Here is a 57,671-nt window from a genome sequence, read left to right as displayed (position 1 = left end):
AACGCAATGCGTTCATATCCAGCTCTTCAAACAGGCTGTGCATAAACGTTCCCGGTTGAGCCCCTTTAGGAAAGTTGAACAGGCTTAAAGGGTTGGCTTCAGACTGCGGGTTATCCAGGGCCGTATGTTGTTCATTGATGGCATCAGTATCAAACCCTGGCGATTCATTACTGGCAACGGCCGGTGTCTCAGCGCGATGTGATGCATGCCGTGAAAGCGCCGAGTAGCTGGTGGTCCACCAGTTTCTTTCAATATTTCCTGTGAAATTCCGTGGGCTTAACGACGCTTCTTGTGTATTCACTGGAGCATAGGGTGGGAGAGTGTCGGCTGGTGGCGCAGAAATCACGATCTGTTGATGATCACATTGCCCGGCCACTTGCTCCAGCAACAGGTTCAGATCCTGGCTGACGATCTCTGAGCCCTGGTTGAGCAAGTAACCAATCGCACTTTGATGCAGATCAGTTTTACCCTCTTTACCGGCTTTTCCCGATTTGTAGGGTGCCATGCCCAGGTAGCAGCAGTAGACCGAACGGGTCAGGGCAACGTAGAGCAGGCGCAGGTCTTCTGCAAGACGCTCTTTCTCGGAAAGGGCTGAGGCTTGTTCCGAGGGGGTTAATGCCAGCCAGGTTTCACTGGTTTGCGGGTCATGGTACAGGGGGGAGTCCGCTTTGCGCAGATGGCATGGAAAGGGGATAAAGACCACCTTGTATTCCAGCCCCTTGGATTTATGAATGGTAATGATCTTGACCAGGTTCCGCTCGCTCTCCAGATGCAGCTGCTGATCATCGGCGTTTTGATTAGGTCTGATGACCTGTTCGGAAAACCAGCGAGCCAGGGCGGATGCTCCCTGCTGTTCCAGGCTGGCCGCCGCCAGCAACTCGCCAAGGTGCAGCAGGTCGGTCAGACGCCGTTCCCCATCCTGGAATGAGAGCAGTCGTTCGGCGATTTTCCGTTGGAAGACAAGCTGGCGTAAAATGGGCAGGATGCCTTTTTTCTGCCAGAGTTCGCCATAGTGAGTGAACTCTTCTACCGCGCTTTCCCAGGCTTGTTCATCCACATTGAGTGCATCCAGGGCCCGGGCATCAAGATGGAAAAGCGTGGTGGCCAGCGCCGCTTTCAACACCCGTTCGCTGGTGGGTTGCAGACAGGCCTGAAGGACTTTTTCCAGGTCAGACGCTTCCCGTGCAGCAAATACCGAGTCCTGATTGCTCAGGTAGATACTGGCGATATTCTGTGCGGCCAGGGCCTCGCGAATCTTCTGGCCATGGCGGCCACTGCGAACCAGTACGGCAATATCACCGGGTTGTAGAGGTGTTTGCCGGTCGCCGTTGTGAATCTGGCAGTTGCCCCGGTCTGCGGCGGTGAGCAGGCGGTTGATCTCGGTGGCGGTTGCCTGGCTCATGGTATCCAGATAGCGCTCGGCATTGATGGTGGGTCCATCAACGGGCTGCTGCAGCCACAGGGTCATTGCCGGTAGTGCTTCCCCCTTATGATAAAGGCGCTTCTGCGCGGCACCCGGTGATGGGTGAACGGGTTCAAAAGGGATGCTGTCGTTATAGATAAAGGGGGACGGTGAATGCTGGAATACCGTATTCACCGCAGACACCATGGCATCGCTTGAACGCCAGTTGGTAGCCAGCGTGTAATGGCTGTGTACCTGTTGCCTGGCCTGCATATAGGTGAAGATATCGGCACCACGGAAGGCATAGATGGCCTGTTTGGGATCACCGATCATAAACAGGCCGACGCCGGGGTCACCGCCTTCCATGTAGATCTTGTTGAAAATGCGATACTGGAGAGGGTCGGTATCCTGAAACTCATCAATCATGGCAATGCGATACTGGCTGCGAATCGCCTGGGCCAGCAGTTCGCCGTCACCGGCCTTTTCTTCGCAATTACCTTCAAGATTGCCTTCAAGATTGCCTTCAGGAAACAGCGCATTGGCCAGGTTGGTCAGCAGGTCATCAAAGGAGAGTTGATAGCGGCTGGCTTTCAATTGTGTCAGTTGGTGTTTGATATGTTGCAGTGCATCCCGGGTAATCAGGCCCTGAAGCGCCTCCTTGAGAGAGAGTGGCAAATCCAGGAATTCATCAATTTTCCGGAAAATCGGGTGCTCGGGCAGCTTGCCGGTTTTTAACAGGCTCTTTTGTAACACTTTGGTGCCGTAGATCTCCCAACTGTCTTTTTCCAGATTGGGAATCAGATCGTCAGAGACAAGAAAACTGTTCATTTGGCCAAGACGTTTCAGCGGTTTGCGGTCTTTACGCAGGCCACAGTTACGCAACAGGTCGGCGATGGTGTCCTGATCGTTTTGCCAGAGTGTCTTTAACTCACTGGCGGGTGACAGATAGACCCTGTTGAATTCCTCCATGGATTCCGGTACCTGGTCTCCGGCCAGTTTCAGATCTGACAGGGGCAGCCAGCTGCGCACATGACTCAGCAGGTCGTTGGGTGTTTTCCAGAGGTTGCGGATCAGTTTCACCAGCGGTTTTTCCAGGGGATAGAAATGCCGGCGCCAGTAGTCCGCAGCACTCAGCTGTAACATGGGCTCGGTATCTGTAATCAGCTCACTGGAGAACAGTGTGCCACTTTCAAACGCATGCTGTTTCAACATGCGCTGACAGAAGCCGTGGATGGTGAAAATCGCCGCCTCATCCATCTGCTGTTCTGCAGCCAGCAGCAGTGCCTGACACTGTTCTGGCTGATCCATATCCTCAATCAGCTGCTGAATAAACGGGTCGCTGGATGTTCCCGCAATAAAGTCATCCCGGGTCTGGTGAATTCTGGCCCGGATACGATCCCGCAATTCGCCGGTGGCCGCTTCGGTAAAGGTAACCACCAGTATCTGATCAACGGTTAACGGGGTTTCATGTTGTGTTTTATCGCTGCCATGGCCCAGCAGTATGCGCAGATAGAGATTGGCAATGGTATAGGTTTTGCCCGTGCCGGCACTGGCTTCGATCAGGCGGACGCCGTGCAGTGGCAGGGCGTGTGGGTCCAGTGTTTCCGGAACCAGGTGTTTGTGGTCAGTGGCTGTTGACTGGCTCATGGCTGTTGACTGGCTCATGGCTGTTCCTCCTGCAAACAGTCAAACGCAGGAGCCATAATCTCTCTGGTAAGGCTGGTCATTTCAGTAAATACCGGCGTCAGCTCAGGGTAGACCCGCTGTATATAGTCATCACTGCACTCTCCCCGCACATGGAAGTCATCTCCGGCAAAGGCTTTTTCGGCGGCTTTTTCTGCCTTGTCCGGGTTGTCATCCGGATCGGCTTTCAACCAGCTATAGGCCGTTTCCGGGAACCAGGGCAGCGGCAGGTTCTGACCCATCTGGAAGTAATGGATCAGTGTGGACAGGTGTTGTTCCGCTTCCTGTTTTGGGATGACCGGCAACAGGCGCTCTTTCTCCGGGTCATGAATCCGGGTCACGGTTGGATTTTCGGTCGTGCACTGACACAGGTGCTCAATCCAGCTTCTGATCAGATCTTTACCTTTAAAACTGGCAGGGCGGTAGCGAATCATGCCAGACGCAGAAAAGCCTTTCAGCCAGCCGGTCAGATGAACCGGAGGGGGCTGATGCTCGAGGTGGGGGAGCTGCAGGTTCACTTCCCGGTCTTCAGCGCTATTTTCCAGCTGTAGGCTTAACCTGTCAGCCATTGGGGTAAGGTCTTTTATCTGCTCATCCAGCAGAATCTGGCCAAAAGCGGAGTGTGGCAGCTTGCCGGAAGAGTGCAGTCGGCTGAGAAGACGTTCGGGGGCTTCTTCGTTAATCAGACTGTCAAGAATCCCGGCTTTCAGCTGGTAATTCTCCAGCGGCTCCATGGCGAATGTTTCGGTCTCCTCCAGGGCCTGGTCCTGAACGGAGAAATAGACTTTCAGGCGGCGGTTAAAAAAGTAGCGACTGGGGTTGCTGTAAAATCTCAACAGCTCGGCAAGCTCCACGTCGTTGAGGTTAACTCCCTCTTCATCCGGCAGGCGCGTCTGAATAAACTGGCCTGGCTTTTCTTCAGTGCGACTGGCTGCCGGTAACCACTCCTTAATGTAGCTGTGAAAAGTGTGCCCTCGCTGGTCGGGCTCAGGCTGATTCAAGAAGTTTCTGTGGCTGAACGGCTGCAGAGGGTGTTCAATAACCAACTGTTCTGATTTCAGGTCAAAACCCTGCTCGCAGTAGTTGAGCAGTTCGGTGACCAGCACGGAAGGAATGCGCTCACTGTTATCCTGTATCCGTCGGCCAACATAGCTGATGTAAAGGGTATCCTGGGCAGAAAGCAGAGCCTCCAGGAACAGGTAGCGGTCGTCTACCCGGCGTGAGCGGTCACCACGCCTGCCATGGCGGGCGATCAGGTCAAATCCGGCCGGGGCAATACTGCGGGGATAGGCACCGTCATTCATACCCAGCAGGCAGACAACCCTGAACGGGATGGAGCGCATGGGCATTAATGTGCAGAAATTGACCTGGCCAGCGAGGAAGCGCTGACTGCTGCGCTCCTGAGTGAGGCGATCGGTCAGATAACTGATAAAGACACTGCGTGATAATGGTTGTTGGTACCCGGCTTCCTGCAGCTGTTCATAGAGGTGAGACAGGGTATCCCTGACCAGTGTGAGCGCTGCGTCATCCTCTTCCGAGCTGGTAAGGAAAAAGCGATCCAGCAGCTGATGAGTGAACTGGATCCATTGTTCAATGGTTCGTGTGTTATCCAGTTCATCGAGTAATTGCTCACTGCTATCAATAAAACTGGCCAGATAGCCTGCCAGTGTTGCATTCATGCCCTGAACCGCGTCCATCGGCAAAATATCATCATAGACGCCGGTATTTTCCGGCATGGCATAGCCCAGCAGCATCCTTCTGAGCCCGAATGACCAGGAGTTGGCCTGCAGTTCTGGCAGGTCAAACCGGGTTTGGTGGGCAGGGGTTAAACCCCAGCGTATACCCGACTCATGGGTCCATTGTCTCAGAATGTCCAGATCACCGGTGGTCAGGTTGAAACGGTATTGAATGGCGGGCACTTCCAACAGCTCCATAAGCTCCGGGGCGGAGCAGCGGCTTTTGTCCAGCTCCAGCAGTTTAAGGAGTGCTGACAGGACAGGGTGCTCGTTTTTTGCACTGATATCTGAAATGGCCCAGGGGATACGACGCTGGTCATCCATGCTGCCAAATACGGCTTGAATCCACGGGGTATAGCTGTCGATATCCGGCAGCATGATGACAATGTCTTTGGGTGTCAGTTCCGGGTTTTGTTCAAACATATCAAGCAGATGGTCATACAGTATTTCCACCTCTCTGAGTGGGCTATGGCAGCTATGGAATTGCAGAGACTGATCGTTTGGCATCTCCGTTTTCTGGCCCTGGGCTGTGCGGTCGTGCAGTTCGAAGATGTCCTTTTGCAGATTGCCCAGCAGGGTATCTTTGTGGTCGCTGACAAAGACATCGATATCAAAAGCATCCAGGCCGTGGAGCTGGTGGAAGTAGTCTCTGCCAAGCTTGCCCATTGAGCCCAGCAGCGGATTGCCAATGGAGTCCAGGTTGTCCAGAGATAATCCCTCTTTACTGAACCAGCCTTTATCCTGCTGCTTCTTTTGATCCAGCAGTTTACGGGCTGCCAGCTGGCGCAGATATTTTGGGTCCCGTTCATCTCCCCAATAGTGCTGGCAGGGGTTAGCGACCATTAAATGCACATCGCACTGGCTGGACATTGCCTCGATGGATTCGACAAAATGCGGTGGCAGGGCAGAAATACCGAAGACAAACAACCGCCGTGGCAGCTGTGAGCTGCAATCATTATTGGCTATAGCCTCAAGAAAGCGGTGGTGCATATTGGCCCTGTGCCAGGGGGATTGTTCCAGTTCAGACGTTCTTGAGACCAGGGCACGCCATAATTTGGGCTGCCAGGGCTGGTCAGAGGTGGCTGTGCTGGTATCATTCCCCTGTTCCCAGTCCAGAATCCAGTCAGGGCGATAGACAAGATATTGGTCAAAAATATCAGCAATTTTTCCGGACAACTGAAACTTCCGAATGTCGTCATCATCGCTTGCCAGGTATTGGGTTAATGAATAGAAGTCCGGGTCGTGTTTCAGGGAGTCAAGGAGGTCCATCAGCTTCCAGGTCATTGACTCCTTATTGAAGGCGGATCGGCGTGGCACGTCCGGCAGGATGCGGATATACATTTGCCAGAGGAAACTGGCCGGCAGGGGGAAATTGACACCGGCGGCTATACCCAGCCCTTTCGCCAGTTCCAGTCTGAGCCACTGGGCCATTCCGGGGCTTTGTACCAGAATCTGTTCATCTTCCAGGGGGTTGCTCGGAGGGTTTTGGCGAAAAAGCTCGACCAGAAGGTCTTTAAGCACATCCAGATGATTGGAATGGTATATGGTCAGCACAGGGAAACGTCGTCATTAACCGATAGATAAGGCTACTGTCGGCGCTATCCACCATGCTGTCAACCGAATTGGTGGAAACTCAGGCCTGTCCCCGGCGGAGAATATTGTTTAACAACCCCGTTTTATTTTTTGCGCTGGTCGGCTGACTATTGCCCGGTTTGCCGCTGTAGGATTGATTAATTTCCTGTTCGGCTTTTTGTAACAGCGCGAGGTCAGGATTGGTCTTTTGCAGGAAGCGTTGCCCGCAGCCTTCACTGAGATGCAGTTTTTTCTTCAGCATTTTCATGGAATCCATCAATGATTTAGCCCGGGCAATGGCTTTTTTACTGGCATTAATTTGTTCGGTGGAAAATTGTTCGGTTGCCATGGTGTTCACCTGATAGTTATTGTCACGATTATTTTAGCAAAAAACCGAATTTATATTTTCTTTGATAGGTGATTGTCTGGATACAGGGTAAGATATGCCCGCTTTCCGGTTCCCTGACTTATCCCGAATTACTATGCCCTTCGCACTGAGCCGTTATTCCCGAACGATTTTATGGACTTTGATATCACTCCTGCTGTTTTTCCTGATATTGCCTATCAGTACGGGGCTTTATGCAGAGGGTAATAAAAAGCCGATCAAAATTGCTTATTTTGCCGATGATTCGCCCTGGATGTTTACCAATGATGAGGGAGAGGCCGACGGTGTGTTTCATGACTTCTGGGAACTGTGGTCGGAAAAAAGCAACATTGATATACAGTTTGTGGTGTCTTCTCCGGAAAAAATTGAAGCACAGCTTAAGGGGGCAGAAGTTGATATTCTGGCTTACCTGCCACCGGGCATGCAGGATCATTTGCGCAAGAATGGTCTGGAGAGTGTACCGATTCACTCGTTTGTTCCTGTTCTCTTTGTAAGAAAAAGCAGTCAGATAAGTAGCTTTGAGGAGGTACTTGCGAAACTCCGGGTTGGCTATATCAAAGGTTATAGCTGTCAGCCCTGCCTCAAAAGCTTTAATGCAGAAGCTGTTGTCATGCCCTTCACTTCAGGCTCATCTATGGCCACAGCAGTATCCAAACGTGAGATCGACGCGATACTTGGCGGCCGTACAAGCTTGAGCTACTACTTGCATAATCTGGGTGTTAAAGATGAATTTCAGGTGGTGCCAACGCCTTTGCCACCCGTTGAAGTCAAGGCCATTGTTGCCCCGGGTCGAACAGATCTTGTGCGTTATATTGAGCATGGGGTGGCGAAAATTTCTGATCAGGACAGAGCAGATCTTATTGAAGAGCTGTTCAGGTTTACGCATTGTCACCCTGAAAGTCTGGTCGTTGCCCTGGAGGCCGACCTTTCTCCGCTCTCTTTTATCAATGCACTGGGTAAACCCTCAGGCCTGTTTGTTGATATCTGGAATTTATGGTCAGAAAAAACAGGAACACCGATTAAATTCAGAATGGGCCCTATCGGTGAAAACATAAATGCTTTGCAAAAAGGTAAGGTCGACGTTATTGCTGCCGCGTCTCCGACGATGGAACGAAGCCAGTGGATGGCGCTGTCAAATCCTTACTATGGATTGAATACTCGAATTTACTTTCGCCCTGACAGCAACCTGGGTGATCCCGGGGCGGATTTAAATGGTAAAAAGCTGGGTGTGATCGGTTCTTCAAGCCCTGAGGAATTCGTTCGCCGCTGGTTGCCGGATGCGTATCCCATTGAACATGGCACTATCTCCGAGATGATTGGGAGCCTGTTCTCTGGAGAAATAGACGCATTTCTTGCCGAACCTGTGATTGTCCAGTCTGCCCTGAATCGCCATGGGCTGGTGGGTGAGGTGAACTCCAGCGAGTACTTTAATCTGAATGAGGCGGTTGGGGCTGGTCTTTTGCTGAACAGGTCGGCAGACTTATTGCCGGAGTTGAATAATGGCTTTCGGGCCATCACTCCGGATGAGTACCGTGCCATTGAAAACCGTTGGATTATCAGTAGTCGAGATCGCTATTTTCGCCACAGCGGCTCAGTGGTTGAACTGAGTGATTCAGAGCGCCGCTGGTTAGGTGAAAATCCGGTCATCAGTGTTCTGGTTGATAATAATAAACCGCCATTTTCTTATGTTGATAGAAGGGGCCAATGGCAGGGAATGACCATAGCTTACCTCAAGTTGTTGGAAGACAGGTTGGGCATCACCTTTCAGCTTTATCAGGATCCCGTATGGACCAATGCCTTGATTCAGGCGTATCGCCATGATGTTGACGCCGTTGCGATGTTGCAGAAAACGGAAGAGCGCAGCCGTTATCTGAATTTTACCAAACCATTTGTCAGTGTGTCGGCCGTGATCCTTGCCCGTGTTTCTGACAAAAGCATCCGTTCTCCGGGCCATTTAAATGGGAAAAGGGTTGGCTTTACGCCAGGTTATGTCACTTATGAAATCTTCCGGCAGAAATACCCAGGCATCAATTTTGTCAAGATGCCGGATATTGCCACAGGCTTGAATCAGGTTGCCAGCGGAGTTCTTGATGCCATGGTGGTCAACCTGGCTTCTGCAAGTTATGAAATCGAGCGCATGAAAATAACCAACTTGCAGGTGGTTGCTGAAGCGGGTTTTAATTATGACTTCAGTATGGCATCGAGAAACAACTCTCCTGAACTGGCCTCTATTCTGGAAAAAGCGGTGGATACCATTACTCCGGAAGACCGGGAGGCTCTTGAAAGCAGCTGGCTGTCGATTCAGGGAGGCATGTGGCGCCCTCATAAAGAGTTGTTTATTGGTCTGGTATTGATTCTGGTGACATTGATTCTTATTGTTTACTGGAATCGTCGTTTAACCATCGAGATTGCTGACCGTGAAAAAGCAGAAGAAGGGCTGCGGATTCGTTCCGAACTGGACCGGCTGCTGAGTGATATTTCCAGGCATTTCATGGACCAGCCGGTGCATCGGGCCAATGACTATTTTCTGAGTCGGCTTGGGCTCCATCTCAACGCTGAAGCTGTCTGTATCTTCTCCTGGGAGCCCCGGGCTCGTATCGAACATTATTGGTCAGCCAGGCCTGATCCTGATCCTGCGGCCTTTGAGTCATTGTTTGACCATGACTTTACCGGTGTTTATGGCGAGGTGAAAAAGGATCAGGGCAACATTCTTATTCGTGATGAAATATTGCAGAAGGGGGACCTTGAAGGTGCTGCCATTCTGGATGATTTGGGGATTTCCATCGCGGTCTATGCCCCTATGTTGCTGTTTGGTCGTGTGGTTGGTGGTATTGGATTGATCAATACGCCGGAAAAATATCAGGTCTATATCCATGAAATGGATTTGCTGCATCGAATGGGTGAGCTGGTGGCGGTTGCCCGTGATCGTCAACATGCGGAAGATGCCTTAAGAGTCAGTGAGGAACGTTACCAGCTGGCAATGGATGCGGCTTCCGATGGTCTCTGGGACTGGGATGTCCTCAGAGATGACATGTATTTAAGCCCCCGATATCAAACCATGCTGGGTTACCAGCCCGGGGAACTGTTGGGCAATATCAGGACCTGGCGACAGCAGCTTCATCCAGAGGATAAAATTTCCACCATTCATTTTTTTGAACAACAGCTGGAGACTTCCGATAACTCGTTCCAGTTTGTTTACCGTATCCGCAGGAAAGACGGCAGTTATTGTAATGTTCGCAGCAAAGGGAAGGTGGTGTTCAGGGATGAGCTGGGGAAACCCGTGCGGGTCATTGGTACAACCGTGGATATTACTCACCAGATTGAACGGGAACGTGAGCTGTCGATGGCCCGTTTCTCCCTCGATAGTGCCGGTGATCATATTCACTGGTTCAGAAGGGATGGTTACCACAAGTATGTCAATGAGTCTGCCTGTAAAGCCCTGGGATTTTCCCAGGAAGAGTTGATGAAACTGTCCATCATGGACATTAACCCGGCGGTTACCCGGAGTTCCTGGAAAAAGCTCTGGGAGCAGCTGGTGCTGAGAAAAGGTATGACCTATGAAACGCTGCGAAAAACATCCGATGGCACTGTTTTTCCAGTGGAGATTACTGCGAACTATATGGAGTATGAGGGAGAAGGGTACCTCTTTGCTTCCGGGCGCAATATCACCGATCGAAAACAGACTGAAGAAGCGTTACGCAAGGCGAAAGAAGTTGCTGACCAGGCCAATCAGGCAAAAAGTAATTTTCTGGCCAGCATGAGCCATGAGATCCGTACGCCGATGAATGCCATTATTGGCTTGAGTCATCTGGTTCAGGAAACCAGGCTTTCTTATCAGCAGCGGGATTACATCAGTAAAATTCAGTCATCTGCCCATGATCTTCTGGGTATCATCAACGATATTCTTGACTTCTCAAGAATTGAGGCAGGCAAACTCAATATGGAAAATATTGAATTTGACCTTGGGGGCGTTTTTGACAATGTCTATAACCTCAGCAACATCAAGGCCAGAGAAAAGGGCCTGACACTGACTTACGATATTCAGTCGGATGTGCCCAGACATCTGCGGGGTGATCCGCTCCGGCTTGGGCAGATACTGATCAACCTGACTCATAATGCCCTCAAGTTCACCAGTGAAGGCGAAGTCAATGTGTCTGTCACGCTGGTCAGTAGCAGACAGGATGTGGTCAGACTGCAGTTCTCGGTGACCGATACGGGTATTGGTATCAGTAAACAGCAGCAGAGTAAGTTATTTCAGTCATTTTCTCAGGTTGATGGGTCAACAACCCGGAAGTTTGGTGGTACCGGGCTGGGGCTGGCTATCTGTAAGAACCTTGTGTACATGATGAACGGGGAAATCTCTGTTGATTCAGAACCCGGCAAGGGCAGTACTTTTTGCTTTACCGTTGAACTGGGTGTTGCCCATCAGGTTCAGGTACTGGAACAGTCCCTTGCCGGGACTCGTGTGCTTGTGGTGGATGATAACCCGGCAGCAAGAGCACTTCTGATCAGTCATTTGCAAACATCCGGATGCGAAACCCTGGAAAGTAAACATGGTGATGAAGCGCTGGCGTTGCTGAAAGAGAAGAATTCCGGTGCTGATAAGGCCATTTCCCTGGTGCTGCTTGACTGGAGAATGCCGGATATGGATGGCATTGAACTGGCAGAACGTATTCATAAACTCAATCTTGCCCCGGAACCCAAACTGATGATGGTTTCGGCCTATGGTCGGGAAGAGCTGATGGCAAAAGCCTCAGGTACAGTGGATGCTTTTCTGATTAAACCGGTCAATCACAGTGTTTTGATAGAGACTATTCTGCGCCTGTTGCAGTGTCAGAATAATCCGAAAACTGAAATCATCGAAGAAGCTCGATTTTGCGAGATTATGCCTAAAGGCCGCATACTGCTGGCTGAGGATAATGAAATCAACCGCCAGGTTGCCCGTGAGCTGTTACAGGGCATGGGGCTTGAGGTCGTCATGGTCACGAACGGTGCCGAAGCGGTAGAGCGGGTGAAGCACGAAGACTTTGACCTGGTCTTTATGGACATTCAGATGCCTGAAATGGATGGGTATCAGGCAACACGGAAGATCAGGCGAAAGCTTGGCAAAGATAAACTGGTAATTATTGCCATGACTGCACATGCCATGACCGGAGATCGGGAGCGCTGTTTGCAGGCTGGAATGAATGATCATATTTCCAAGCCATTAAGTCCTGCTGCTCTCAAGCAGATGGTGCGTCACTGGTTGCAGGCAGGAGAAACCGATGTGCATCAGACTGTTGCGTTGCCACAGGCATCAGAGAATATGTCCTGCCTGAAACTGCCGGGAATAGATGTAGACGATGGTTTGCAGAGGCTTCAGGGCAACCGGGCGCTTTATGAAAAGCTGTTGACAGACTTCTATCATGGCCAGCGGGAAGATCTGATCCAATTAGAAGGGCTTCTGGAAACCGGCAAATGGCATGAGGCTTGCCAGTTGGTGCATGCATTGAAAGGGGTTGCCGGTAATTTAGGGGCAAGCAGCCTGCATGATCAGGCTGCTCAACTTGAGCATAGTTTACGCAGACAATTTGAAATGCCTGACAATAGCTTGATGGACTCGTTTGTGCTGGCCTTTGAGCAGGTGATGGAAGGCCTTGAACATTTGCCGCCGGTAAAAGAAGGTTTGGAACCCGCCGGGGAGGGATCTATTGCCGTTGGTGAGCTGAATGAGCTGCTTGATGAGATGGAGCAAAAGCTCAGTGAAGGTGATGTGGATGTGGTTTCTCTGCTGCCAACGATCATTCAGGGGCTGCAAGATCAGATTGACCACAAAGAGCTGACGTTATTTCAGGATGCTGTTATCAGTTACGACTTTGACGAAGCCTATGGGGTGCTGGTGGAAATCAAAAAGAATATCAGCGGATAGCTTGCCACTCACCCAGTCATGACTCTGGGTGAGTGGTATTGGCTGGGGCGACTATTTTTGCAGTTCGGCCTTTGGATCTATTGCATAGGGTATTTCATGAACCTGCAGCTGATGGTTTTTTTCTGTATCCAGAAAGACATCGTTGGCTTCAGCCGCTTCAATCCGAATAACCGCCAGTAATTCAATGTTGCCGTTTTCGACATTACGGGCACGCTGAATGATTTCACCAACCGGTTTACCATCACTGTTGTAAAGTCGGGTGTTAATGTCAGGTTGTTCGGTACTTTCCAGGCTCAACCAGTAACACCGGCTTTTCTGCTGCCCAAGGTTTTGCATTCGGGTCACAATTTCCTGCCCGGTATAGCACCCTTTTCTGAAGCTGACTCCGCCAAGGGAGGGTTGATTGAGATGTTGGGGAATGTATTTATCGATGGTTTCCTGACAAAGCTCTGGAATAACTGACTCAATATTCAGTAACGCCCAGAAATCTTCCGTTGCAGGTGTAAGCTCTTTGGTCAGTTCTGGCCATAACAAAGGAAGGTCATCCTGATGAAGCCAAAGCTCATAGCGAGTTCTGATACCAGGGACTTTTATAAGGTAGCCATTGCCGGAGACTTTGATGACTTCGTTTTGCTCTGGAAGTGATGAGTCGGGGAACATTTTGGTCAGCAGGGTGTCGATATTGGCTCCGGACAGGCCGAGAACCATGTGCTCTGGTTGGCTGGTGAGATTAACCTTAAAGAAAACCGCGTACTTTTTCAGAGTGTCGAGAGAGGTTTCAGTCAGACCTGAATTCATGGTCAACAGGTAGTCTTCACCATTGTCCATGATTTTGAAACTGGTATACATCCGTCCTTTAGGGGAGCATGCCACCCCGGTGCTGTATTGATGAGTGGCCAGCTGAAGCATATGTGTTGAAATCTGTCCCTGCAAAAACTTCTGGCGATCGGTACCGTCAATTTTGATAAAGCTGTGGCCAGAGAGTACTGAGACAGAATTTTCATCCAGTGTCTGAGGTGTTTTGGCAAAGCCTGTCAACCGCTCTTCTTTATAAACAGCGCCCTGAGTTGTTAAGTAGGTCTTCCAGTCGGTGGTCATCTGATTACCTTGTTATCTGGTTGCCGCAATTGCATTTAATAGATGCTGGCATAATAGAAGATTATTGCTGCGAATTTAAAGGTATAATAACCGGCAAAATCCATAATAGGAGTTATTCTAAGATGCTGGGTGAAAATGAGCTGAAATGCCTGCAGTGGCGAAGTCGTCGTGGGATGCTTGAGCTTGACGTGCTTTTGGAACCTTTTACCAGAGAGGCTCTGTCTGAGCTCAGTGAAGCTGATCAGCTAACCTATGTTCGCCTGTTGGAGTGTGAAGATCCGGACCTCTTCAGTTGGTTTATGAGTGGTACAAGGCCTGAAGATCAGGCTCTTAGCCGCATGGTTGACAGAGTATTGGAGCGTGGGCGTTACAAAGGCGAGTCTTTGTGAAGTTAATGTAAGAAGTTCCCGTTACCACCTTGTTTTGATGCTTATCAGCCACGGTGCTGCTTGTGTTGCACTGTGGCTCTGTTCAGTCTGGCCTGTTGTCAAATTTGCCCTGGCCATGGTTCTCGCCTTGCATTTCTATCGACACTACCTTCAATTTATTGCTCAGAGTCTTCCGACCAGTATTTCTGTAATTCGTTTGCTGGAAGATCAGTGGCGGGTGAATCTTGCCGGTGCCTGGTATCGCGCCTGGCCTGAGGGGGAGATTGTTGTCACCTCAATATTGATTTGCTTTAAGTTGAAAGTTGAAGGTAAGCGGTATCCTTCCTGCCTGATTCTGTTTCCAGACAGTGCTGACCCGGTTGAGCTGCATGGTCTCAGGCTGAGGCTGATGCTTGAGTCTCACTCTCTGTTTGGTGGCAAGGGCGATGGGCACATATAGTTTATGCCCATCGTGTTAGGCCTGAATGTCTTCATTTTGATATTGCTGTCTTTATCAACTGTGGCCTTTGTAATACCTGAAGTTATTCTTCAGGATCGGATACGGTGAACATCCACAAAACGTCAACAGCCCCTGAAGTTCTCTGGAACCAGAATCGTGTCTTCAGGAACAGGATTCGTATGAAGGTAATCCAGCGTGTAGTGCAAACCGCGGGACTCTTTTCTGGCCATGGCGCATCGAATAATCAGCTCAGATACCTGGGCAAGGTTGCGCAGCTCTATCAGGTCATTGCTGACTTTGAAATTGCTGTAGAACTCATGAATTTCAGATTGGAGCAACTCAACGCGATTCATTGCTCTTTGCAGACGTTTTGTGGTGCGGACAATACCCACGTAATCCCACATAAACCGGCGAAGTTCATCCCAATTGTGAGAGATAACCACATTTTCATCGGAATCTGTTACCTGGCTTTCATCCCAGTTCGGCAGAGAGGGTGGTTGTGGGTATTGATGAATGGTATCGCGTATTATCCGGGCGCAGCTTTTGGCAGTGACAAAGCACTCCAGCAGTGAATTACTGGCCAGCCGATTAGCACCATGCAGGCCGGTAAAACTGCACTCACCAACGGCAAAAAGGCCTTGTACGTCGGTTTGACCGTTTTTATCAACCAGTATTCCACCACAGGTATAATGGGCAGCAGGAACAATAGGGATTGGGTCTCTGGTGATGTCGATATCGTAGCTGAGGCAACGCTCGTAAATGGTTGGAAAATGAGAGCGAATGAACTCCGTCGGCTTATGGCTGATATCCAGGTAAAGGCAGTCTGACCCCAAGCGCTTCATTTCATGGTCAATGGCCCGTGCCACAATATCTCTGGGAGCCAGCTCTTCCCTGGGGTCGTAGTCTGGCATGAACCGGCTGCCATCGGCCCGTTTGAGCAGGCCGCCTTCGCCCCGAACGGCTTCTGAAATCAGAAACGACTTGGCATTTGGGTGGTAGAGGCAGGTCGGGTGAAATTGATTAAACTCCATATTGGCAACCCGGCAGCCTGCCCGCCAGGCCATGGCAATGCCGTCTCCGGACGCACCATCGGTGTTACTGGTATAAAGGTAGGTTTTACTGGCACCTCCGGAGGCAAGCACGGTACAGCGGCTCTTGAAGGCATGCACCTGATCTGATAGAAGATCGAGTATATAGACACCAACGCAGCGCGGTTCATGCTGGTGAATCTGAGGTTCCAGTTTGCTGGTGGTGATCAGGTCTACAGCCAGGTGATGGTCGTAAAGGTCTATGTTCGGCTTGAACCTTGCTTGTTCCACTAAGGTATCTGAAATAGCCCGGCCAGTGGCATCTGCGGAGTGAATGATTCTGCGGGAGCTGTGTCCACCTTCCCGTGTCAGGTGATAGTCGAAGGGCCGGTCAGCGGTATTATCCGGTGTGAATGGTACGCCCTGGCTGATCAGCCACTCAATACTCTCTCTGCCATTCTCCACGATATGTCGAACAGCCGACTCGTTACACAGGCCTGCTCCCGCGGTGAGGGTATCTTTCACATGCTGGTCAATATTGTCACCGGTCTGGTCCAATACCGCCGCCACGCCTCCCTGCGCCCAATAGGTTGAGCCAGCGCTTAATGAGTCTTTGCTGAAAATGGCTATTCTGGCATCATCAGGCAGCTGCAGTGCCGTGGTCAGTCCGGCTGCGCCAGAGCCAATGATGATTACATCGTAATTGTAGGGCTGTTGCATAAGGCTCCCCGGTCATCAAGTCACTCTGACATCTTTTATCCTTCCTATAATCCATAGGAAAATGAATGCAGTGTGGTTTAATGTGCTAGCCTGTGGAACTGTACATGTCTGGATAAGTAACATGATGAGTTCTTTATTGAGTGGCTTAGCTATTTATCGGTATGATTAATGACAGTTACTGGTTATGTGCATCGGGCTAAAGAGGCTATTTTACGGGTCGATGTTAAAATTGCTGCTGACCTGAATCAAGAGGCCCGAGTAAACTTGTCTGACCTGTGTATTTTCTCAACCGGGCCAGCCGGGTACCTGGAATATTCATTGTCAGGGCATAATATAGAATGTCTGGAAGTTACTGTAGTGTCGTTGAGGTGCTAAAAATAACCTGTCGGTTTTCCAATATAAATATAACTACAACACCCGGATAAACCGGGTTGTGGTGGACAGATACCTTTTGAAGTAAAAAATTGAAAATATCAGGAACTTTTCTTCATTTTGATGGTCTATATACTTGCTGCTGAGCTAAACCCTTTATTGCACGATGGTGCCTTTTATGGTGTTCCTGCCATGCATGGGTGGAGATGCCTGAATGGTTGATAGTCCGGATACTGATCAGCAGTTGGTTGATCGTGTAAAGCAGGGTGACAAGAGAGCTTATGATGTGTTGGTCATTAAATATCAACACCGTATTCTTGGGCTGGTTGGCGGTTATCTCAGTGACTTTCAGGAAGTTCAGGATGTTACGCAAGAGGCTTTTATAAAAGCGTACCGTGCACTGGATAAGTTTCGTGGTGACAGTTCTTTTTATACCTGGTTGTACCGTATTGCTGTCAATACAGCCAAAAATCACCTGGTATCCAAAGGGCGAAGATTGCCAGAGTCTGATATCGATGTTCATGATGCAGACTTTCTGGAAACAGCGACAACCCTGAGGGTCGTTGATACCCCTGAGCGCAACCTGTACTGTAATGAAATCGAGCAGGTTATCCATGATGTCATTCAGCGTTTACCCGATGAACTGAGAACAGCGGTAATGTTGAGGGAGTTTGATGGCCTCAGCTATGAAGAAATTGCCGATGTTATGGACTGCCCGGTAGGTACTGTACGGTCCAGAATTTTCAGGGCTCGTGAAGCCATTGATCGTGAGATCAGACCGTTATTAGGGCAAAGTGGTTAAACAGGGTTTAACTCATGTGCGACAGAGTGAAGGTCGGCATGAATACCAGAGGTTTGTCTATGAGTGAAAAGAGTTCTCAAAACAGTGCCAGAGAACATTTGAAAGAATCTTTATCGGTTTCTCTGGATGGACAGGCCAGTGAGCTGGAATTGCGCCGAGTGATTGATAGTATCGGCAAGGACGATGACCTTCGGGCGCTTGCGGGTCGTTATCAGCTGATTGGTGAGACACTGCGTGGAAACAGCAGCAAATTTGCCAATGTCGATATTTCCAGGGGCGTGATGAATGCCATAGAGCAGGAAGAGGCCGATAATACCGGTGCGCAGAATGTCTCTGGAGCAAAAGGTTCTTCTGCGATCAGCCCCGTATCCGGGCGCTTTTTTGAGGATGTATGGGCTTCTTTGGGTAAGGTTGCGGTTGCAGCCTCGGTGGCTTTTGCCATTGTTGTCGGGGTCAGAAACAGTAATCCGTCTCCTGATTTGCAGGTTCTGGCTGAAAATGAACCGGTTACCCTGACTCAGCCAGTACAGCTGGCACAATCAGGTCATAACGATTATGGTGCATTGGGTATTCGTGCCGGGTACAACTCAAGGCAGCATGACGGTATTACCCCTGAGCAACTTGCTTATGCCCAGAGTCTTGCTGACAGGGCAACCAGGGAGCGTTTTCATGCCTATGCACTTCAGCATGCAGAGCTTTCTGCAATGGGAAGTGGCCAGAGTATTTTGTCATTTGCCAGATTGACCAGTTTTGACAACCAATAAATTTATGAAACAGATGCAATGGATTACCGGAAAGTTACTGGTTCTATGTTTTTTTGTCAGTGGCTTTGTGTCTGCGGAAACATCACCCGATGCAGTTTACCTGCTTGAAAGAATGGCTGCTTCTGCCAAAAGTCTGAGCTTTCGGGGAGAGTTTGTTTATCAGCAGGGAGCGCAGCTGCAGACATTAAGTGTTATTCATCAGGCTGAAGCTGAGAATATTTCGGAAAAAGAACGCATTCTCTATCTGGATGGCGCTCCCAGGGAAGTCATACGCTCCGGAAATGAACTTTTCTTTTCCAGTTATAACGAAGGGGTGACCAGGTTTCAGCATGGTTCATTGATGCCGGTAGTAAACAAGTTCCAGTCTGGTGTATCTGAGCGTTTCTATGACTTGAAAATTGTAGGTATTGACCGCGTTGCTGGTCGAGAAGCCGTGCTGTTGCTTGTGCTGCCGAAAGATCGTTTCCGTTATGGCTATCAGTTATGGCTTGATCGGGTATCCTCACTGTTGCTGAAATCAGTGCTGGTTGATGATCAGGGTAAAATCATTGAGCGACTGCAGTTTACATCCCTGAATGTTGGTCAGCTGTCAGATGATGTTCTGGCGCTTCTGGACCGCAAGCCCTCCGGTGTCGATGAAACTATTCAGATAAGAAGCAACCCAGAACACTCAGAGAAACCTGATGTGCCCCCGGAATGGGAAACGGGCTGGCTGCCTGATGGCTTTGTGCTGGAAAACAGCACCGTCCGTCCTTCTCCGGTTAGCAAGCACGATGTAGATGCTTTGATTTTTTCTGATGGAATTGCCAGTTTCTCTGTCTTTGTTGAGCAGGATGATACTCGGGTACTAAGTCAGGCTTCTGAACAAATCGGTGCTCTTTCGGCGGTTTCAAAGATTTACAGAGAGGGAAATCAGTACTTCCATGTGACGGTTGTTGGTGATATTCCTCTGGGTACGGCAGAGAGGGTGGCTGTATCTGTTCGTCCGGTAAAAATGAAGCCTTGATGTAATGATCAAGTAAGTTTGCTGGACTTGAAGACTGGTTTTTTTTGTATTATTTCGTTACCGATCTATATCAGGTTTTCAGGAATATGATAGAAGAGCAGGGACGAGTTGTGGCTGTAGAGCATGATTTTGTCTGGGTTGAAACAATCAGACAGTCCGGTTGTTCAAGCTGTAGTGCCCGAAACGGTTGTGGGCAGCATCTCTTTGAAAAGTACAGGGTCGGCTCATCCTTTTCATATATCAAAGCGCTTTGTCCCTGGGTAGTGAAAGAGGGTGACATGGTTGTGGTCGGTATTCCGGAAGGCTCCTTGCTAAAGGCTTCTTTTCTGATTTATCTCTTCCCGCTTCTGCTTATGATGGCTGGCATCTGGTTGTCCTCTGTAATGGGGGCAGCAGATTGGCTGCTGCTTGTCTCAGCTGGTTTGCTCCTGGCATGTGGCTTTGGTGCAGTAAAGTTATTTGGGAAGAGGTCAGCTGATATGTGCCGTGTTGATGTGGTAAGGGTATTACCCTCTGACAATTTGTCGTTATCAGGCAGCTCCTCCGGGCGAACGCTTTCTTCCAGGCAGGAATGAGTTTTCTTGTTTTATTTCTGATGCTGCCGGGTCGCCTTGTTATCACGTAATTATAAATAATATCGCAGGAGCGTATGGCTGCGGTGAGTTTTTTCAATAGTCGAATACTGGAGAAAACATAATATGAGTAGGGTGTTTTTTCTCTGCAAAAAGTCACTTTATAACGTTGGGTTTTCCCTGCTTTTGTTTTACGCAACACTGGCAAATGCTTCAGTCAGGGGTTCCGGCCTGCCAGATTTTGCGGCATTGTTTGAACAGGCATCACCAGCGGTAGTGAATATCAGTACTCTGGCCACGCCAAAAGCGAGACCGTCAATATATGGGCCGGGCGGGGAGGAGATTCCTGAAATTTTTCGCCGTTACTTTGGTATCCCGCTGCCTGATGAAAACCCTTCCGGACGTTCTCAACCGATGTCACTCGGTTCTGGCTTTATTATCTCGTCAGACGGTTACATTCTGACCAATAACCATGTTATCGAAGGTGCTGATCAGATTATTGTCAGACTCAGTGACAGGAGTGAGCGTTCTGCAGAACTTATCGGTGCCGATAAGCGTTCGGATCTGGCGCTGTTAAAAATTAACAATGACCGCAGTCTGCCCGTCGTTAAGCTTGGTGATTCCGAGAGTGTTAAGTCTGGTCAATGGGTAGCAGCGATTGGGTCTCCGTTTAATTTTGAATATTCGATTACCAAAGGCATTATCAGCGCTCTGAATAGAAGCCTGCCCAGCGACTCCTATGTCCCGTTTATTCAAACCGATGTCCCTATCAATCCGGGTAACTCGGGTGGTCCGCTGTTTAATATGAATGGCGAGGTCATCGGAATTAACTCCCAGATTTTTACCCGCTCTGGCGGTTTTATGGGGCTGTCATTCGCCATACCGGTTGATCATGTTATGTGGGCGGTTGATCAACTGAAAGAGAAGGGTTATGTCACCCGGGGATGGCTGGGGGTCGCCATTCAGGATGTGGATCGGGATCTTGCCGAATCGTTTGGTCTGGAAAAACCCATGGGGGCATTGATCAGTCAGGTGGTTCCCGGTGGTCCGGCTGATAAGGCAAGGCTTCATCCCGGCGACATTATTGTCAGATTTAATGAAAGAGTTATCAGCAGCTCAGGCGTATTGCCAATGTCGGTGGGGGTGATAAAACCCGGCGAAAAAGCCAGGCTTGAATATATCCGCAATGGCAAGCGCAAGACCGTAGATGTTGTAGTGGGTGAGCTGCCGGATGAAAATAGTGGTGCCCCTGAACATAGGGGAGATAAGACGCCTTCTGATAAGAATCCTTTAGGTGTTCAGGTAGCAGAGCTTGATGAGAATTATCGCAGTAAGCTGCGCCTGGATGAGGATGTTCAGGGGCTGGTGGTGATCGGCGTTAACCGGGGTGCTGGTCGTTCCATTGGGTTGCGCCAGGGCGATGTTATCACGGATCTGAACAATAGCAGTGTGACAACGGTGGCAGAATTCAAAAAAGTGGTCGCCAAACTGCCCAGGAACCGCTCAATTTCAATGCGGGTTATTCGCGGTGGGAATCCCGGTTACATCACCTTCCGGTTACAGGAGTGATCAAATATGGTTAACTACTTATGACCATGGAGTAGTGTGCTGACATGTTATAGAATATTATGGAATCATTTATGCAGGTCAGACACGTGTTAATTGCTGCCGGAGCTTTAGCCACAGGCATGAATAAAATCAATTCATGCTGTTTAACAGCCGGTAAGTCAGTTTGATCAGCAGGCCAATTCCCTAATTCAAGACGGTCCCCGCGATTGCGGGGATCGCTTTTTGTGACGTTTTTATAGTAGATACTATCGTGAGCGACCTAAGCTTAATCAGGAACTTTTCCATCATTGCCCATATTGATCATGGGAAATCAACCCTGGCTGACCGTTTTATCCAAACCTGTGGAGGGCTCAGTGATCGTGAAATGCAGGCCCAGGTGCTTGATTCCATGGAGCTTGAGCGCGAGCGTGGCATCACCATCAAGGCCCAGAGTGTGACGCTGGATTATCATGCCAAAGATGGTAATACCTATCAGCTGAATTTTATCGATACACCAGGGCACGTTGACTTTTCCTATGAAGTTTCACGCTCCCTGGCGGCCTGTGAAGGTGCGCTTCTGGTGGTGGATGCGGCCCAGGGTGTTGAGGCGCAATCCGTTGCTAACTGCTACACCGCCATAGAGCAGGGGCTGGAAGTCATGCCTGTGCTGAATAAAATGGATCTGCCCCAGGCAGAGCCAGACCGGGTCTCCCAGGAAATTGAAGAGATTATCGGTATTGACGCGACCGATGCTGTCCGCTGTTCTGCCAAGAGTGGTTTGGGCATTGAGGATGTCCTTGAGCGACTGGTGTCCACTATTCCTGCCCCTGAAGGTGACATCAATGGGCCATTGCAGGCACTGATCATCGATTCCTGGTTCGATAACTATCTGGGTGTCGTGTCTCTTGTGCGGGTGAAAAACGGTACGTTGCGCAAGGGAGAAAAGATCATCGTTAAATCCACCAAACAATCTCATGTTGTGGATAATGTCGGTATTTTCACGCCCAAGCGGACGCCCACCGGAGTTCTTAAAGCCGGTGAGGTTGGCTATGTGGTTGCCGGTATCAAAGATATTCACGGTGCTCCCGTCGGTGACACCCTGACTCATCTGAAAACCCAGGATGTTGCAGCGCTGCCAGGCTTTCAACATGTTAAGCCGCAGGTCTATGCCGGCTTGTTCCCGGTCAGCGCGGATGACTTTGAAGATTTTCGTGATGCGCTGGAAAAATTGAGTCTGAATGATGCTTCCCTGTTTTATGAGCCGGAGAGCAGTGATGCGCTGGGCTTTGGTTTCCGCTGTGGCTTCCTGGGCATGCTGCATATGGAAATCATTCAGGAGCGACTTGAGCGGGAATATGACCTGGATCTGATTACCACGGCTCCCACGGTAATCTATCAGTGTCATATGAAAAATGGCAGTGTGGTGGAAGTTGATAACCCTTCCAGACTGCCTGACCCTGCAGGTATTGATGAAATTCGTGAACCTATCTCCCGGGCCAATATTCTGGTACCTCAGGAATATCTCGGTAATGTGATTTCTCTCTGCGTTGAAAAGCGCGGCGTACAGAAAGATATGCAGTTCACGGGTGGTCAGGTCTCACTGACCTACGATATTCCGATGAACGAGGTGGTGCTGGATTTCTTTGACCGACTGAAATCGGTGAGCAGAGGGTTTGCTTCTCTGGACTACTCTTTTGATCGTTTTGAAACCGCTAAAATGGTTCGGGTGGATATTCTGATCAATGGTGAAAAAGTCGATGCACTGGCGGTTATTGTGCATAAGGATCACGCCGTTTCCCGCGGACGGGTTCTGACGGAAAAAATGAAAGAGATCATTCACCGCCAGATGTTTGATGTTGCCATTCAGGCCGCCATCGGTGGGCAGATTATTGCCCGGACCACGGTAAAAGCGCTCAGAAAGAACGTCACTGCGAAATGCTATGGTGGTGACGTGAGTCGTAAGCGTAAACTGCTGGAAAAACAGAAGGCCGGTAAGAAACGGATGAAGCAGGTTGGGCGTGTGGAAATTCCTCAGGAGGCTTTCCTGGCAGTTCTAAAGGTCGACAAATAATTCACCATTGATTATATAAGAGAAAAACAGCCATGGATTTTAACTTTCCACTGCTATTGGTACTGTCGGTTGTTGTTACAGGTATCATCGCACTGATTGACCGACTTTTTTTGTTACCAAGGCGAAAGGCTGCTGTTGCCAGGCTCGGTGCCGAGGGCGGAGACGATGACGCCCTTGAGAAGCTGGCCAGGGAGCCAGCCGTGGTTGAGACCTCCAAGTCTATCTTCCCAGTTTTGCTGTTTGTTCTGGTGATTCGATCCTTTTTGTTCGAACCTTTTCAAATTCCGTCTGGCTCCATGATTCCGACCCTGGAAGTGGGTGATTTTATTCTGGTTAATAAATACAGTTACGGTTTGCGTTTGCCCGTGTCAGGCACCAAGGTGCTTGCCATCGGTGAGCCTGATCGTGGTGATGTGATGGTGTTTAAACAGCCAGGGAAAGAAAATATCAACTTTATCAAGCGTGTGATCGGTTTACCTGGCGACGTTGTTCGATATACGGACAAGCGGCTGACGGTGAACGGCCAGGTGGTTCCTGAAGAGTTTGTGGCACAACTCAGTGATGCCCGATCCATTTATCGTCTCTATAACGAAGGTGATGAAGGCAAGCGCTACCAGGTTCGAAAAGAGCTGACCAGTCATGATTTCCGGGCTGAAGGTGAGTGGGTTGTGCCTGACGGCATGTACTTCGTCATGGGGGATAACCGTGACCGAAGCAATGACAGCCGGTATTGGGGCTATGTTCCTGAACAGAATATTGTGGGTAAGGCGGTTTACATCTGGATGCACTGGCCGAGCTGGACTCAACTTCCCGGCTTTAAGAACAACGGGGTGATTGAGTAAGCTGTCTAAGGAGAGAATCTTATGTATGGTATGAAGAGCCGACAACGAGGCAGTAGTGCAGTCAGTTGGCTGTTTTACCTGTTAATTGGTGGACTATTGTTGTCTTTTGCGGTTAAGGTTGTGCCCTTTTATATGGATGACCACTCTGTGCAGCAGGTGGTATCTTCATTAACTGACCGGCCAGGCTCTGCCACTGCATCCGTTACCCAGGTGAGAACCTGGATAAATAAAGGGTTGCAGCTAAACCTGATAAAGCTTGATCGCAATGAGGTTAAGGTCACCCGCGAAAACGGTGTTGTCGCTGTCGATATTGACTACGAGCGACGGATTCATTTTTTCCATAACGTTGATCTGGTATTAACGTTTGAACATAACTGGAAAGCTGGAACTCAGTGAAAACGCTTGAACTTGCCCGACTGCAGAAAAAGTTAGGGCATGAATTTTCCAATCAGAGCCTGTTGGCGCTGGCGCTCACCCATCGCAGCTTTGGCAGTCGTAACAATGAGCGACTGGAGTTCCTTGGCGACTCGATTGTCAACTTTGTTATTGCTGAAGCCCTCTATGAGCGCTTTCCCGATGCCAAAGAAGGGCAGTTGAGCCGCCTGCGGGCTCGAATGGTGCGCGGTGTAACCCTGGCCGAGCTTGGCCGGGAGTTTGAACTGGGCGACTTTCTTCGTCTTGGCTCCGGTGAGTTGAAAAGTGGTGGCTTCCGGCGTGAGTCCATTCTTGCGGATGCGGTTGAGGCCATTATTGGTGCGATTTACCTGGATGCCGGTATGGCCGTTTGTCACCAGCGAATTCGCGCCTGGTTTACCACTCGTCTGGATCAACTGACCACGACGGATGAGCAGAATAAAGATCCGAAGACCCGCTTGCAGGAATATCTGCAGGCGCGGCAGCAGTCACTGCCAAAATATCAAGTGACAGATATTCAGGGGGAAGCTCATGACCAGCACTTTTCAGTGATTTGTGAACTGGAATGTCTGGATGAGCCGTCGCAGGGGGAAGGGTCGAGTCGTCGTGGTGCTGAACAGCAAGCGGCTCGCAATGCATTGAAGTTGCTTGGCGTTGATCATTAAGAGCGCAGAAAACAGATGACATCTGATGTAAATCGTGAAGAGCCCGCTGCTCATGAACTCAGCCTTTCCGATCCCGCTTCGGAACACAGCCGCTGTGGCTACGTCGCCATTGTTGGCAGACCCAATGTTGGCAAATCAACCCTGTTGAATCACCTGCTCGGCCAGAAGCTTTCCATTACCTCCCGCCGCCCCCAGACTACCCGCCATCAGGTTCTGGGTATCAAGACGGAGCAGGGGGTTCAGACGGTCTATGTTGATACGCCGGGCATGCACAAGGTGCAGAAAAAAGCGATCAACCGCTATATGAACAAAGCGGCCAGCAGTGCCCTGGCGGGTATTGATGCCATTGTTTTTGTGGTTGACCGCCTGACCTGGAATGAAGAGGATCAGATGGTCCTGGAAAAGGTACAAGGTGCCCGCTGTCCGGTTATTCTTGCGATTAATAAAGTGGACAAGATCACGGATAAGGGGCAATTGATCCCGCACCTTGAGTCTCTGTCAACAAAAATGGATTTTCATGGGGTGGTGCCCATCTCTGCGCAGCACGGCCATAACCTGAAACAGCTGGATGAAATGATTACCCGGCTGATTCCGGCAGGCGTTCATCATTTTCCTGAAGATCAACTGACGGACCGCAGTTCCCGTTTTCTTGCCGCTGAGCTGGTGCGGGAGAAGGTCATGCGTCAGCTGGGTGATGAGCTGCCTTATGAAGTGACGGTGGAGATTGAAGAGTTCAAGCATGAGTTGCGGCCGAAAGGTCCACTGTTGACCATCAGTGCCTTGATTCTTGTGGAAAGAGCGGGCCAGAAAGCCATTGTTATTGGTGACCGGGGAGCACGACTGAAAAAAATCGGACAGGAGGCCCGTAAAGATATGGAGCACATGTTCGACTCAAAAGTCATGCTGAACCTTTGGGTTAAGGTCAAGGCAGGCTGGTCTGACGATGAGCGTGCCCTGAAAAGTCTGGGGTATGATCACAACCTGTGATTGGTAATGAATTCCATAAAGCCTGGTTGCTGCATCGGCGCTCTTATAAAGAGCGCTCAGTGATTGCTGAGTTTTTAGTGGAAGGTCATGGCCGTGTGGCCATGGTGGTTCGGGGAGTAAGGCAGTCGAAGTCCCGGCTGGCTTCGCTGTTACAGCCTTTTCATCAGGTACTGGTGCGCTGGAAAGGACGAAGTGAGCTGAAAACACTGGTTGACCTGGAGCTTGACCGCTTTACCTTTCTGACCGGCGAGCGGCTTTATTGTGGGTTCTATGCCAATGAGTTGTTGATGCGATCAATGATTCCGGGGCAGCTGGTGGATGGCGTGACGGATTTATACCGGGACCTATTGGCTCATCTTCATCAGAACGTGCCTCTTGAACCGTTGCTCCGTTCCTTTGAGCTGGATTTGCTGGAACTCTGCGGCTATGCCCCACCGCTTGACTGGGACGTGGTCAGTGATGCGCCTTTAAAAGAGGGCATGGTTTATCGCTTTGAACCTGAGCATGGGCTGGTACCGACCCATGGACAAGTCAGCTACCATGAGAGACCGTTTTGTTACAACGCAGAGTTGCTGCAAGCACTTTCGGCCAGGGATTTCACCAATGCTGATTTCTATCCGGGTTTCAAGCGCTTCACCAGGCAGGCCATGAAACCGCTTATCGGAGACAGGCCTATGCAGAGCCGCATGCTGTTTACTAACAGAAAACCTCAAACGCCACCGGAGAGGCCATTAGTAGAAAATGGCGCACTCTCCAAATCCCGATAACGGTCGCACAATTCACTGCGCCATTTTCTACAACAGGTGTATTTATGATTCCTCATCAGCGTATTTTGCTGGGTGTCAACATTGATCATATTGCAACCATCCGGCAGGCCAGGGGGATTCGTTATCCTGATCCTGTTCAGGCGGCAATTGAAGCTGAAGAGGCCGGGGCAGATGGCATCACATTGCACCTGCGTGAGGACCGCCGACATATTCAGGACCATGATGTATTCCGGATTCGTGAAGCTCTGCAGACCAGAATGAATCTGGAGATGGCAGTGACCGATGAAATGGTTGGCATTGCGGAAAAGCTCAAACCTGAACATGTCTGCATGGTTCCGGAGAAGCGGGAAGAAGTCACCACTGAAGGCGGACTGGATGTGAAAGGCCTGTTTGACAGTGTGGCTCCCGCCTGTGAGCGCCTGGGGAAACAGGGGATTGAAGTCTCGCTGTTTATTGATCCTGATCTGGATCAGATTGAAGCCGCTGTCAGGGCCGGAGCGCCTGCCATTGAACTGCATACCGGTGCTTACGCTGAAGCTTCGACGGCTGAAGCCATGCAGGATGAGCTTGACCGTCTTAGAAATGCGGTGGTGTTTGGTCTGGAACAGGGGCTGGTCGTCAATGCTGGCCATGGCCTTAATTATCAGAATGTTGAGCCTGTCGCGTTGATCGCCGGTATCAATGAACTGAATATTGGGCACTCGATCATTGCCCGTGCCCTGTTTACGGGATTGAAACCAGCGGTGCGAGAGATGAAAGCCCTTATGTTGGCAGCTGCGCGGAATGCGTTTTAAGTGATTGTTGGAATAGGGACAGATATTGTCCGTATTGATCGGATTGAGCGCTCACTCAGTCGGCTGGGTGAGGCGTTTGCCAGGAGGATTCTCACGGACCATGAGTTGTCGCAATGGCAGCAGCGTTCATCCTCACCGGCCTGGCTGGCCAAGCGCTTTGCGGCGAAAGAGGCTGTTGCCAAAGCGTTTGGTACAGGAATCGGCAAGCTGTCATTCCGGCACATTGAGGTAAGAAATAATACTTCAGGCGCTCCTGAGTTGTTTTTATCGGATTATGGTCTTGAATTGCAGCAGCAAAGAGGGGTTAAACGGCTTCACCTCAGTCTTTCTGATGAGCAGGATAATGCGATTGCCTTTGTAGTAATAGAGAGCTGAATCAGCTCTCTTGCTCATCGCAGCCTCACCACCCTCATAAACGGCTTTGAAAGTGATATCATGCTTCCTCAGCCGTTTCCAGACTCTCCATTTCCCACTGATTGAGACGGGTGATGGACTGAAGCAATAATTGAAAGTCTTCAGTGACTTGATTATGGGCCAGGGTGTTGTATTTCTTCAGTCGTGTTTCCAGCCGGTTGCAAATACGCTCCAGTTCCGGCACTCCACAATAACGACAGGCACCGTGTAATCGGTGTACCCGTTCCAGTACAGCCGAATAATTATTGGCAGCCCAGCCATCTCTGAGAGTTACAAGATCGTCATCAAGTCCCTCTTTCATCATCACCAGCATCTCCTGAGCCAGTTCCCGGTTTCCGGCAGCCAGTTGCGTCGCCAGGTTGATATCTACAGGACTTTCCGATTGATCTATTGCCGGATGTAAAGAAATGCCGGGCTTTGATGGTGGAAAATATTCTCTATGCTCCGTTATCTCGGTAGGCATCTTTGCCCACTGATTGATCATGCTTATCACGTGTTTTTCACTGACCGGTTTACTCAGGTAATCATCAAAGCCACTTTGCAGCAGCATTTTTTTCTCCTCGGGCAGCGCATGGGCAGTCACTGCAATAATAGGGGGGCGCTGGTGGTTCGGGATTTCACTGCGAATTCTCCTTGTGGCTTCGAGTCCATCAATGACCGGCATATGAACATCCATGAAAATAATGTCGAAAGTGAACTGCCTGCACAGTTCAATGGCATCAAAACCATTTTCTGCGGTTTGCAAATCTTGCCCCAGGTTGCCAAGGATGGTTTTCAGCAATTTCAGGTTTACCGGGTTGTCATCAACGACCAGAATACTCAGGGATTTGTTGATCTGTTGTTGAATTTTTTTGCCTTCCTGATTCCCGTTTATACGGGTCAGCAGTGCTTTCAGCCGGTTCAGTCCAACGGGCTTCAGAAGCGTATCAGTACCGTCAGGAAGAGCAGGATCCATAGTGCCTGTTATTCCTGATGAACTGAGTACAATAATGTTGGCGTTGCTATAGGAGGCTGTTAACTGTGTGATCCCCTGAACCGGTGCGATATTATCAGGGTTGATGAAAATATAGTCGTAGGAGACATTTGTCTTGTTTGCTGACATTCCCTGATGGATGCTGGCTGCTGCGGTGATATTTGCACCCAGTTTATCCAGTAAGTGAAAAATCGATAGCCGGGTCAGCTCATGGGGTTCGATAAGCAGTACATTCTGGCCGTGCAGCAGTGTCGGTACCAGGTCTTCCTGCTCACAACCATCAGCCGGTTCACCATTTTGGTTATTCAGGGTTGTTTTAAAGGTAAACCAGAAGGTTGCTCCCTGACCCAGATCGGACTCAAGGCCAATTTCTCCACCCATTTGCTCAACCAGGTTTTTGCAAATCGACAGGCCAAGCCCGGTTCCCTCAGCCTTGCGTGTTCTGCTGGAGTCTGCCTGGGCAAAAGCCTGGAACAGTTTGTGATGTTGCTCCCGGGTAAGGCCAATGCCGGTATCCGCCACTGAAACTCTCAGGGTCAGGGGTTCGTTACTTTCTTGCTGATCAGGTTTGCCTTCCTGATCCAGCATTACTCGCACAGCAACGGAACCATAACTGGTGAATTTAATGGCGTTGCTGATCAGGTTGGTGAGGATCTGCTTCAACCGCAGTCCATCAATGATGATATGTTCAGGAACATCGTCGTAGATAAAGTGGACAATTTCCAACGATTTACCATAGGCGGCAGGTGCCATAAACGTCATAACATCCTCAACGATCTCCCGCAGGTAGACGGGTTGGGGATCCAGCACCAGCTTACCGGCTTCCATACGGGAAAAATCAAGAATGTCATTCAACATCGTCAGCAGTCCCTGAGAGGATTTCTCAATGGTACTGACATAGTCGTATTGTTGCGGTGTGAGCCTTGAACTCAGCATCAGGTTGGAAAAGCCAATAATGCCATTCAGCGGTGTTCTGATTTCGTGGCTCATATTGGCCAGAAATTCGCTCTTGCTTCTGCTTGCTTCAAGTGCTTCCTTTCTGGCGAGATCCAGTTCGACATTTTGAATTTCAATGGTTTCCAGTGTTTCCTGCAGTTCATCATTGTACTGGGCAATATGACTGGTCATCTTCTGATGTTTGCTCTGCAGGCCATTGAGCATAACGTTGATAGACGATTCCAGTTCATACATCAGGCTGCCCGGATTGTCCGGCAGTCGGGTATCGAAGAAGCCATCCTTGATGCGATCAATGACCCTTGCCATACGGTCCAGGGGGCGGGTAACACCATGGCCCAGCTTCAGGCTAATGATCAATGCCACCAATAACCCCATAGAGACAACAATAATGCTGAACGCCAGAGAGCGAAATTGGGTCAGATGCGTTTCTGCGTAGGCGTAATCGGTAATCAGCCAGCCAGTAATTTTGGTCGTATCCGGGCTGATGATTGGATCGGCAACCTGGATGACCTGGTCGTTCCGGAACCAGCTCTGACCAGGTTCTAACAGCGAGGCTAAATTTCCGGTGGCCGTGAGCTTTGGGCCTGCATGAAGAATCTCCCGGCCTTGCTCATCGACCAGGCTTACCGCCCGAATATCCCTGTCATCCAGCAGCATGCTGATCAGGGCTTGCAGTTCTTCATGTCGGGTGTTGTCCAGCAGCAGTGAGGTAACGGCTGCCTGCTGTTCAGACTGAGTCAATGCCTTGGCCATGAGCTGGTTGTCCAGTTCCTGATAACGCTTAACCAGATAGACACCGCCCATCAGTAGGGAAACAATAATGCCGGGAAGAAAGGCGAGCAGAAGAATTCGTTGGCGGAATGCCGTAAGGTGCTGTTTCATGGTACTGCCTTTCCCTGTTTGGCTTTTGTTCGGTATTATTGCCGGAATAATAAAGTCTACGTAAGTTATATGTCCATGGAATATCCGACAATAGAGTCGATTATTGGCAACACCCCTCTGGTTCGTCTGCAGCGTATGCAGGGGAAGAGTTCAAATACCATACTACTGAAACTGGAAGGACAAAATCCGGCCGGTTCCGTGAAAGATCGACCAGCCCTGTCCATGATCGCCGAGGCAGAACGCCGCAATGCCATCAGCCCGGGGGACACATTAATTGAAGCCACCAGTGGCAATACCGGTATAGCGCTCGCGATGGCAGCGGCCGTGCGCGGTTATCGGATGATCCTCATTATGCCGGACAATATGAGCGCCGAGCGTCGTGCAGCAATGAGTGCTTATGGAGCAGAACTGATTCTGGTCAGTAATGGCATGGAAGGTGCCCGGGATAAAGCGTTGGAAATGCAGCAACAGGGCCTGGGCAAGGTACTTAACCAGTTTGCCAATCCGGATAATCCCCTGGCGCATTACGGGACCACCGGGCCTGAAATCTGGCAGCAGACTCAGGGTGCGGTCACGCATTTTATCAGTTCCATGGGCACTACCGGGACGATAATGGGGACCTCCCGTTATCTGAAAGCGAAGAATCCTGCCATTCAGATCGTTGGCCTGCAACCGGAACAGGGGGCTCAGATACCAGGCATCCGTCGTTGGAGTCCCGAATACCTGCCTGCGATTTTTCACCGTTCCGCCGTTGATGAGGTGATGGATATTGGTCAGACAGAAGCTGAAGAATGCATGAGGCGGCTGGCCCGGGAAGAAGGCATATTCTGCGGTGTTTCTTCAGGGGGAGCCGTTGCTGCTGCCCTGAGACTGTCAAAAAGCGTAGCGCATGCCACCATTGTGGCGATTATCTGTGACCGTGGTGATCGCTATCTTTCCACTGGCGTATTTCTGCCATAGGAAAACCGTTCACCGGTTTCTCTGGCCATGATTGAATTTCCATGTATGCAGGTATGAATCCGGGTTTGTTGTACTCAATATCCAAGGTAACATTGCGCTTTTAAACGGCCATGGGCTATGGTTTCAAGAGAATGTTGGAAGTACTCTATGCGCTTTAAACGTGCTGCCTCAACCCCTGTTATTATTCATGAGGATGTGCGTATTGACGGGCTTTCCCATGATGGTCGCGGGATTGCCCGCTACCATGGGAAGACCCTCTTTATTGACGGGGCACTGCCGGGCGAAACCGTTCGTGTCCGGATTCTGGAAGACAAACGTCGTTTTATCAATGCCCGTGTATCAGAAGTGCTGTCGGCATCACCCGAGCGCCGTGAGCCTGCCTGCGCCCATTTTCGTCAGTGCGGAGGGTGCAGCCTGCAGTACTGGTCCCATGAAGGGCAGCTTGACAGCAAGCAGCACATCGTTCTCGATCAGTTAAGGCGATTTGCCCATGTTGTGCCTGAGCACATTGAGGAACCACTGGTTTCTCCCCCCTATGGCTATCGTCATCGTTGCCGTTTTGCTATCCGCTGGCGTAAAGGCAGACTGAACCTTGGCTTTCGGGAAAAGGGCAGTAATGCCATCTGTGACATTAATGAATGTCACATACTGGCAGAGCCTTTGCAGGAGATGCCCGTACTGTTGAAGTCATTTTTGCCAACGTTAACCGGCCGGGAAGCCATTTCCCACGTGGAGTGTTTTCTGGCAGAGCAGGGGCGCGGGTTACTGCTGCGTCATATTCGTCCTCTGTCGCAAGAAGACCAAACCCTGTTGACAGCGTTTGCTTCTGCCCATCAGCTGTTGCTGTACCTGCAGGGTAGTCCGGAGAACATCCGGCTTTTATATCCTGCCAGATCTGACGACGATGCCGCAGTCGCATTGCATTACTCGCTACCTGAATCAGGGGTGCAGCTGTACTTCCGGCCACAGGACTTTACCCAGGTCAACCGGGTGATTAATCAGGCGATGGTTGAGCAGGTTATCCAGTGGCTTACTCCGCAAGCATCCGATAAAGTGCTGGATCTGTTCTGTGGCCTGGGTAATTTCTCTCTGCCACTGGCAAAACAGTCAGGCCATGTTACTGGGGTTGAGGGTTCACCGGGTTCGGTTGCCCAGGCGACAAGAAATGCCGGTCTGAATGGTTTGAGTAATGTAAGTTTTCACTGCGCAGACCTGTCCAGTGATTTCACCACTGAGCCCTGGGCAAAAGAGCATTACGATATAGTGGTTCTGGACCCCCCAAGGGCCGGTGCGGATTTTATGATTGAGCAACTGGCCTGTTTATTGCCTGACCGACTGTTGTATATTTCCTGCAATCCGGCAACCCTTGCCAGGGATGCCGGCAGTCTGGTCTCCCATGGTTTCAGGCTTGAGCGTTTGTGTGTAATGGATATGTTTCCGCAAACTTCTCATGTTGAGTCCATGGCGCTTTTTGTCAGGTCATAGTCAAAAAGTAATTTATTGGAAAGTAGCCTGTTAATGGCTGCTTTGGGGAAGTAGTCTAGGAGGCTGACCGAGAATAGCGCCCGTCTAGGCGACCCCGTAGCGAGGATGGCAGAAAATTGAGGATAAAAAGTCGGAAATTTTTAGTGAATAGTGGTTCTATTTGCTAAAAATTTCCGACTTTTTAGACCAATTTTCTGTCACCGCACGACTGCATGGATGCAGGAGCTAGTGCAACGCAGGAGCAGTTGCCGCGTAGGGCAGTCTATTCTTGGTCAGCCTCCTAGCCTGATGCCACACAGGGCATCATTTTTACAGAAAGAGATGGAATGGAATAGATGGTCAAGGTCAGAGAGGATCAGCCCCAGCTCTTCGACGGCAGTGTCGACCTGGGTGCCTGGCTGAATCGCCTGCAGGAACGTTACGGCGTTGGTGATACGGATAGTCTGAGGGAGGCCTGCGAGCTGGCCCAACAGGCTGAGCTGCTGGCATTGCAGCGGTCTCTCGAATCTGAAGAAACAGTCTGGCCTACGGGAAAAGGGTGTTTCCGGACCGGTCTGGAAATGGCCGAGATCCTGGCCGAGCTGAAACTGGATATGGATACCCTGGTTGCTGCGGTCCTCTATCGGGCTGTCCGTGAAACCAAGCTCTCTCTTGACCAGGTGGAAGAGAATTTTGGCAAGGTGGTTGCCGGTCTGATCAAAGACGTTCAGGGCATGGCGGCCATCAGCAATATCCAGAACCCGAGAAAGCAGGTTCTCGATCATCGTCAGGACCAGCTGGAAAAAGTTCGCAAGATGCTGGTGTCCATTATTGACGATGTCCGTGTTGCCCTGATCAAACTGGCTGAGCGTACCTGCGCTATCCGGGCTGTTCAGCATGCCAGTAAGGAGAAACGTCAGCGGGTTGCCCGGGAGGTGTTTGAAATTTATGCGCCGCTGGCCCATCGGCTGGGTATTGGTTATATCAAGTGGGAGCTGGAAGATCTCTCCTTCCGTTACCTTAAACCCCAGGACTATAAGAAAATTGCCAGGCTACTGGATGGCAAACGACTGGATCGCCAGAAATACATTACCAACGTCGTAGATGCCCTGAAAGCATCGTTGTCGGATGCACGGATTGAGGGGGATGTCAGTGGCCGGGTAAAGCATATCTACAGTATCTGGCGGAAGATGAAACGGAAAAACGTCGATTTCCGTGATCTTTACGATATTCGTGCGGTCCGTATTCTCACCAATGAAGTCCGTGACTGTTATGCAGCCCTGGGGGTGGTGCACTCGCTCTGGAATCATATTCCCAAGGAATTTGATGATTACATTGCCACTCCGAAAGAGAATGGCTACCGCTCCCTGCATACGGCGGTGTTTGGTCCTGAAGGCAAAACCCTTGAAGTTCAGATACGCACCCATGATATGCATGAGGAAGCAGAGCTGGGTGTTTGCGCACACTGGAAGTACAAGGGCACTGACGTTAATAGCCGCAGTGACAGCTACGAGGAAAAAATTTCCTGGCTGCGTCAGGTGATGGAGTGGCATGAAGACCTTGGTGATCTGGGCGAGCTGGGTGGTCAGTGGCGTGCGGATGTCGAGCCAGACCGAATCTATGTGTTTACCAAAGATGGGCATGTGGTTGATCTGTCGGTAGGAGCCACCCCGATCGATTTTGCCTACCGGATTCACTCAGAAGTGGGCAGCCGCTGCAGAGGCGCGAAAGTTGCCGGTCGTATTGTCCCGTTAACCCATAAACTGAAAACCGGCGATCAGGTGGAAATCCTTACTGCTCCCAATGCCCACCCCAGCCGGGACTGGCTGAACCCTGATCTTGGTTATGTCACCACCAGTCGTGCCAGGGCCAAGATCACCAGCTGGTTCAAAAAGCAGGATCGGGACGCCAATATCGCTGATGGTCAGAGCCTGCTGGAATTGGAGCTTAAACGTCAGGCGTTGCAGAGTGTTAATTACCCGGAGCTTGCCCAGGCAGTTAACTGCCTGTCACCGGATGATATGTTTGCCGGTATCGGTGCCGGTGACATAAAACTTCGCCATGTGGTTTCCCTGGCACAGAAGCAGGTTGCGCCGGAAGAAGAGAAGACGTTTGAAATTCGCACCAAACCACAACAGGAACGGTTATCGGACAGCACCATTACCATTGATGGTGTTGGTAATCTGCTGACTCAGATGGCGGGTTGCTGCCAGCCGGTGCCGGGGGATCCGATTATCGGTTATATCACCGTTGGCCGTGGCGTAACCATTCACCGGGAAGACTGTAATACGGCGCTCTCTTTGCGCAGTCGTGAGCCGGAGCGCCTGATAGAAGTTAACTGGGGAACCCGTCCGGACTACAGTTACCCGGTTGATGTTATCATTACGGCTTATGACCGCCCGGGCCTGTTAAGAGATATTACCGTGGTATTGGCTAACGATAAGGTGAATGTTCTGTCTATGCAGACCCGGACCAGCAAGGAAGAGCATTTAGCCAGCATGCTGCTGACTATGGAAGTTCCGAGTCTGGAGAGCCTGGGACGCATCCTTGCCAAGGTCGGTCAGTTGCCCAATGTTATCGATGCTGTTCGTCATCGTAAAATGAGTTAAGTTATCTATTGGTTTCCAGGCTTGGAGGGTGTTGCCAAAGGCTTTAAAAGAAGGGAACCACAAAGGCACAAAGACACAAAGTTTTTTCCGGGCTTGCCTGAGCTACGCTCAGCAAACAAAAAGGCTTCCTTTGTGTCTTCGTGCCTTTGTGGTTCAAGGCTTTTGTGCCTTTTAAAGCACCATCACCTGACGTAGGGATCCCTTTCGTTTTAATGCTTTTACACTCTTCAAGGAGCCGGGTTTGTCACATTCCATTGATAATCTGATTACTTTGATGGCCAGACTCAGAGATAGAGAACATGGTTGTCCATGGGATCTGAAACAGACCTTCGCCACCATTGCCCCCTACACACTGGAAGAGGCCTGCGAAGTTGCCGAAGCCATTGAGCGGGAAGATTATGACAACCTGAAAGAAGAGCTGGGTGACCTGTTATTTCAGGTGATTTTCCATGCCCAGATGGCCAGAGAAAACGGTTTTTTTGACTTTGCCGATATCAGTGAGGGGATATTGGCAAAATTGCTGCGCCGACATCCCCATGTTTTTCCTGATGGAAGTCTGGAGTCGTTTGCTACCGGGCAACAGCTGACGCCTGAACAGGTCAAGCAGAAGTGGCAGGAAATAAAGGCCGAAGAAAAAAAACTGAAAGGCCCCAAAGAGAGCCACTCAGCCATGCCTGATGATTTGCCGACAATGCTGCCAACCTTGCAGCGTGCTGAAAAAATTCAGGCAGCAGCGGCCAGAGTGGGTTTTGACTGGCCGGAGCCAGAGCCGGTATTTGACAAGATTTACGAAGAGCTGGATGAAATCCGTGCTGCCAGAAGTGAAAGTCAGGAGCGGATTTCAGAAGAGCTGGGTGACCTGTTATTTGCCTGTGTCAATCTTGCCCGGCACCTCGGTGTTGATGCCGATATGGCATTGCGTAAGGCCTGCCATAAATTTGATCATCGGTTCCGGAAAATGGAAGCTCTTGCTACGGAACATGAGGAACGTTTTGAACAGCTGACGCTGGAAGAGATGGAGAGCTACTGGCAGCAGTGTAAACAATGATCTTTGAAAATATGTTTTAATGCCTCTGTATCTGCGGATTGCTGTTGATTTAAAAGGCTGGTTGTACCTGAAAATTACTGATGATTCGCCTTTCCAAATTTCAGGCCTGCTGCGGGCAACGGGCCATCAATAAGAAAGTGTGCCCCTGTTGACGGTACCTCAGGTAAGGATCCAGGATATCAGAAGGTACACTGTCCGGCTCCGGGCTGAAAAAACCTGCTCTCTGGTAAAAAAGTTCAAGGTGAACGTAGGGGTAGCACCAGCAGTTGACAGCATCTATATCCTTCAGAACTTCGCTCAAAAAGAACGAGCCAATACCCCTTCTTTGGGCATGGCTGACTACCTGAACGCTTCTCAGCAGATAACCGTCGGATTTTGGACTGGCCCTCAGGCCAGCGATAATGTTTCCCTTCAAACAGCGGGCTACCCAGACCCGCTCCTCACTCGACGCTTTTCCCTTGTGCCCGTTCTCTTTAAAAAAGCGGTTAACCAGGGGAAAGGCAATGGGGTTGAGTTCCTCAACGGTATGCACAGCACGCTCAGTCATGGCTGTTTCCAGATGCTTTCTGGGCGGCTCCCAGAATACCCCGCAACATATTCAGCTCTTTGGCTTCGGGGCGGGCTCGGTTGAACAAGCGACGCAGCCGGGTCATGACCAGCCCCGGGTGCTGTTGAATAATAAAATTGATGTCGGTCAATGTGGTTTCCAGGTGCTCGTAGAACTTTTCCAGCTCCTGATTCAGTGGGTATTCCTGTTCTGGTGTTGCACCGTGCCAGTGGTTCTCTTTATTCAGCGACGCCTTGAAGATCTCATAACAGAGAATCTGAATGGCTGAGGCGACATTAAGTACCGGGTACTCCGGATTTGCATCAATACTGGTATGGAAGTGGCACTTTTCCAGCTCGCTGTTGGTCAGGCCCATGGTTTCCTGGCCAAATACCAGAGCAACGGGCGACTGGCGGGATTCACAGAGCAGTTTCTCCGCACACGCTTCAGCCCCCAGCATCGGGCGTGAAAACGAATGGGTGCGTGTTCTGGCGCTGGTGCCGATGACCAGGGCGCAATCGGCAATGGCTGCATCCAGTGAGTCAAAGACCCGGGCGTTTTCCAGCACATCCAGGGCACCGGCCGCCATGGAGTCCGCTTCCGGCGCGGGAAATCGTTGCGGTGTCACCAGGCAGAGGTCACTCAGACCCATGGTTTTCATGGCCCGGGCAGCGGAGCCTATGTTGCCGGGGTGGAAGGTATTGATAAGGATGATGCGAATATTTTGAAGCATGGTGACCAATGGTTGAATAACGGAAGAGGCTGTCCTTTTGGACACTCTTTTAGCAAGAGCAGAACCACAAAATAAATTTGACCCGTAATTATAGGGGGCGAAAGTACTTGAAAACCAGTCAGTATGCTCGTGGTGAGTATCGATTGAGTTACCAATTCTCGCGGAATACTCCATCCATAGCTCGTAGAGCTTGGGTGGAGATGGATTGGGCTGCGCAGGTGGGGCCGCCTAGGAGGCTGTCCGATAGGACTGGCAAAACTATCAGTAAAAACAGGAACTTTTTGTTGTTTTCCAAGTCAAAAAAGTATGGCAAAAACAAAAACACTAAAGGTTCGGGTAAAAGACAAACATGCCAAATTACTCAGTAAAATAATTCGCTCTGTCAATTTTGTCTGGAACTATATCAACGAACTGAGTTCCCGTTCGATCAAAGAACGGAGCGTGTTTTTGTCTGCCTATGATATTCACCCTACACCAAAGGGGCAGGCAAGGAGCTGGGATTGCACAGCCAATCTTTACAGTGCATAGCCGCTGAGTATGTGACTCGCAGAAAACAATTCAAGAAAGCAAGGCTTAACTGGCGAAAATCCCGTGGTGTCCGTCGATCCCTTGGTTGGATTCCGATAAATACCGGACAGGCCAAATGGAAGAACGGGCAGGTATTCCACAACGGCCACTATTTTTCAGTGTGGGACTCTTTTGGACTCAGTGACTACAAGTTCCGTTCTGCCAGTTTCAACGAAGACTCAAGAGGTCGTTGGTATTTTAATGTAGTTGTTGATTTAGAGCCTGAAACATCTGAAGGAACACAGTCAGTCGGTATAGACCTTGGCTTTAAAGAATCTGCAACCGATTCTAACGGTAATGGTGTTACAGGCCTTGAATACCGGATGCTTGAGCAGAAATTAGGTATTGCCCAAAGAGCCAATAACAAGAAAAGAGCCAAGGCGATTCACGCCAAAATCAAAAACAGAAGGCAAGACGCCTTGCACAAATACAGCCGCAAACTGGTGAATGAGAATGCGGTAATCTTCGTTGGCAATGTATCCAGTCAGGCAATGGTGAAAACCAAAAAAGCGAAATCCGCTTTGGATGCCGGATGGGGATTATTGAAAACCATGCTGTCTTGTAAGTGCGATCACGCAGGCGTGGTTTTTGAAATCGTCAACGAAGCCTACTCCACCCAAACGTGTTCGTGCTGCGGGGTAATACCCGACAGTAGTCCGAAAGGTAGGCCAGGTCTTGGAATAAGAGGGGGCCGCCTAGGTAATGGGTCTGTTCAGAGTGCGGAGCTGAACATCAGCGTGACATAAACGCTGCCAGAAACATTCTTGCGCTCGGGCATGAGCGTCTCGCTGGAGGAATCCCCCACTATAACCGCGAAGCGGTTTAGTGGTGGGAGGATGTCAAGTACAATGCACCGCACGTGTTCAGTAGTCCGGGAAATACATTGAAAAGATGAGTCAAACTACACAAAAGCAAGCCTATCGCTGGTTGTTACGGCAGATAGGGTCGGCCCGGCACTGGCTACTGATCTCCATGGGCCTGGGTTTGCTCAATGGCGTCTTGCTGATTATTCAGGCTTCAATCATGGCAGGAATGATCCATCAGCTGGTGATGGAGGGAGCCACCCGGGAGATGCTGACGGACGATTTTTTCCGGGTGCTGGTGTTGGTTGTTGCTCGTGGTGCCTGCACCTGGGGGCGTGAGTTTTGTGGTTTTCGGGCAGGTGCCTGCGTTCGGGTAGAAGTGCGTAAACTATTGCTGGATAAGTTACGCCGCCTTGGGCCGCTGGTGATTGCTGAGCGGCCTGCCGGTAGCTGGTCGGCGATTGTTGTTGAACAGGTGGAAGAGCTTCAGGAATTTATTGCCAAATACCTGCCTCAGATGGCTCTGGCGGTAATGTTACCGGCCATTATGCTGGTGGTTGCTTTCCCACGAAGTTGGGTGGTGGGCATTATTTTTCTGGGAACAGCGCCGCTGATTCCGGTTTTTATGGTTCTGGTAGGAATGAAAGCCGCACAGGCGAACCGGAAAAATTTTCAGGCACTCTCACGCCTGGGGGGCTTCTTTCTGGATCGGCTGCAAGGGTTGGAAACGCTGAAACTCTTTCAGCGAACAAGCTTTGCACAAACACAGTTAGCCGATGCCAGTGAAGACTTTCGGATAAAGACCATGCAGGTACTCCGTCTGGCTTTTCTGTCATCAACGGTGCTGGAGTTTTTTGCTTCGGTGTCCATTGCGCTGGTGGCGGTGTTTCTGGGGATGAGTTTTCTGGGGCATATTACCTTTGGTGGTGAAGTGACACTGTATACCGGGCTGTTTCTGTTGCTGCTGGCTCCTGAGTATTATCAGCCACTGCGGGAGCTGGGAACCTATTATCACGCCAGGGCCAAAGCGGTTGGTGCGACGGAAGAGATTCTGGACATATTATCCCGAAAAGAATCGGAGGCACACCATGGCGGGTTATCTTTGCCAGAGGCAATGCCGCTGACTCTGGAGGTAAAAGAACTATCCGTGTCGGCAACCATAAAGTCCGCAGTTAACCCGCTGCCGACAGACGCTTCAGACAACAAACAGCCGCTTTTACTGGATCGTCTGTCGTTTAAGATCGAACCCGGAACCCGAGTCGGTATTATTGGCAGCAGCGGTGCCGGTAAAACAACGCTGATTAATACGCTGATGGGCTTCTGGAGCTACCAGGGTGAAATAAAGGCAGGCGGGCAATCACTGGCGGATACCCGGCTCGGCAGCTGGCGTAAAGCGATTGCCTGGTTGGGTCAGCAGCCATTGATAATCCATGGCTCCGTTTATGATAATATTTCCTTTGGACGCGCAGTTTCCCGTGAGCAGTGCCTCGACGCCCTGGCCAGGGCCCAGGGTATGGATATTCTGGCAAACCTGCCGGATGGGCTGGACAGTGTCCTTAAAGAGCAGGGCGGTAACCTGTCGGTTGGTCAGGCCCAGCGGATTGCCCTGGCAAGAGCCCTTGTATTGCCGGTGCGGTTATTAATTCTGGACGAACCGACAGCCAGCCTGGATTCTGTCAGTGAGAGCCTGGTGCTGGATGCCCTGGATGCCATACCTGACGATTGCACTGTTATCACCATTACCCACCGAATCAGCCAGCTCAAGGCCATGGATCAGATCCTGATGCTGGAAAAAGGAAGGCTGGTGGCTGACGGCTCTCCGGCAACGTTGGCGAGGGAAAGTGCTTCGTATCAGCAGTTTATTAATATGCATTGTAATCAGGGGAGTCTGGATAATGAATGACCTGTGGCCTTTCCTGAAATTGTATCGTCAGCATCTGGGGATGCTGTCATTGGGTGTGTTGCTGGCAATGGTTACCCTGCTGGCGAGCCTCAGCCTGCTCTCACTGTCCGGTTGGTTTATTACCGCCACCGCCATCGCCGGGTTGACCTTTACCACGGCCCAGACCTTTAACTTCTTTACCCCGGGGGCGGGCGTTCGGGGCTTTTCCATTGCCCGTACCGCTGCCCGCTATGCAGAACGTCTGGTCAGCCATGATGCCACGTTCCGGCTGTTGTCAGGCCTGCGCAGCTGGTTTTTCAGTAAATTGATTCCACTCTCCCAAGAGCAGCTCGGACAGTACCGTAAAGGTGAGCTGCTTGATCGGCTGGTGGCTGATATTGATGCCCTGGATCAGCTCTATCTGAGGCTGGTCAGCCCATTGCTGTCTGCTGTGAGTGTTGCTCTGCTGTTTTCACTGTTTATCTCTTTTTTCAGTGCTGCGGTGGCCATGGTGGTATTGCTGGTGATGATGCTCTGGATTATCTCCATGCCGTTGCTGTTTTATGTTCTGGGTCGCAGGACCGGGGAGTCAATGGGTGTCAGGCAGGCGCGTTTGCGCCAGGGGGTACTGGATTATCTGCAGGGTATGGCGGAACAGCAGATCTATGGCAGTGATGCCAGTAGCCGTGCCTCGATGGCTGAATCGGAACAGAAACTGGTTGCCGACCAGTCCCGCATGGCCGTGATGGAAGGCTTCGGTTCCGCCCTGTTTGTTTCCGGCTCCGGTGCGGCGGCATTACTGGTGTTGTATATCGCCAGTGGTGAGATGAGTGCAGGCCTGTTCAGTGGGCCGGTTATGGTTATGATGGTGTTTGGGATGCTGGCCAGTTTTGAAGCACTGATGCCGTTGCTCGTTGCTTTTCAGTTTCTCAGTCATACACGACAGGCGGCCAGTCGTTTGCGCCAGGTGGTGAAGTTGCCGGTGGTTGTATTTCCAGAAAAGGCAACAGGAGAAGTATTAAAAGGTGAGATTCAGTTTACTGAGGTCTCCTGTAGCTATGTCAATAACAGCGATGCCAATAACCAGCCAGTCATTAATAAGCTATCACTTCACATTCCCGCAGGCAGCCATATTGCTCTGCTTGGTAAAACCGGATGCGGTAAATCAACGCTGATCAAGCTATTGAGCCGTGGATTGGAGCCCTCTGGTGGCAGGATTTTACTGGATGGGCAGCTGATTCAGGAATTATCAGAACAGGCACTTTACCGGGCCATCACGTTTGTCCCTCAGAAAACGCATGTGTTCAGCGCCACGCTCAAGGAGAATCTGCTGTTGGCTGCACCTGCGGCAACTGATGCGCAGCTGTTAACAGTCGTTAACGATTCAGGTCTGAATAGGCTTGCTGCTGCCAGGGAAAACGATGGTGATCTGCTGGATATCTGGCTGGGGCAGGGCGGTATTGCCTTATCCGGCGGAGAGCAGCGCCGTCTGGCCATTGCCCGGGCTTTGCTGAAACCGGCCCCGATACTGGTGATGGATGAACCGGGGGAAGGGCTGGATGTTCACAGTGAACAGGCCTTGATGGATACCGTTTTGGGTCAATTCAAAGACAGTACCATCATTATGATCACCCATAAGCGAACTGCCCTGGGAAAGATGGATCAGGTCTTCCGAATGGAAAATGGCAGTTTGATCAAACGGTAATGGCAGGGCCTGTTGATGCAACAGGCCCTGTTACACTGTGCCAATCACCCTTCGACTTCGCTCAGGGTGAACGGAGATTGTAAACATCAAGCTTATTGAAATGATGAGCTGGCCTGCGCCGCTTTATGTAGATCTTTTTCAGGCCAATCTTCTATTAAGCTTCTGCGAATATCAGAACGTTCCTGATCGCTCAACTGGCAAATATCTTTTCCTGCAATCTGTGAATAGTATTGCCGCATCCAGGTTTTGTTGACCGGATTGGGAATAATAAAATATTTTCTTCCGTAAAGGTTTCTGGTTTTTTCAACGGAAGCCTGGTCAAAAGGTGATAACCCTTGCTCTTTTAAATCAAAGTCATCCAGAAGGTCACCGACAAACAGTCTGACATCATATTTTTTTCCATTGATCCTTCCAGCCATGATGGCTTTTCGCTGGTGCTCCTTATCACAGCTTTTTTTATTGACCGGACAATATTTGGAGCGGTTCAGCAGGTTGGTCTGCGTAACTTTGGGGAATCCATTGGCAGCTAGTTGTTTTAAGGTGAAGTTTTCTACATCCCCTTTATGACCCGGACGGCCGGAAGAGTGCTCCCGGGCCGTTAGATAAAAGATTTCATAACCCAGGGCAGCCGCTTTGTTTAAAAACTCTCTGGCACCGGGAATAGAGGTGGATTGAAGCTGTTTTTCGTAGTTTCTCATCTTCGCTTCAGGTTCAGGGAATGCTTTGCAAAGAGGTGGAATTAAATGATTTGGAGGGTAGTCAATGAGCGTGCCATCAATATCAACAATAATTGCCCGATCAGTGGCGTAGCGATTTTCAGGGGCTTCAAGAGCCTTGTTGGCCAGGTTATAAGTTTGAATAGCGGTGGCATCGAAATCTGCGGATTTCCTGACCCAGAGATCGGCCATGATAATATGCTGCCGGTAGCTCTCGGGAACAGGCACTGGTAACTCTGTGTCGTTAACCTGGCGGATGCGAACCCGGTGTTTTTCTGCCGGGCTCAGTGTTCGGTAGTCTTTGCTGATGGCTTCTTCCCAGAATCCGTAAACGGTGTTTGGCAGAATAAACCACTGGCGGCCAAGTTTATCCTGATGCTGACTTACCCACTTTTTCTTTTCCGGATAAAGGCCTTTAACTACCTCACCAAGATCGTCCAGCTGGTCACCAAACAGCATGATCGGGTGGTAGCCCGCTGTTATGATGTGCTGACGCTTGTCCTCTTTGCTGAGGGTAATGTTTTTTTCTGCCTGGAGAATCACATTTCTTTCACTGATAACCGGATAACCCAATTGCTTCAGTTTATTAATAGTAATGGTTTTTACATCATTAAAACGGCCGCTGATATAGAATATTTCAATGCCCAGACTATAGGCCTTTTGCAGGAATTCAACGGACCCTGGCAGTGCTTTCGTCTCTTGATGATTCCACCAGAATCTGGACCGCTCGATACTTCGGGATTCATGGGTGTCAACCAAACTGGTAAAATAGCGGGTGCCTGATATCAGAGTATCATCAATATCGGTGATTATTGCAGGCTTTTTACCTTCAGGCGTCTTTGCCAGAAGAGCTTCCAGTTGATCGGTTGCGCCGTTAAAACTCTGGTAAAAGTAAGCGCAGTATTCCCCGGAATGCTGTTGCCAGTTTGCGGCAATGATAACTTCATTGTTTAAAGCTTTCTGATCAACGCTATCAGCAAAGAGGGGCTGTAAGCTGAGTAATGATGAAAGTAATAGAGCGGCCAAAACTTTCATGTCCATTTTCTTTTCTTTAAAACGTCGAATTTTCATAATTCTGATTGTGATAATTCTATTTGAGATAAGAATGACCGCATCAGAATAGACGAAAAGAAATAAAGTCTATGGAAGTGTTTGTTCTCAGTGTACTGATGAATAAGTTCTTTTTTATTGACAACGCCGTTGAAACAGTTGTTTGAGCCCCGACGTTCGGTCAGGGCCAGTGATTGCATTTTTACTGTTGGGCATGAAAAGCCAGGCCGTTGATGTCCTTACTTTCGTCCCCCATCAGATAAAGGTAAACCGGCATTATGTCTTCCGGTGTGGGGAGTGTTTCCGGGTCTTCTCCCGGAAAGGCCGCCGCTCTCATTGAGGTACGGGTGCCACCGGGGTTGATGCTGTTGGCACGCACAGAGCTAATACCGTCCTCCTCATCTGCCACGATTTGCATCAGACCCTCAGTGGCAAATTTTGACACGCTATAGGCTCCCCAGTACGCCCGTCCCTGGTGACCCACGCCGGACGAGGTAAAAATGATCGACGCCTTTTCTGACAGGCGGAGCAGAGGCAGCAGTTCCCGGGTCATTATAAAGGCTGAATTCAGATTAACCTGCATGATGCGCAGCCAGGTTTCTGTGGGAAACTGGCTGATGGGTTTCAGCTCACCTAAAAGGCTGGCGTTGTGTAACAGACCATCAAGCCGACCAAATTCGTTCTCAATGGTTTCAGCCAGATTACTGAAATCGATATCACCTGCGCTTTCCAGGTTTAGTGGATAGATGGCTGGCTGCGGCCACTGATTGAGTTCAATTTCATCGTATACCTCTTCCAGTTTTTCAGTGCTTCTGCCCAGCAGAATGACGCTGGCACCGTGGCGGGCATAGGTAAGGGCGGCGACCCGGCCGATACCACTGCCGGCTCCGGTTACCAGTATGACTTTATCCTTCAGCAGGTCTTTCGGAGCCTGGTAGGAAAACATGATGTTACTCCCTGGTTTTTAGTTTGCTGCGCGATTTTCCAACAGCCTGTCAGGCATGGGACCTGTCTTTGATGATTTGCCAGTTGTGCTGTTCAAACCAGCGGTGCAGCTGCTGGATATGGCCGATATTCAGGTCCGCACCCCACTGTGCAGGATCTTCACCCTCAGCAATGTAGCCATAATGTGCGGCAACGGTGATCATACCGGCTTGTTTTCCAGCTTCGATATCTCGAATGTGGTCGCCAATATAGACGCTGAACTGCGGTGAACTGCCGGACTGTCGGCAGGCAAGAAAGAGGGCTTCCGGGTCTGGTTTCGGCTTTTTGACATCCTCCGGGCAGACAATGGCATGACTTCGCTCCAGCAGGCCAATTTGTCGGATCAATGAGAGGGCATAGGGTCTGGGTTTATTGGTGACAATACCCCAGGCGATATCCCGACGTTCAAGTTCCCCGATCAGTGACAGTATGCCAGGGTAGGGCCGGGCAAATGATGAACGACTGTGGTCCTGGATATGCCGATCATAGTATTGCAGAAACAGAGTCCTTTTCTGTTCCAGCTCATCGCCGGGCGCAAGATTGAAGGCAAGCTTCATCAGCGCCCGTGAGCCGGCAGAAACATTCTGCCGAATCAAATGGCTATCCATTGCCGGGTGCTGGTGATCTGCCAGCATTTGATTCACGGTAATTACAAAATCTTCTGCGGTGTCCAGCAGGGTGCCGTCCAGATCAAAAAAAACGCCTTCAATGGCTTTCATCATCGTTACTCTTGGTTGTTTGCCTGATGGCAGTGGTTCTCGTTGCCAGAAACTGGGCCATCAGTTAAGGGGTGGCTGGCTTTGAACCATAAATCAGGTAATTGACGTCTACGTCCTTCGGGTTGAGCCGGTACACTTTCGTCAAAGGGTTGTAGGTCATCCCGGTCATGTCACGCATAGTGAGCCCGGCTTTTCTCATGTCCCGGCTTAACTCGCTGGGCTTGATAAACTTCTTGTGCTCATGAGTGCCTTTGGGCAGCAGTTTGAGTATGTATTCCGCACCAACAATGGCAAACAGGAATGACTTGGGGTTGCGGTTGATAGTGGCAAAAAAGATCTGTCCACCGGGTTTCAGGAGTTTGCTGCAGGCTTTGATGACGGAAGCCGGGTCGGGAACGTGCTCCAGCATTTCCAGGCAGGTCACCACATCGAACTGGCCGGGCATCTCTTCGGCCAACTCCTCAGCGGTAATTCGGCGATAGTTCACTTCAACGCCACTTTCCATGCTGTGCAGGCGGGCCACAGACAGGGGGGCTTCACCCATATCGATACCAGTGACATGGGCTCCCCGTTGCGCCATGGACTCACTCAGAATGCCGCCACCGCAGCCAATATCAATCACTTGTTTCCCGGCCAGTCCAACACGTTCATCAATATAATTCAGACGCAGGGGATTGATCTCATGAAGCGGTCTGAACTCACTGTCCGGGTCCCACCAGCGGCTGGCCAGTTCTTCAAACTTGGCGATTTCTCCGAGGTCTACATTTTGGGCTGAGCGCATGTCGGGCATTGGTTATGATCCGTCAAAGCAGTGTCATTGAGGCAGTCAGGGCTGCCATATGTGCGGATTATACCGTTAATCCTGCAGCCGATCACAGTGTTGAGTTTTGGGCGTGAGAAATTGAACCTTAGTGATGAGGTTAGTGTGATCAGAAAGAGATAAGGCTGAACCTTCAAGTACAGCCTTTTGGAGGTTTCGTTATTGAGACGTTTGTCTGCTAATAGTCAACGCGGTTAATTTTCGAAGGGTTTGAGACGATTGGGGTCCAACTTTCCGGGTTTGCCTGGTTTGGTTGCTACAACAGCAGGCTCATTTTTTTCAGCAGGTGCTTTTTTAGTAGCTTTTGTTTTGTTACTTACCGCCTCAGCATTCTGAAGGGCACGGTCGGCAAGTGCTTTTTTGACATCCTCTTTTACATCTGTACCGTGGTCAATTGCAGAAGCCAGATAATTGACAAGGTTCTTTAATTCGTTTTTGGCTTCGACAGACCATTTATTCTCAAACCATGCCTGCTTTACTTTGCGTGAACAAGCTGCTGCCAAGTCTACGTGCTTAGAAACTTCGTTAAATTGGTTCGGGTCAATACCCATTTCACGGAGTGCATCAGCTCCTATCTTCATGGTAACAATCCTTTGTTAAGTGTTAAGCATCAGTGCTTACTTCAAATCTAGACCGGTTCAGGAAAAAACACAGGTTTACCCAGTTGGCACTTTTTTGACGATTTCCTGAAAGCAGTTATCCGCCCTGTGCCATTGATGGACAGGCAAAAAACATATTCCCAAAGTGGTTGATGCATCTCGCGGATAAGGCATGAATTGTGGTAACATCGCGGTTTTGAAAATCAACTACCTTAGGCGATCATTCCATTGAGATGCTCTGGGAAAGAGCATTTTTTCTGTTTGGATAAGACTTTATTATCGGTGTCCTGATCCACAGAACTGGGATGGATGCTGACCGCTATCTGTTGGCCGTAAGCAAAAGGACGACTGGGTTTCCATGACTGAAATTGCCAAAGAGATTCTCCCGGTAAATATTGAAGATGAACTAAAGCAGTCCTATCTGGACTACGCCATGAGTGTCATCGTTGGTCGTGCCCTGCCTGATGTACGTGACGGGCTCAAGCCCGTGCACCGGCGCGTACTGTTCGCCATGAGCGAACTGGGCAACGACTGGAACAAACCTTACAAAAAATCTGCCCGTGTGGTCGGGGATGTGATCGGTAAATACCATCCCCACGGCGACTCTGCGGTCTATGACACCATTGTCCGGATGGCGCAGCCATTTTCCCTGCGCTACATGCTGGTTGATGGCCAGGGCAACTTCGGCTCCATTGACGGTGACTCCGCCGCAGCGATGCGTTATACGGAAATCCGGATGGACAAGATCGCCCATCAGTTGCTGGCAGATCTCGACAAGGAAACCGTAGACTATGTGCCTAACTACGATGGCACAGAGCAGATTCCTGCCGTTTTACCCACCCGTGTCCCTAACCTGCTGGTGAATGGCTCGGCCGGTATCGCAGTGGGCATGGCCACTAATATCCCGCCTCACAATATGACCGAGGTGGTCAATGGCTGTCTGGCGCTGCTGGATGATGAAGCGCTGACGGTTGATGACCTGATGGAGTACATCCCGGGTCCTGACTTCCCTACGGCTGCGATTATCAATGGCCGGGCTGGTATCCTTCAGGCCTATCGCTCGGGTCGTGGTCGCATCTACATTCGTGCCAGGGCCGATATCGAGCACGATGAAAAGAAAAACAAAAGCACCATTATTGTCACCGAGATCCCTTATCAGCTGAATAAGGCGCGCCTTATTGAGAAGATTGCCGAGCTGGTAAAAGACCGCAAGATTGAAGGTATTTCCGAGCTGCGCGATGAGTCTGACAAAGACGGCCTGCGGGTGGTGATCGAGCTTCGCCGTGGTGAAAATGCCGAGGTGGTGCTCAATAACCTGTATGCCCAGACCCAGCTTGAGTCCGTTTTCGGCATCAACCTGGTGGCCCTGGTGGATGGTCAGCCCAAGCTGCTTAACCTGAAGGAGTTCCTGGAAGCCTTTATACGCCACCGCCGTGAGGTGGTTACCCGCCGGACCGTTTATGAGCTGAGAAAGGCCCGTGAGCGTGGTCATATTCTGGAAGGTCTGGCCGTTGCTTTGTCCAATATCGATCCGGTTATCCAGCTGATCAAGGACTCGCCAACACCGGCGGAAGCTAAAGAAAAGCTGATCGCCAAGGGTTGGAATCCCGGCCACATGATGGAAATGGCCGAGCGTGCCGGTGCCGATGCCTGTCGCCCGGATGATCTGCCTGAGGCTTATGGTCTCAGGGATGGGCTTTATTACCTGTCTCCGGTTCAGGCTCAGGCCATTCTGGAAATGCGACTGCACCGACTGACCGGTCTTGAGCATGAGAAGCTGCTGTCTGAATACCGTGAGCTGCTGGAGAAAATTGCCGAGCTGATTCTGATCCTCTGTGACCCAATGAAGCTGCGTGCCGTCATCAGGGAAGAGCTTGAGCAGGTTAGGGATGAGTTTGGTGATGAGCGTCGTACCGAGATCACCAGCTCCCGTCGTGACTTGACGGTTGAAGACCTGATTGATGAAGAGGACATGGTGGTCACCCTGTCCCACGGTGGCTATGCCAAGACCACGCCCCTGGATACCTATCAGGCACAGCGTCGTGGCGGTCGTGGCAAGTCAGCGGCTTCCGTCAAGGAAGAGGACTATGTCGAGCACATGCTGGTGGCTAACACCCATACCCAGATCCTCTGCTTCTCCAGCAAGGGTAAGGTCTATTGGTTGAAGGTCTATCAGATCCCCCAGGCGGGCAGAACCTCCCGTGGTCGACCGATCGTTAATATTCTGCCGCTGGAGCAGAATGAGAAAATCACCGCCATGCTGCCGGTGGAAGAGTTTACCGAAGGTTATTTCGTCTTTATGGCGACGCTCAATGGTACGGTGAAGAAGACACCTCTGGAGCAGTTTGCCCGCCCACGCTCTTCCGGCCTGATCGCCCTGGGTCTGGATGAAGGGGATACCCTGGTGGGGGCTGAAATTACTACCGGAGAAAAGCAGGTGATGCTGCTGTCTAATGGTGGTAAGGCGGTTCGCTTTGAGGAGACCGATGTTCGTGCCATGGGCCGGACAGCCCGTGGTGTCCGTGGTATGAAACTGCCTGAAGGTCAGCGGATTATCTCTCTGATTATTCCGGAGGAAGATACCCAGATTCTGACGGCCAGCGCCAAAGGTTACGGTAAACGCACTGCCGTCGATGAGTTCCGACTCACCAGCCGTGGTGGTCAGGGGGTTATCTCCATGCAGTGCACGGAGCGTAACGGTGAAATCGTGGGTGCTATCCAGGTGAAGAGCGGCGAGCAGATTATGCTGATTTCTGACCAGGGAACATTGGTGAGAACCGGGGTTGATGGCGTCTCTTCACTGAGTCGTAATACCCAGGGGGTTACGCTGATCCGTGTCTCTGAGGGTGAAAAACTGGTGGGTGTTGCCCGCGTTGAGGAGCCAGAGGCTGTGGATGCGCCTGAGCTTGAGACTGAAGGGCAGGATGATCCCATTGCCAGCGAAGGGACGGTAGAATCCTGATAGTCTTAAGTCCGACAGGCTCCCCGTGCTGGCGTTTTTCATCATAATTACAGTCACTCACCCGGAGTGAATTAGAAAGTTTGTCGGTAATGACCGGGTAAACCGCCGTTTAGTGGCGAGGGAGTCATTGTGAAGCCTTGTGTAACAGATGGTGTAAATGATGTTCTGGCGCAGCTGGATCATCGGGTTTACAACTTTTCAGCCGGACCTGCACCGATTCCCTATGAGGTGCTGCAGCAGGCCCGGGATGAGATGATGAACTGGCAGGATGTGGGCGCTTCGGTGATGGAAGTGAGCCATCGGGGCAAGGAGTTTCTCGCGGTTGCCCATGGGGCCGAAAAAGACCTGCGTGATCTGTTGAAGATCCCTGATAACTACAAAGTGCTTTTTCTGCAAGGGGGAGCCCGGGGGCAGTTTGCGGCGGTGCCACTGAACCTTAAGGGCGACAAGGTTTTTGCTGACTATGTCAACAGTGGTTACTGGGCCCAGTCAGCTATTAAAGAAGCCCAGCGCTACCTGGATGTGAATATTGTTGCTGATGGCAAGGACAGGGGCTTTAATGCGATGCCTGCCGAAGACCGGTGGCGGATAAGTAAAGATGCCGCTTATTTGCACTACACGCCCAATGAGACCATCGGTGGTCTTGAGTTTTCATTTATACCGGAGACGGGTGATGTGCCGCTGGTGGCGGATATGTCTTCCAATATCTTGTCCGGCCCGCTGGATGTCAGCAAGTTTGGTGTTATTTATGCCGGTGCCCAGAAGAATATTGGTCCGGCCGGTCTTACCGTGGTGATTGTTCGTGAAGACCTGTTGGAGCGCGGTTCACTGATGTGTCCTGCGGTGCTGGACTATAAGCTGCAAGCGGGCAATGATTCCATGTACAACACGCCACCAACCTTTGCCTGGTATCTAGCCGGTCTGGTCTTTAAATGGCTGAAAAAACAGGGTGGGCTGGCAGCGATCAATGCGCTCAATGAGCGCAAGGCCAGCAAGCTGTACACTCAGATTGATGGCTCCGGTTTTTATCAGAACCCGGTGGACCCAAAGTGGCGCTCCCGCATGAATGTGCCGTTTACACTGATCAACCCGGAGCTGGATGCAACGTTCCTTGCCGAGTCCGAACAGGCAGGCTTTCGTTACCTGAAAGGGCACAAGGCAGTAGGCGGTATGCGGGCAAGTATCTATAATGCAGTGCCAGAGCAGCATGTGGATGCTCTTGTAGACTTCATGAAAGAATTTGAACGGCGGTATGGATAATGGCAGAAGAGAAGTTGGGGCAGTTGCGAATTCAAATTGATTCGCTGGATCAGCAAATCCTTGATCTGATCAGCGAGCGTGCGCGATGTGCCCAGGAAGTGGCCCGTGTAAAAACAGAAGCTGATCCCTCTGCTGTGTTTTACCGACCTGAGCGCGAAGCCCAGGTACTTCGTAAAATCATGAAGAAAAATGACGGGCCTTTGAATGACGAAGAGATGGCCCGTCTGTTTCGTGAAATCATGTCCGCCTGTCTGGCGTTGGAAGAGCCGGTCAAGGTGGCTTTTCTGGGGCCGGAAGGCACATTTACCCAGCAGGCTTCCCTGAAGCACTTCGGCCACTCTGCGGTTTGCGTGCCCATGGCGGCCATTGATGAAGTATTCCGGGAAGTGGCTGCCGGTGCGGTCAACTATGGTGTGGTGCCGGTGGAAAACTCCACGGAAGGTGTGGTCAGTCATACCCTGGACAGCTTTATGGACGCTTCACTGAAGATTTGTGGTGAAGTGGTACTGCGAATTCATCAGCACATGATGATTTCAGAAAACACCCGGCGGGATCATATTACCCGCATCTACTCCCATGCCCAGTCTTTTGCCCAGTGTCGCAAGTGGCTGGACTCCCACTGGCCCATGGCTGAACGGGTTGCGGTCAGCTCCAACGCAGAAGCAGCGAAGCGGGTCAAGGGTGAGTGGAATTCGGCGGCCATTGCCGGTGATATGGCGGCAGAAATGTATGGTCTGGAAAAGATCGCTGAGAAAATTGAAGACCGTCCTGATAACTCAACCCGGTTTTTGATCATTGGCAATCAGCCGGTTCCACCCAGTGGTGATGACAAAACATCAGTGGTCATTAGCATGCGCAACCAGCCAGGAGCGCTCCATGCGATTCTTGAGCCTTTCCATGTGCACAATATCGACCTGACACGGGTTGAGACCCGCCCATCCAGAACCGGCATCTGGAACTATGTGTTTTTTGTGGATTTTGAAGGTCATCAGGATGACCCTGTTGTTGGCAAGGTGCTGGAGAAGCTGGGTGAGCGTGCCAATGATCTCCGTGTGCTTGGTTCTTACCCCAAGGGTGTTCTCTGATCGTTGTTGTAAGTAGTTGGCCAAATGGAATCGTATATTTCTGGCTAAGTGGGCAGTTGCTATGCAAGGCGCAACGTAGGGAGCATAGCCGTAGCTATGTGACCGGAGTTGCAACGCCGCAGAGTGACTGACAACTTAGTCAGAAATATATGATTTCATTTGGTTAACTACTTATTTAGCGGGCAGGGATGATGATGGTTAAATGTTCAAAGGCTCATGACCGGTGATGAGCCTTATAAGCTGACTTTTCTACCACCCTGCACAATGAATATGCCCGGTTCTCAAAGTGCAGGACCGGCTCCTGGGGGATTTCCACGGGAGGCATTTGCGGCCTATATCCAGAACTCTATTTTCATCTGATTGTAACGATTGTAACCAGACAGAATTTTTTTCAACTCTTTTAGATCAACTGTGTTGAGCAACCTGAGAATTAGTTTTGCCTGTTCCATGGCGTTAGCGATATCCTCTGGTAATGTTTTTTCAGGTTGAGCTGACAGATGCTCCGGAAAATAATGCAGTGCCATCTGGTCATCCAAATTGTGCAATACCCGAAAGAGGTGACCTGTTTCCACGCCTCTCTTACCTAGCTCTGCAAGTTTATGTGACAGGTAACAGGCTGCAATGCTCTGCTTCGCTTGCTCAACCTCATTATTTTTATCTCTGGTCTTTAGGTCCATTTCCCGTAACTCATCCACGGGTAATCCCATGGCTAAACCAATCAAAAACCAGTTATGGCTCAATGGTAAACGGCGCAGAAAATCCGGGGTTAGCGGTAGTGAACTGGTCGTGGTGACAGAGCTGTCATCATCCTGGCGATAGAGTGGTTTGATGACAGGGGGCTGCTCAGAACCGGGCTCCAGAAATAAAGACAATTTCTTACTGTTAATTGCCATGTAGCGATTTAACTTTCCTTCCAGTTTGGGGCCTGCAGCTTCGCGTAGAGCACATAAGATATGTGCCGGAGTCAGCAGCCCGGGCTGACAACGAGTTGCTGCCAGCAGTAGCTCGTATATCTGATCATGGTCGGCTTCATCGACAAATGATTCATTGAGAATGCGCTGGATTATTGGCAATGACACCCCAAGGGCATTACCAATGACGTCAGCAGGTATCTTGATCTTTGCAATTCCGCCAGCCAAACAAAGCATTTGTCTACATAAATTGCCTTCATCTTCAAGGCTAAAAGGTACTGGATGTTCTCTTAAGGATTCAATGAAACGATGCACACAACGGATGTTCATAATCTCAGGGTGGCTCATTATTTTTACCAGCTCATTTGTGGTCATGATCCCCCCTTGCTTCTCCAGAATCCTGTTCAGCAAAATCATGGTTGAAAATTGTTTAACGCTATTTGGGATAGATTGCAGATCCTGATCCATCATCAGTTCCGGATATCCGGCCGCAAAGGCAATTGTTGCCTTCGGAACTGTGGAAACCAGATACTCATCTTTGTTGACGATCTGATGTAACGTGAAGAAATCCAGCTGATAATCAAGCTCAGCATTAGCATCAACAGTCTCTAAAGTGGGAGGTGATTGAGTCGTGAGCCGACTCTGGTCAAATACAATACCAAATTTTTTACAGTGCAATTCAACCAGATCAAATCTTGAGATACCCGCCAGCATTGTCAGTAGTTTTTTATGGGTTATCATCAGTTTTTCGATGGTTGCCTTATCTTGTCGATTGACGACAGGCAGGGCTAAATAGTTAGCCGGTGCATATTCCTGATTCATTACAGTTTCTGAAATTTTGGCAATATCGGCTATTGGAAATCCCAGATATATGGCAAACAGTACCTGGTCATCGGGTGATATGCCCCGGGTAAATTTATGGCCCAAACTACTCCAGTATACAGTGCCGTCCATTGGTGTTTCAGGCAACCGGGAACATTCAGTGCCGGAGATGACACTCCGTTCAAGCATCGGGGCGACATTGCTTGCAATAGCAATGGCAGGCTCTGTTTTTACTAACTCCGGGGGGAGCAATTCAGTAGCTGGATTGTCAGGGAGCGGCCTTTTCAATGATTTGAAAGTAATTCGACTTGTTGCAACTGTGCTCATCATAGCGTTGAGAAATTTTATGCTTTCCGAACCGAAATAAGGAACAACCCGGGCCATTAATTGTCCCTGTCTGATGGCTTTAGCAATCTTCCCGGGTAATTTTTTTTCAGGCTGGTCATCCGAATGTTCTGGAAAGTAAGCCAGTGTTGCCTGATCATCCAGCATCTTCAGTGCCTGGTAAAGATGACCTGTTTCCAACCCCTTTTGAACCAGTGTCCGGGATAATTCCAAAGCTGTAAGGCTCAGCTCGTCTTGGTCTGGCGCACCGTTTTTCAAAATTGTTATGGAACCAATCCTTTCCAGCTCATCCCCTGAAAGCCCCATGGTTAAACCAATCAAAAACCAGTTATGGCTTAATGGTAAGTGACGCAAAAAATCCAGGGTCAACGGTTGCGACCTGACAATTCTGGCAGGGTGGTCATTTTCTGGCCAATAGAGTGGTTTGAGCTCAGGTAACTCTTCAGAAGGGAATTCGTTTAGCCGAGACAAATGTGCCTTCTCTATTTCTATCCACTTTTCTAACTCCTCATGACAACCGCTGGCACGGCCTGCTTCACGCATCGCATGGATAATATGCCCGGGTGTGAGTCGGGGTGAGCAAAGGATTGCCTGATAGAATAAATCATCGAACTTTTTTACAATGCTTACCGAGTTATAATTTCGATCAACAATTTTCTGGATGATATGCAACGGTACCCCCAGTGCCCGGCCCAAATGTTCAGCGTTTATCCCAAGCTCTGAAGCCTGGTATGCCAGATCGACAAGCTGCTGATTCCAGCTTGAGTTATAGCTGAGGAAAAAAGGTATGGTATTGCCTTTCAGGGATTCAATGAGGCGGTATGCACAGCTGATGAGCATAATCTCAGGATTGCACATTATTTTGACTATCTCATTAGTGGTAATGCTCCCACCGTGTTTATCCAGGATTTTCTTAAACAGGAATATGTTTGCATAAAAGTTTTCTACTTCAGAAAATTGTTTAATATCCTGATCATCCATCAATTCCGGGTATCCGGCGGCATAGGCTAATGTTGTCGTCGGAATACTATTAAAGAAACGGCCTTTTTCTATTTGCAAGATCTTGATCAGCTTGAAAATATCCAGCTTGTGATTTAGCGCAGCATCATTATCTGCAGCCTGCACACAGGCAGGCCAGTCAGACAGGAACTGGCTCTGGTCAATGGCAACACCCGACTTTTCACAATACAATTTCGCCAGTTCTGGTCTTGAGGTATTCGCCAGCACTATGAGCCATTGTTCATAGGTTAACTGATGATTTGCCTGAGTTAAAAAATCTTCCAGCAGATGAAAAGGTCTGGTTGCATCATTCCGGTTCGGAAATTTTTGCTCGAGTATAAATAATTGATTTAACGGAAGGCCCAGGTAAATAGCGAATACATACACATTGAGGAACGTTAGGCTTTCTCTGATTTGCTGGTCCAACTCTCCCCATTTGACAAAGTCACCCGGTTGTTTTGCAGGCAATGGGTCAGAGGCAAAGCCGGATTCAACACTCCGTGCAGATATGGCAATTGCAGAGGTTGATGATGCTGGCTCAATGGGTTCAGAGCCGCCACTGGCAATGGCAACACACTTTCCGGCAAAAGGGGGCATTGGCGAATCACTGGTTGATGGCCCGTGGTCTGCCAATCCCGGGAGCCTGGCAGTTGGACCAGATGGAGGGACCGGTTGATGACCGGTTGAATTAATCATGAAACTGTCTCCAAAATCGTCATTGCTCAATGTCCAACGGCACATGACTGTTCATAAGGCCTGGTAATCCGTGTTTTGGGTCACCCTGCATAATGAATATGCCAAACTCAGGCTGTCCGGGAATAATCTGGGCTATGCAGCAATTGCTCCTGCATTAGTAACTATTCAGCACCCCTAACATAAATCTGGAATTTT

The 57,671-nt window shown here is 50.2% G+C and carries 40 protein-coding genes and 1 pseudogene (1 of these 41 running past the window's edge); 27 read left to right on the top strand and 14 right to left on the bottom strand.

Annotated elements, in window-relative coordinates:
• The 3 genes from recB to CX664_RS07930 form a co-directional block, all read right to left on the bottom strand.
• Window positions 1-3,067, bottom strand: the 5' portion of a protein-coding gene (gene recB / locus CX664_RS07940) for an exodeoxyribonuclease V subunit beta (RefSeq protein ID WP_219622145.1). Its footprint begins 674 nt before the window's first position; the window shows 3,067 of its 3,741 coding nt (coding positions 1-3,067); it begins with the start codon at window positions 3,065-3,067; the stop codon falls past the left edge of the window.
• The gene (gene recC, locus CX664_RS07935) at window positions 3,064-6,375 is read right to left on the bottom strand and encodes an exodeoxyribonuclease V subunit gamma (RefSeq protein WP_101746220.1); all 3,312 of its coding nucleotides are present in this window, start codon (window positions 6,373-6,375) and stop codon (window positions 3,064-3,066) included. Before recC ends, recB begins: the two co-directional genes overlap by 4 nt.
• Before the next feature lie 79 nt (window positions 6,376-6,454).
• Entirely contained in the window at window positions 6,455-6,742 is a 288-nt protein-coding gene (locus CX664_RS07930; protein WP_101746219.1) for a hypothetical protein, read from the bottom strand.
• A 94-nt stretch (window positions 6,743-6,836) separates the two neighbouring features.
• On the opposite strand from CX664_RS07930, the gene CX664_RS07925 reads away from it, so the two are divergent.
• The gene (locus CX664_RS07925) at window positions 6,837-12,686 is read left to right on the top strand and encodes a response regulator (protein ID WP_101746218.1); all 5,850 of its coding nucleotides are present in this window, start codon (window positions 6,837-6,839) and stop codon (window positions 12,684-12,686) included.
• Window positions 12,687-12,737: 51 nt separating this feature from the next.
• On the opposite strand, the gene ygfZ is transcribed toward CX664_RS07925, so the two are convergent.
• Window positions 12,738-13,784, bottom strand: a complete 1,047-nt coding sequence (gene ygfZ, locus CX664_RS07920; protein WP_101746217.1) for a CAF17-like 4Fe-4S cluster assembly/insertion protein YgfZ — start codon at window positions 13,782-13,784, stop codon at window positions 12,738-12,740.
• Between the two features lie 122 nt (window positions 13,785-13,906).
• On the opposite strand from ygfZ, the gene CX664_RS07915 reads away from it, so the two are divergent.
• The gene (locus CX664_RS07915; protein WP_163370676.1) at window positions 13,907-14,173 is read left to right on the top strand and encodes an FAD assembly factor SdhE; all 267 of its coding nucleotides are present in this window, start codon (window positions 13,907-13,909) and stop codon (window positions 14,171-14,173) included.
• Window positions 14,145-14,612, top strand: coding sequence for a protein YgfX (locus CX664_RS07910; RefSeq protein ID WP_180966421.1), 468 nt, complete (start codon window positions 14,145-14,147; stop codon window positions 14,610-14,612). Before CX664_RS07915 ends, CX664_RS07910 begins: the two co-directional genes overlap by 29 nt.
• Window positions 14,613-14,734: 122 nt before the next feature.
• On the opposite strand, the gene nadB is transcribed toward CX664_RS07910, so the two are convergent.
• Entirely contained in the window at window positions 14,735-16,360 is a 1,626-nt protein-coding gene (gene nadB / locus CX664_RS07905; protein WP_101746215.1) for an L-aspartate oxidase, read from the bottom strand.
• 586 nt (window positions 16,361-16,946) lie between these two features.
• On the opposite strand from nadB, the gene rpoE reads away from it, so the two are divergent.
• The 13 genes from rpoE to acpS all read left to right on the top strand — a co-directional run bounded on the left by rpoE (window position 16,947) and on the right by acpS (window position 28,339).
• Window positions 16,947-17,534 carry an RNA polymerase sigma factor RpoE gene (gene rpoE / locus CX664_RS07900; protein ID WP_101746214.1) on the top strand — a complete coding sequence of 196 codons (588 nt, stop codon included), beginning with the start codon at window positions 16,947-16,949 and terminating at the stop codon, window positions 17,532-17,534.
• Between the two features lie 38 nt (window positions 17,535-17,572).
• The gene (locus CX664_RS07895; RefSeq protein ID WP_180966420.1) at window positions 17,573-18,298 is read left to right on the top strand and encodes a sigma-E factor negative regulatory protein; all 726 of its coding nucleotides are present in this window, start codon (window positions 17,573-17,575) and stop codon (window positions 18,296-18,298) included.
• Window positions 18,285-19,304 (top strand): MucB/RseB C-terminal domain-containing protein, encoded by a 1,020-nt coding sequence (locus tag CX664_RS07890; protein ID WP_101746212.1) that lies wholly within the window; start codon window positions 18,285-18,287, stop codon window positions 19,302-19,304. The genes CX664_RS07895 and CX664_RS07890 overlap by 14 nt, the downstream gene beginning before the upstream one ends.
• Before the next feature lie 86 nt (window positions 19,305-19,390).
• Window positions 19,391-19,879: a SoxR reducing system RseC family protein gene (locus CX664_RS28085; RefSeq protein WP_101746211.1), complete on the top strand. Its 489-nt coding sequence runs from the start codon at window positions 19,391-19,393 to the stop codon at window positions 19,877-19,879.
• Between the two features lie 123 nt (window positions 19,880-20,002).
• Window positions 20,003-21,445 (top strand): DegQ family serine endoprotease, encoded by a 1,443-nt coding sequence (locus CX664_RS07880; protein ID WP_101746210.1) that lies wholly within the window; start codon window positions 20,003-20,005, stop codon window positions 21,443-21,445.
• A 250-nt stretch (window positions 21,446-21,695) separates the two neighbouring features.
• On the top strand, window positions 21,696-23,495 hold the full coding sequence (lepA, locus tag CX664_RS07875; RefSeq protein WP_101746209.1) for a translation elongation factor 4: 1,800 nt from the start codon (window positions 21,696-21,698) through the stop codon (window positions 23,493-23,495).
• A gap of 32 nt (window positions 23,496-23,527) precedes the next feature.
• Complete coding sequence (gene lepB / locus CX664_RS07870) at window positions 23,528-24,337, top strand: signal peptidase I (protein ID WP_101746208.1); 810 nt, start codon at window positions 23,528-23,530, stop codon at window positions 24,335-24,337.
• Between the two features lie 21 nt (window positions 24,338-24,358).
• Window positions 24,359-24,733 (top strand): DUF4845 domain-containing protein, encoded by a 375-nt coding sequence (locus CX664_RS07865; RefSeq protein WP_101746207.1) that lies wholly within the window; start codon window positions 24,359-24,361, stop codon window positions 24,731-24,733.
• The gene (gene rnc / locus CX664_RS07860) at window positions 24,730-25,416 is read left to right on the top strand and encodes a ribonuclease III (RefSeq protein WP_101746206.1); all 687 of its coding nucleotides are present in this window, start codon (window positions 24,730-24,732) and stop codon (window positions 25,414-25,416) included. Before CX664_RS07865 ends, rnc begins: the two co-directional genes overlap by 4 nt.
• A gap of 15 nt (window positions 25,417-25,431) precedes the next feature.
• Window positions 25,432-26,403 carry a GTPase Era gene (gene era / locus CX664_RS07855; RefSeq protein ID WP_101746205.1) on the top strand — a complete coding sequence of 324 codons (972 nt, stop codon included), beginning with the start codon at window positions 25,432-25,434 and terminating at the stop codon, window positions 26,401-26,403.
• The gene (gene recO / locus CX664_RS07850) at window positions 26,400-27,170 is read left to right on the top strand and encodes a DNA repair protein RecO (RefSeq protein WP_101746204.1); all 771 of its coding nucleotides are present in this window, start codon (window positions 26,400-26,402) and stop codon (window positions 27,168-27,170) included. The genes era and recO overlap by 4 nt, the downstream gene beginning before the upstream one ends.
• A gap of 44 nt (window positions 27,171-27,214) precedes the next feature.
• Complete coding sequence (gene pdxJ / locus CX664_RS07845; RefSeq protein WP_101746203.1) at window positions 27,215-27,964, top strand: pyridoxine 5'-phosphate synthase; 750 nt, start codon at window positions 27,215-27,217, stop codon at window positions 27,962-27,964.
• Entirely contained in the window at window positions 27,965-28,339 is a 375-nt protein-coding gene (gene acpS, locus CX664_RS07840) for a holo-ACP synthase (protein ID WP_101746202.1), read from the top strand.
• Window positions 28,340-28,397: 58 nt separating this feature from the next.
• Here the strand turns inward: acpS and CX664_RS07835 are convergent, their stop codons facing one another.
• Entirely contained in the window at window positions 28,398-31,190 is a 2,793-nt protein-coding gene (locus CX664_RS07835; protein ID WP_101746201.1) for a response regulator, read from the bottom strand.
• A gap of 75 nt (window positions 31,191-31,265) precedes the next feature.
• Here CX664_RS07835 and cysM point away from each other — a divergent pair, with 75 nt between their 5' ends.
• The 4 genes from cysM (at window position 31,266) to mazG (ending at window position 37,271) form a co-directional block, all read left to right on the top strand.
• Window positions 31,266-32,150 carry a cysteine synthase CysM gene (gene cysM / locus CX664_RS07830; RefSeq protein ID WP_219622144.1) on the top strand — a complete coding sequence of 295 codons (885 nt, stop codon included), beginning with the start codon at window positions 31,266-31,268 and terminating at the stop codon, window positions 32,148-32,150.
• Between the two features lie 147 nt (window positions 32,151-32,297).
• Window positions 32,298-33,635, top strand: a complete 1,338-nt coding sequence (rlmD, locus tag CX664_RS07825; protein WP_180966418.1) for a 23S rRNA (uracil(1939)-C(5))-methyltransferase RlmD — start codon at window positions 32,298-32,300, stop codon at window positions 33,633-33,635.
• A gap of 335 nt (window positions 33,636-33,970) precedes the next feature.
• Window positions 33,971-36,223, top strand: coding sequence for a GTP diphosphokinase (gene relA / locus CX664_RS07820; protein ID WP_101746198.1), 2,253 nt, complete (start codon window positions 33,971-33,973; stop codon window positions 36,221-36,223).
• 241 nt (window positions 36,224-36,464) lie between these two features.
• Window positions 36,465-37,271, top strand: coding sequence for a nucleoside triphosphate pyrophosphohydrolase (mazG, locus tag CX664_RS07815; protein WP_101746197.1), 807 nt, complete (start codon window positions 36,465-36,467; stop codon window positions 37,269-37,271).
• A gap of 100 nt (window positions 37,272-37,371) precedes the next feature.
• Here the strand turns inward: mazG and CX664_RS07810 are convergent, their stop codons facing one another.
• Together CX664_RS07810 and trmJ are read right to left on the bottom strand one after the other, a co-directional pair.
• Window positions 37,372-37,818: a GNAT family N-acetyltransferase gene (locus CX664_RS07810; protein ID WP_101746196.1), complete on the bottom strand. Its 447-nt coding sequence runs from the start codon at window positions 37,816-37,818 to the stop codon at window positions 37,372-37,374.
• A complete protein-coding gene (gene trmJ, locus CX664_RS07805; RefSeq protein WP_338063469.1) occupies window positions 37,811-38,596 on the bottom strand; it encodes a tRNA (cytosine(32)/uridine(32)-2'-O)-methyltransferase TrmJ in 786 nt (261 codons plus the stop codon). Before trmJ ends, CX664_RS07810 begins: the two co-directional genes overlap by 8 nt.
• Window positions 38,597-39,051: 455 nt before the next feature.
• On the opposite strand from trmJ, the gene CX664_RS07800 reads away from it, so the two are divergent.
• From CX664_RS07800 to cydC, 4 genes and pseudogenes are all read left to right on the top strand, one after another.
• Window positions 39,052-39,864 carry an RNA-guided endonuclease InsQ/TnpB family protein gene (locus CX664_RS07800; RefSeq protein WP_219622143.1) on the top strand — a complete coding sequence of 271 codons (813 nt, stop codon included), beginning with the start codon at window positions 39,052-39,054 and terminating at the stop codon, window positions 39,862-39,864.
• Window positions 39,849-39,944: pseudogene (locus CX664_RS28080) on the top strand (hypothetical protein); the annotation flags it as partial. The gene CX664_RS07800 and the pseudogene CX664_RS28080, both read left to right, overlap by 16 nt.
• 65 nt (window positions 39,945-40,009) lie before the next feature.
• Window positions 40,010-41,824 carry a heme ABC transporter permease/ATP-binding protein CydD gene (cydD, locus tag CX664_RS07795; protein WP_101746194.1) on the top strand — a complete coding sequence of 605 codons (1,815 nt, stop codon included), beginning with the start codon at window positions 40,010-40,012 and terminating at the stop codon, window positions 41,822-41,824.
• Window positions 41,817-43,508, top strand: coding sequence for a heme ABC transporter ATP-binding protein/permease CydC (cydC, locus tag CX664_RS07790; protein ID WP_101746193.1), 1,692 nt, complete (start codon window positions 41,817-41,819; stop codon window positions 43,506-43,508). Before cydD ends, cydC begins: the two co-directional genes overlap by 8 nt.
• A 92-nt stretch (window positions 43,509-43,600) precedes the next feature.
• Here cydC and CX664_RS07785 read toward each other — a convergent pair whose 3' ends face one another.
• The 5 genes from CX664_RS07785 to CX664_RS07760 all read right to left on the bottom strand — a co-directional run bounded on the left by CX664_RS07785 (window position 43,601) and on the right by CX664_RS07760 (window position 48,378).
• Window positions 43,601-45,265 carry an HAD family acid phosphatase gene (locus CX664_RS07785; RefSeq protein WP_163371768.1) on the bottom strand — a complete coding sequence of 555 codons (1,665 nt, stop codon included), beginning with the start codon at window positions 45,263-45,265 and terminating at the stop codon, window positions 43,601-43,603.
• Window positions 45,266-45,476: 211 nt separating this feature from the next.
• Entirely contained in the window at window positions 45,477-46,220 is a 744-nt protein-coding gene (locus CX664_RS07775; RefSeq protein WP_101746190.1) for a YciK family oxidoreductase, read from the bottom strand.
• Window positions 46,221-46,269: 49 nt separating this feature from the next.
• On the bottom strand, window positions 46,270-46,980 hold the full coding sequence (locus CX664_RS07770; protein WP_206679259.1) for an HAD family hydrolase: 711 nt from the start codon (window positions 46,978-46,980) through the stop codon (window positions 46,270-46,272).
• 61 nt (window positions 46,981-47,041) lie between these two features.
• A complete protein-coding gene (ubiG, locus tag CX664_RS07765; RefSeq protein WP_101746189.1) occupies window positions 47,042-47,767 on the bottom strand; it encodes a bifunctional 2-polyprenyl-6-hydroxyphenol methylase/3-demethylubiquinol 3-O-methyltransferase UbiG in 726 nt (241 codons plus the stop codon).
• A 224-nt stretch (window positions 47,768-47,991) separates the two neighbouring features.
• Window positions 47,992-48,378: a hypothetical protein gene (locus CX664_RS07760; RefSeq protein ID WP_101746188.1), complete on the bottom strand. Its 387-nt coding sequence runs from the start codon at window positions 48,376-48,378 to the stop codon at window positions 47,992-47,994.
• A gap of 376 nt (window positions 48,379-48,754) precedes the next feature.
• On the opposite strand from CX664_RS07760, the gene gyrA reads away from it, so the two are divergent.
• The 3 genes from gyrA to pheA all read left to right on the top strand — a co-directional run bounded on the left by gyrA (window position 48,755) and on the right by pheA (window position 53,703).
• Complete coding sequence (gyrA, locus tag CX664_RS07755; RefSeq protein ID WP_101746187.1) at window positions 48,755-51,358, top strand: DNA gyrase subunit A; 2,604 nt, start codon at window positions 48,755-48,757, stop codon at window positions 51,356-51,358.
• A 129-nt stretch (window positions 51,359-51,487) separates the two neighbouring features.
• Window positions 51,488-52,618, top strand: a complete 1,131-nt coding sequence (gene serC / locus CX664_RS07750) for a 3-phosphoserine/phosphohydroxythreonine transaminase (protein ID WP_244910636.1) — start codon at window positions 51,488-51,490, stop codon at window positions 52,616-52,618.
• Entirely contained in the window at window positions 52,618-53,703 is a 1,086-nt protein-coding gene (pheA, locus tag CX664_RS07745) for a prephenate dehydratase (RefSeq protein ID WP_101746186.1), read from the top strand. The genes serC and pheA overlap by 1 nt, the downstream gene beginning before the upstream one ends.
• Window positions 53,704-54,035: 332 nt before the next feature.
• On the opposite strand, the gene CX664_RS07740 is transcribed toward pheA, so the two are convergent.
• Window positions 54,036-57,476, bottom strand: coding sequence for a hypothetical protein (locus tag CX664_RS07740; protein WP_145999888.1), 3,441 nt, complete (start codon window positions 57,474-57,476; stop codon window positions 54,036-54,038).
• Window positions 57,477-57,671: the final 195 nt, after the last annotated feature.

It is taken from the genome of Endozoicomonas acroporae (genome assembly GCF_002864045.1).
In the GTDB taxonomy this organism is placed as follows: domain Bacteria; phylum Pseudomonadota; class Gammaproteobacteria; order Pseudomonadales; family Endozoicomonadaceae; genus Endozoicomonas; species Endozoicomonas acroporae.
Note: the sequence above shows the minus strand (reverse complement) of the source record. Positions and strands in the feature narration are given on the sequence as shown.

Coding starts and splice junctions, on each gene's coding strand:
- CX664_RS07930 (WP_101746219.1), bottom strand. CDS start 6,742: ATGGCAACCGAACAATTTTCCACCGAACAAATTAATGCCAGTAAAAAA.
- CX664_RS07925 (WP_101746218.1), top strand. CDS start 6,837: ATGCCCGCTTTCCGGTTCCCTGACTTATCCCGAATTACTATGCCCTTC.
- ygfZ (WP_101746217.1), bottom strand. CDS start 13,784: ATGACCACCGACTGGAAGACCTACTTAACAACTCAGGGCGCTGTTTAT.
- CX664_RS07915 (WP_163370676.1), top strand. CDS start 13,907: ATGCTGGGTGAAAATGAGCTGAAATGCCTGCAGTGGCGAAGTCGTCGT.
- nadB (WP_101746215.1), bottom strand. CDS start 16,360: ATGCAACAGCCCTACAATTACGATGTAATCATCATTGGCTCTGGCGCA.
- rpoE (WP_101746214.1), top strand. CDS start 16,947: ATGGTTGATAGTCCGGATACTGATCAGCAGTTGGTTGATCGTGTAAAG.
- CX664_RS07895 (WP_180966420.1), top strand. CDS start 17,573: ATGAATACCAGAGGTTTGTCTATGAGTGAAAAGAGTTCTCAAAACAGT.
- CX664_RS28085 (WP_101746211.1), top strand. CDS start 19,391: ATGATAGAAGAGCAGGGACGAGTTGTGGCTGTAGAGCATGATTTTGTC.
- CX664_RS07880 (WP_101746210.1), top strand. CDS start 20,003: ATGAGTAGGGTGTTTTTTCTCTGCAAAAAGTCACTTTATAACGTTGGG.
- lepB (WP_101746208.1), top strand. CDS start 23,528: ATGGATTTTAACTTTCCACTGCTATTGGTACTGTCGGTTGTTGTTACA.
- CX664_RS07865 (WP_101746207.1), top strand. CDS start 24,359: ATGTATGGTATGAAGAGCCGACAACGAGGCAGTAGTGCAGTCAGTTGG.
- era (WP_101746205.1), top strand. CDS start 25,432: ATGACATCTGATGTAAATCGTGAAGAGCCCGCTGCTCATGAACTCAGC.
- pdxJ (WP_101746203.1), top strand. CDS start 27,215: ATGATTCCTCATCAGCGTATTTTGCTGGGTGTCAACATTGATCATATT.
- CX664_RS07835 (WP_101746201.1), bottom strand. CDS start 31,190: ATGAAACAGCACCTTACGGCATTCCGCCAACGAATTCTTCTGCTCGCC.
- cysM (WP_219622144.1), top strand. CDS start 31,266: ATGGAATATCCGACAATAGAGTCGATTATTGGCAACACCCCTCTGGTT.
- rlmD (WP_180966418.1), top strand. CDS start 32,298: ATGCGCTTTAAACGTGCTGCCTCAACCCCTGTTATTATTCATGAGGAT.
- relA (WP_101746198.1), top strand. CDS start 33,971: ATGGTCAAGGTCAGAGAGGATCAGCCCCAGCTCTTCGACGGCAGTGTC.
- CX664_RS07810 (WP_101746196.1), bottom strand. CDS start 37,818: ATGACTGAGCGTGCTGTGCATACCGTTGAGGAACTCAACCCCATTGCC.
- cydD (WP_101746194.1), top strand. CDS start 40,010: ATGAGTCAAACTACACAAAAGCAAGCCTATCGCTGGTTGTTACGGCAG.
- cydC (WP_101746193.1), top strand. CDS start 41,817: ATGAATGACCTGTGGCCTTTCCTGAAATTGTATCGTCAGCATCTGGGG.
- CX664_RS07785 (WP_163371768.1), bottom strand. CDS start 45,265: ATGGACATGAAAGTTTTGGCCGCTCTATTACTTTCATCATTACTCAGC.
- CX664_RS07775 (WP_101746190.1), bottom strand. CDS start 46,220: ATGTTTTCCTACCAGGCTCCGAAAGACCTGCTGAAGGATAAAGTCATA.
- CX664_RS07770 (WP_206679259.1), bottom strand. CDS start 46,980: ATGATGAAAGCCATTGAAGGCGTTTTTTTTGATCTGGACGGCACCCTG.
- ubiG (WP_101746189.1), bottom strand. CDS start 47,767: ATGCCCGACATGCGCTCAGCCCAAAATGTAGACCTCGGAGAAATCGCC.
- CX664_RS07760 (WP_101746188.1), bottom strand. CDS start 48,378: ATGAAGATAGGAGCTGATGCACTCCGTGAAATGGGTATTGACCCGAAC.
- gyrA (WP_101746187.1), top strand. CDS start 48,755: ATGACTGAAATTGCCAAAGAGATTCTCCCGGTAAATATTGAAGATGAA.
- pheA (WP_101746186.1), top strand. CDS start 52,618: ATGGCAGAAGAGAAGTTGGGGCAGTTGCGAATTCAAATTGATTCGCTG.
- CX664_RS07740 (WP_145999888.1), bottom strand. CDS start 57,476: ATGATTAATTCAACCGGTCATCAACCGGTCCCTCCATCTGGTCCAACT.